This is a genomic window from Pseudoalteromonas atlantica, from assembly GCA_007988745.1.
Lineage (GTDB): Bacteria > Pseudomonadota > Gammaproteobacteria > Enterobacterales > Alteromonadaceae > Pseudoalteromonas > Pseudoalteromonas atlantica.
In genome coordinates, this window is sequence record BJUT01000022.1 from 1 (window position 1) to 57,671 (window position 57,671).

Here is a 57,671-nt window from a genome sequence, read left to right on the forward strand (position 1 = left end):
GTGAGCAGCTCTTGCCTCGCTATGCGTTGGCGTTCCCCGTCTCAGTGGGGTCGCATTATAGGGAGAACAGATTTTTACGCAAGCAATTTTTTAAAGAAAAACCAAAAAAAAGCACCGTTCGGTCAATATGTGAACTAAACCCTCTATAACTGGTAGTTTTATAATCAAAACAGGCCTTTTCTGGCCTATATTTAAGTGTTGCTGTTACACTCAAGCGACTATAACTGGTATTTAAAAGGTATATATATGGCTATCCGTTCTTATAAAGGTGTGACTCCTTCTTTTAATTCGTCTGTTTATGTTGATGAGTCGTCTGTTTTGGTAGGAGATATTACGATTGGTGACCACTGTAGCGTATGGCCTTTAGTGGCAGCGCGAGGAGATGTTAACTATATACGTATTGGTGAACGTACAAATATACAAGACGGTAGTGTTCTTCATTTATCACGCGCGACTAAAAGTAACCCAGATGGTTACCCACTTATTATTGGTGATGATGTGACAGTAGGACACAAGGTGATGCTGCATGGATGTACGCTTGGAAATCGTATACTTGTCGGTATGGGCGCTATTGTAATGGATAATGTAATAGTAGAGGACGACGTTATTATTGGTGGGGGTTCATTAGTACCGCCAAATAAACGATTGGAGTCTGGTTATTTATATGTTGGTAGTCCAGTAAAGCAAGCCCGCCCATTAACAGAGCAAGAGCTTGCCTTTTTAAAAGTATCGGCAGATAACTATGTGCAATTAAAAGACGAGTATTTAGCAGAGATCAACTAGATTCACTTCTATCTGCCCTGCCGAGTTATAACTTTCATCTTCTATAAGTTGCTCGGCACATTCTTCGTAATCAAATCGGTATTTATCAAAATGCTGCGTTGCATGGCTTTCATCTTGAAGCCCTAGCTTTCGTAAATCTATAATACACTCCACCAGCATCCCTGTTACTTGTGCAAAAAAGACTAGTTGGTGGGAAGGTTCTCTAAACTCGAGTCTATCTATAAACTGTATGGCTTGATTCATTTAAGCATGCCTTGTTTTAGTGCTTTAACAACAGGAAGTATGGCGGGCATTTTATTACGCCATACATAATATGCCTGTGCAGCTTGGCCTACTAACATACCACTGCCATCTAACAGCTTAGCGTGGTTATTATGCTCTGCAACCCAGTTCATAAATACGGTATTTTGCTGGGAGTAAAACATATCGTATGCCACCGCGCACTGGCTTAGGTGTTTTTCGTCAAGTGCTGGTAACTCGTTGTTCATACTGCTAGAGGTAGAATTTACGATAAGTGAGTAATTGCTTACAGGTAATGTATCAAACCCATAGCCTGTTACCTTGCCATATTCAGCGAATAGTTGCGCTAAGTCTTGCGCTTTTTTTGCCGTGCGATTAACAATCGTTATTTCAGCTGGATTATGCTCAAGTAGCGGTAGTATCACCCCTCTTGCTGCACCACCAGCACCAATAATTAAAATACGCTTATTGGTAATTGTCACTTCATTGGCAAGTAAATCATTAACAAAGCCCACGCCATCGGTGTTATCGCCTAACAAAGTGCCATCATCGCGTTTTTTAAGTGTATTAACTGCACCAACAATTTTAGCAAGTGGGGTGAGCTCATCAGCCATGGCATACGCTTGCTCTTTAAATGGCATAGTAACATTGGCACCTATTCCGCCTTGCTCAAAAAAGGTGGTTACTGTTTTTTCAAAGTGATCGATAGGTGCTAATATTGCGCGGTAGTCGATTTGCTCACCCAAAGATACAGCAAATTGTTTATGTATCGCGGGGGATTTTGAATGTTTGATTGGATTTCCAAAAACCGCATATTTGTCCATTTTAAAGCAACCTCTTTGCAGCTATACACTGCCTATTAACGATGATAAGTAATATGATTAAACGACTTTTTTCAAAATCTAAACCAGCTCCTGAGCAACCAGCGCCCACTCCTGAGAAAACACCGTATGAAATTATTGGTGGAGAAGCAGGTACCCGTGCTATTGCTAATAGATTCTACGACATAATGGCCAGCGATGAATACGCCAAACCATTATATGATATGCATCCTCTGCCATTAGATAGAATTCGCCAAGTATTTTTTGAGTTTTTATCGGGTTGGTTAGGCGGCCCTAACCTATTTACTGAAAAACATGGCCAACCTATGCTGCGCAAACGCCATATGCCTTTTACTATAAATAAAGACCTGCGCGATCAGTGGATGTATTGCATGAATAAAACCCTCGATATAGAAGTAGACAACCCCCTACTGCGCGAAGGGTTAAAGCAGTCTTTTGGACAACTTGCCACCCATATGATTAATGAGCACTAATTGTAACTACTTAGCAAAAAGGCGCTGTTAAGCGCCTTTTATTAGGGTTTATTGACCTTTGCGGATTAAACAGCCCCTACCTTAATTTAATATTTATAACTGCCACTCTCTGGCTATCAAATCAGTAGGTTTAGTGCTTAGCCACTCTTGTGGACGTAAATAGTATTGATACAAATTAGCCTCTGCGCTGTCAGGCGCGGGCTTATAATTGTATTCCCAACGCGCCAGTGGCGGCATCGACATTAATATAGACTCTGTGCGCCCACCGCTTTGTAAGCCAAATAAAGTGCCTCTATCCCACACAAGGTTAAATTCTACGTAACGACCGCGGCGATACAATTGAAAGTCGCGCTGCTGTTGCGTGTATTCATCATTTTTACGACGCTCAATAATAGGTAAGTACGCATCTAAAAAGCCATTACCAACCGATTGCATAAATGCAAAGCTCTGCTCAAACCCTAGCTCGTTTAAGTCATCAAAAAATAAGCCGCCTACACCGCGTGTTTCGTCGCGATGTTTTAGGTAAAAATATTCATCACACCACGTTTTGTATTTTGGATACACTTGTTCACCAAATGGTGCACAAATGTCGTGTGCGACTTGGTGCCAATGCTGTACATCTTCAAAAACGGGGTAAAAAGGCGTTAAGTCAAACCCTCCGCCAAACCACCAAATAGGCTCTTCGCCTTCTTTTTCAGCTATAAAAAAGCGTACATTGGCATGACTTGTAGGAACATGTGGGTTTTTTGGATGAATAACTAATGAAACACCACATGCATGAAAGCTTCGCCCTGCAAGCTCTGGTCTATGAGCGGTCGCAGAGCCCGGCATAGATGCACCAAACACATGCGAGTAGTTAACGCCGCCTTGCTCTATTACATTGCCGTTAGTGGTAACACGCGTACGCCCGCCACCGCCTTCGGCACGTTGCCAGCTATCTTCTACAAATCTTGCACTGCCATCGGCCTGCTCTAAACCTTGGCAAATGGTGTCTTGCAAAGCCATAAAATACGCTTTTACTTGTTCTAATAATTCGCTTTGCATATTAACCTCTAAATACTTTGCCGGTCATGGCATCTTTAATTGTGCTTGGCTGCATGTTGCCCCCTAAGGGCTCATCAATGTAACAGCCTACCTTATCTGCAAATTGCTGCTTGGCTTGTTCAATACTTGTTACCGTTGACTGTCCGGTTAAATTAGCACTAGTAGAGACAAGAGGCTTGCCTAATTGCTGGCATAAGCGCTTAACACTTGGATGATCAGTAACCCGTACGGCAATCGTATCAAACTGCCCTGTTAACCATTTAGGCGTATTTTCAGCTGCAGGCATTACCCAGGTAATAGCACCAGGCCAACTAGAGAAAATATCAGCGCGCTTGTCCATTGGCAGCTTTACATCGTCAACATACTTTAATAACTGGCCGTAGTTATCGGCGATTAAAATAAGGCCCTTTTCAACGGGACGCTGTTTTATTTCTAGCAACTTCTCAACAGCTTGCTGATTATCTGGATCACACCCTAAACCATAGACAGCTTCAGTAGGATATAAAATAACTTCACCTTGCTCTAAGCAAGATATAGCCGTAGGCAATGTAGAAAGGTCTGACAAAATATGCTCCAGAAATTTATATTAATCAGTAGTGGTAAGTTTATGCAGGCAACTTTTTTGTGGGCACTGTAGCACAGTACCATTGGCCATTTTTTTCTCAATAACAAGCGGCCAATCGCACTTAGGGCATGGCTTGGCTATGGGTTTGTTATTTAGAGTATATTTACAGCTTGGGTAACAATCGCATGAGTAAAACGTTTTACCAAATTTATTGCTGCGTGCAACTAGCTGCCCTTTTTTGCATTTAGGACACCCAGGTAATTCATCATCGTTATTATTAGGTTCTTCATCGTGAGCGATATAATGACACTCAGGGTACCCTGTACACCCAATAAACATGCCATAACGGCCATTTTTAACCACCAGCGGTTTTGTGCACTGTGGGCAGGCTGAATCTTCAAGCACCTTTATTTCGTTGCTGTCGTGATGCGCTAATGGACGAATAAAGTCGCATTTAGGGTAACTAGCACAACCCAAAAACGGACCTGTTTTAGAGTTACGGATCACTAATTCAGAACCACATTGTGGGCAGACTTCGTATTCTTTTTCTAAGGCGTGTTTATCCGCCGAGAAAAGCGAATGGTCGATTTTACTCATGAGGTTCCTAATGGGTTGCTGAATTTTCGCCTAATATACCCAAACCACTTAAAGATACAAGCTGTGCATATATGTTTAAGTGGTTTGGCATACAATTTTAATGTAGAAGTTCGGTGGGTTCGTCAAATATAAGGTCTTCCATCTGCTCGTAAGCCTCTTCTGAGCCAGGTACGTTAAATAACACCATAAGCACCACCCACTTTAAGTCGTCGAGCGAAATATAAGGTTTATCTAATGCGGCAAGGCGGTCCATAACCATTTCACGGGTTACACTGTTAACCACCCTTATTTGCTCTAAAAACATCAAAAAGCCGCGGCATTCAACGTTTAACATTTTGCATTCGCTATCGGTAAAAATGCGCATTGCTTGGTGAGGCTTTGTAATTAAGTAAGGCGACTCGTCGCTGCGTTGTAAATCGGCCAATTGTTCAAGCCAGTTTAACGCTTTAAAAATTTCGGTCTTATTAAAGCCCGCGCGAAGTAATTCATCGGTAAGCTCGTTTTCTTCAATATAAATATCGGCTTCACTGTGAATGTAGTTTTCAAAAAGATACATGAGAATATCAAACATATTACCTTCCTGTGCTTAGCTTTATATACCCGTCTAACACTCGCTCTATTTCGTCGTCTAACTCTAAATCGAGCAACCTTGCCAGCACTTTATCAATTGGCCACTTGGCGCGACGTACAATTTCATCAACACTGGTTACCTCATACCCTATACTATTTAACACCTCACACTGTGACTGTTTGTTTACAGGCTCCTCTTTATTATATAGACCGCTTTGATAAGAAAAGCTCACCTCATCTAAAATATCTGTTACATTTTCGACTAACTTAGCGCCCTGCTTTATTAAAAAGTGACTCGCTTGCGATAATGGGTTTTTAATAGAGCCTGGTACTGCAAACACTTCTTTATTTTGTTCAATAGCGTAACGTACCGTGATCAACGAACCGCTTTTAATTTCGGCCTCTACAATAACCACGCCTAAAGACAGCCCAGATATAATACGGTTTCTGCGGGGAAAGTTATGCGCATTAGCAGCGGTACCCGGTAAAAACTCGCTTATTAATAAGCCATGCTCTAATACTTGGTCTGTTAATAATTTATGGCGTTTGGGGTAGTAAATATCAACCCCAGTCCCTAATACACCAATTGTTTTGCCATTATTGGCCAATGCCCCTTTATGCGCGGCACCATCAATACCCCGCGCCATGCCCGAGGTAACAGTAATACCGGCTAAAGTAAGCTGATAAGCAAGCTCTGAGGCTATTTCGAGCCCCGTAGGGGTCGCGTTTCTACTACCAACAATGGCCACTTGCGGGCTAGATAACAGCGATATATCGCCTTTACAAAATAACAGTAAAGGGGCACTGGCTATGTGTTTTAGCTCGTTTGGGTATAGCGCATCAAAAATACACACCACTGTAATATTAAGCTGCTGTATTTGTTGCTCGTAATGGTTTACTTGCTGCCAATTGGTATTGAGTAAGTTGCAGGCTTGGTTTTGGGTAAGGCCAAGCTGTTGTAATTCACTTTGGTTTAAATCAAATAATGATTCGAGGGGGTGAGTATGTGATAAGGCTAACAGTGTTTTAATACCTAAGCCTTTACACATATAAAAGGCAAGCCAGTGGGCTAGCTTGCCAGATGACTGATCCATGCTCTCTCCTAGAGCACCGACTCGCTACAACTTAATGAATTACTACACTATCTCCAACGCGAATTGGGTGCTGATTTTTTGTTATTAATGCATAACTCACTTTGTCATACACTTTAAATACAATTAACTCACCCACTTTTTCGTGTGGCATTGTCCATGTTGTGGTGTCTTCATCTGGCTCGCTGCCAAATAATTCACCTGCATCAGATAAAAGCTTTTCAAATTTGCTCGAATCCTCTGGATAACGCGGTCCTCGAGGGCCATCAATAACGGTGGGTGATTGGCGTTCTAAATCGAGGATATGACCAACTTCAATTTGTTGCTCAGCACCTAAGTTTAGCACCACTACATCCATTGTGCTGAATTCTCTTACTTGGCGCGGCGAGTCAATAACACTGCCGGATACACTTTGCTTAGGACGATGCATATTAAAGTACGCTGGTAACATTTGCCCTTGCATAGCAGGGAGTAAAAAATCGCCTTGTTGTATTTCTTGTTTAACTGACTCAACCCGTAAAGACGATGGTACGCCATTGCTTTCATCGCCCGTTCTAAATGCACGAGCCATACCGACATAAGTAGCGCGAGTGGCTAGCTCTTCACCAGTTTGTGTGTCTATGTAAGGTTCGCCTTTGTGATAAATAGCATACGCTTTATGTACTTTTAAATCGCCCTTAACGTATAAAATATGCCCGAGAGTTTGCGTTTTAGTATTTTCGTTTGCCCCTAAAATATAAGGCTTATCATCTATGTCATCGCTGTTAATCGCTTGCTCATAGCTTAAATAAGGTTTAATTATTTCAAGTGGCAAAGTGGTGATGGCGTTATTACCTTTTGGTGTAATACGCCCTTGCGGCGATAATTTTCTGTACGCTTTATTAATCACCAAACGCGGGTTACCGTCGGCGTCGTACACTAACGCGAGTGCATCGCCTGGGTAAATTAGATGCGGGTTATCTATTTGCGGGTTCATTTGCCACAACTCTGGCCACAGCCATGGTTCTTCTAAATAAATGCCGGAAATATCCCAAAGGGTATCGCCTTTTTTTACAACATATTGTTTTGGAGCATCTTTTTTTATTTGTAAAACATCAGCGACTGCAGGAAAAGCAGTACTTAGTGCAAACATAATTGCAGCCAATTGAGATTTCATTGGGCTTCCTTGTATTGTTTTTTCATTATTATTGACCAAAACCTGTTAAAGGGGAACGCGAATGGCTAAAATAAGAGCATACAATACCCTAAATTAAGCACAAGTGTAAAAAGGTAACTATGGCTAGGTTAGAAGTTTTAAGATTTCCAGATGAGCGTTTACGTACGGTAGCAAAAGAAGTTGCACAGGTTGATGACAACGTTCGCCAAATTGTAAAAGACATGCTAGAGACAATGTACGATGAAAACGGCATTGGGCTAGCTGCTACACAAGTTGATATTCATCAACGTATTGTGGTGATCGACGTATCAGAAGAACGCGACGAGCCACTGGTTTTAATTAACCCACAAATTATTAAAAAAGATGGTGCAACAATTAGCGAAGAAGGCTGTTTATCAGTGCCTAACTCTTACGCAAAAGTAGACCGTGCTGAAACCGTAACCGTTGCTGCTCTTAACGAAAATGGTGAAGAATTTGTACTAGATGCAGATGAGCTATTAGCTATTTGTATTCAACACGAACTAGATCACTTACAAGGTAAACTATTTATTGATTACCTATCGCCATTAAAGCGTCAACGTATTCGCAAAAAGCTTGAAAAAGAAGCTAAATTTGCCGCGAAGTAATAAGCACCTTAGGAAAACTCAGTGACAAAACCACTACGCATTATATTTGCCGGTACGCCGGACTTTGCCGCTCGTCACCTACAAGCGTTAATTCAAAGCGAACACCAAATTGTTGGAGTTTACAGCCAACCAGATCGCCCTGCTGGGCGTGGTAAAAAATTAAAAGCCAGTGAAGTAAAAGCGCTTGCGCTTGAACATGAACTACCTGTTTTTCAGCCACAATCATTAAAAAATGAAGACGCACTCACTGAGCTTAAAAGCTTAAATGCCGATATCATGATTGTGGTGGCTTATGGCTTAATTTTACCAAAAGCCATTTTAGAGGCACCACGCTTAGGGTGCTTAAATGTGCATGGCTCTATTTTACCGCGCTGGCGCGGTGCTGCGCCTATACAGCGCGCAATTTGGGCTGGCGATGAAGATACCGGCGTAACCATAATGCAAATGGATGAAGGGCTTGATACCGGCGACATGCTGCACATTAGCCGCTGCCCTATTGCTGCGGATGAAACCAGTGCCAGTTTATACACTAAACTGGCTGAACTTGGTCCCGGAGCACTTGTTCAAACCATTAATAAGTTAGCCAATGGCGAGCTTATAGCAGAGCCGCAAAACAACGAGCTGGCAAATTACGCTAAAAAGCTTTCAAAAGAGGAAGCAAATATTGATTGGACGATGGATGCCGTACAAATTGAGCGTAATATACGTGCGTTTAATCCATGGCCAGTGTGTTTTACTCAAATGGGTGAGCACAGCGTAAAAATTTACCAAGCCTCAGTCGTTGAGCAAACAGGCCGTGCGGGCGTTGTTTTATCAAGCGATAAAAACGGCATTGTAGTGGCGTGTGGCAAGCAGGCATTAAGTATTACACAGCTGCAACCCCAAGGTAAAAAACCAATGGCAATTAGCGACTTTTTAAACGGTCGCAGTGACTGGGTAACTCCTGGTACCGTATTAGGCGAAAACAATGAGTAATGTTCAAAACGTACGTGCGCTTGCCGCTGAAACTTTATATAACGTGGTTGATAAAGGCGCTTCGCTAAATCAAGAGCTACCATTTGCCAGCCAAGGGCTGCCCCCTAAAGACAAAGCGCTATTACAGCAAATTTGTTACGGCGTGTTGCGCTACCTACCTAGCCTTGAAAACTACTGCCAACATTTAGTAGAACAGCCACTTAAAGGTAAGCGTCGTATTTTTCAGTTTTTGTTGTATGTCGGTATCTATCAGCTGCAGCATATGCGCGTGCCACCGCATGCCGCCATTTCTGAAACCGTTAATGCCCTTGGCCAAATGCGTGCATTAGGCTTAAAAGGCTTAATCAACGCTATTTTGCGTAGCTTTCAGCGCCAACAAAGCGAGCTTGAAGAAAAAGCCAAGCAAATACCAGTGTGTTTATATAACCATCCAAATTGGTTTATTAAACAAGTGCAAGCTGCCTACCCAGACAACTGGGAAGCGCTTCTTGAAGAAAACCAACAACAAGCCCCTATGTGGTTACGTGTCAATCAAGCCCAATACAGCACGCAACAATACAGCGAAATGTTAACGGCTAACGATATAGAGCACACGTTAAACCCTGAGTTTGTTGATGGTATTAAACTAGCTAAGCCGCGTGATGTATTTTCGTTGCCAGAATTTGATGTGGGCGCCTGCTCAGTTCAAGACGCCGCAGCGCAATTAGCCGCACGCTTTTTAGCACCTCAAGCTGATGAATACATTTTAGATGCCTGTGCAGCACCTGGCGGTAAAACATGTCATATATTAGAGCTTGCTGATGCAGAAGTATTAGCACTTGATAGTGACGCCACTCGCCTAGAACGTGTTAAACAAAATTTAACCCGTATCGGTTTAGGCGCAGACCTACAATGTGCAGACGCTTCGCAGCCACACACATGGTGGGATGAGCAACAGTTTGACCGCATTTTATTAGATGTCCCTTGTTCGGCAACCGGTGTTATACGCCGCCACCCAGATATAAAATGGCTTCGCCGCGCATCAGACATTGAAGACTTAGCCACACTACAAAGCGATATACTCAATAGCATTTGGCCGCTACTTAAACCAGGCGGCACAATGATATACGCAACCTGTTCGGTACTGCCGCAAGAGAACCAACAGCAAGTCGCTAAATTTTTAGCTAATAATAGTGACGTTGAGCATATACCACTGCACGACAACGACACAGTTACCAACCCTGGTTTACAATTACTACCAGGTGAAAGCGACGGATTTTATTACGCTAAGCTAGTTAAAAAAGCCTAATAGCCGTACACTCAATAGCCATTTATTAAACAGTAAATGGCTATTTTTTTAATTAAACAGTAATTCGGGTAAATAATGAAAATAATCATACTCGGTGCCGGACAAGTCGGTGGTACGCTTGCTGAAAACTTAGTTGGCGAACAAAACGAAATAACCGTTGTTGATATAGACGGCAACCGCTTACGAGAGCTACAAGATAAGTACGACTTACAAGGGGTCACGGGGCACAGTGCACACCCAGATGTGCTCAGACGTGCAGGTGCTGAAGACGCCGACATGATTATTGCGGTAACCAGCTCAGATGAAGTTAATATGGTGGCGTGCCAAGTCGCGTATAGTATTTTTAATACGCCAACTAAAATAGCCCGTATCCGATCAGAGCAATATTTAAAATACCGCGAAAAGCTATTTCATAACGATGACCTCCCGGTTGATCACTATATTGCCCCCGAAGCACTTGTTACCAAATATATTCGCCGTTTAATAGATTACCCAGGCGCGTTGCAAGTGCTGCAATTTGCCGATGGCATGCTCTCTCTTGTGGCTGTAAAAGCCTACTACGGTGGCTTATTAGTGGGTTATGCGCTTTCTGCTTTAAAAGAGCATATTCCGAATGTAGAAACCCGTGTAGCAGCAATTTATCGCCAAGGTAAAGCTATAAAGCCACTGGGCACCACGGTAATAGAAGCGGACGATGAAGTATTTTTCATTGCTGCCACTAAGCATATTCGCGCGGTTATGAACGAGCTACAAAAACTTGAGCGTTCTTACAAAAAAATTATGATAGCCGGTGGCGGTAACATTGGTGCAGGCCTTGCTCGCTCACTGGAAAAAAACCACAGCGTTAAGTTACTAGAGCGCAGTAAAGAGCGTGCTGAGCAACTCTCTGAAATGCTAGATAACACCGTCGTGTTTTGTGGAGACGCCTCAGACCAAGAACTACTATCTGAAGAGCACATAGAACAAGTTGATGTGTTTATTGCTGTAACCAACGACGATGAAGCAAATATAATGTCGGCCATGCTTGCAAAACGCATGGGCGCACAAAAAACCATGGTGCTTATTCAGCGTGGTGCGTATGTAGATTTAGTGCAAGGGGGTGAAATAGATATTGCTATATCACCACAACAAGCAACTATTTCGGCGCTACTTACACACGTACGCCGTGGCGATATTGTTAATGTGTACTCGTTACGTAAAGGCGCGGCAGAGGCCATTGAAGCCGTTGCCCACGGCGATGAAAACACATCAAAAGTAGTTGGCCGTGCGATTGCCGATATCAAGCTACCTGCAGGTACAACGATTGGCGCTATTGTACGTAATGACGACGTACTGATTGCCCACGACGACACGGTTATTATGTCTGGTGATCACGTTATTATGTTTTTAATCGATAAAAAGCATATCAACGTAGTAGAAAAGCTATTCCAAGTTAGCGCTATATTTTTATAGTTAAACACAAAAAAGCCGCTGACTAAGGCGGCTTTAGTGGAGTATGTTTTTTTAATGCTAGGCAACCCTGCTTAGCAGCTTACTAATTACTGTACTTTTGAAAACTCTTGCTCAGAAATTTCACCATTACCATCAGTATCTAGCTGGTCAAAAATTTTCACTAGCTGTGAATTTACCTGCGCTTCTTGCTTTGAAATTGCACCATCACCATCGGCATCAAACGAGGCAAAGTCGACTGCAGCATACGCCGCTGATGAAGAAGCTAATACGATAACGGCAAGTGCTGTATTTAATGTTTTCATAGTTGTGTCCTAATTAAGAGGAAATCCTTTTCTAAGATCCATGGGTTTAAAAATTAACTAAAAAGTGCTTTTGCCAATGTGCATTATTAAGTTTTAATGCACATTGGATTAGAGCAAATGACTCTTTGCTAAGTGAACATGCGCTGTCCTGCGCTCAATTGGCAAAGATCATCACACCCTAGTATTTAGAGAACTCTTGCTTTGAAAGCTCACCATTTCCATCGGTATCAAGCTCAACAAACTCAGCCATTAAATCCGCATCAACCGATGCTTCAGCTTGGCTAATGGCGCCATTGCCATCTACATCTAGCGTGTCAAAATCAGTCCCTGCAAAGGCAGCAGAAGAAGAGGCAATAGCCATAAATGCGAGTGCTTTATTTAAATGCTTCATAATTTAATCCTTCAATATAAACAAATTAGTTAAGTTCACTACGTGGTGTACGCAATCCTTGTAATCCTTTTTCGTAAGCTCCCTTGCCTACTTAGGTTGTCATTGGCAACTCAGGATTGTTACCACACTTTAAGCTTCTGAAAATTCTTCTTTTGATAGCTCACCATCTTGGTCAGTATCTAATTCTGAGAACATGCTCATCAGTTTTGCATCAATTGATGCCTCTGATTTGCTAATCGTGCCGCTGCCATCTACATCTAACGTATCAAAATCGGTTGCTGCAAATGCCGCTGATGATGAAGCAAGGGCGATAAGTGCTAAAGTTTTATTAATGCTTTTCATAATATAATTCCTTCAAGTATATGTGTGCGATTAAGTGTTTTACTTTAAATCACGTTATTGTTCAGTACAGCCAGACTATTACAACTTGAATGCCAAGTTTTAAAAGTTCATTAATTTCAATCAGTTAAATGAGTTCTTGGCTATTTTTGATAAATTTGCGGGGGTTTTATGTTGCAAACTAGCAACAAAGGGTAAAGCTAAGTTTTTAAATGCAATAAAAACAACTAGTTACATAAGAGGAAAAAGCTACAATTTTCGGCGTAAATTGTAAGGATGAAGATTTATCGAAAAAAGAGACTAAATTTTAACCGTGAGGGGAGCTAACACATTAAAATAATTCACTCGTAAAACTAATCTATACAGCTGATTTTTATAGAAAATAAAAATTATTTTTTGAATTTTTAAAAAATATGACTGCCACTCAAGTAAAAAATGGCCATTTGTTGCTATTAAGCGAAAGTGCTTATTCTAATGGCAGCTCAAGCATCGCGGGATCGATAAAGTGCTCTTTCATAAATGCCTTCATTTCATCTTCACTGGCTAGAAGTTTAATACCACAATTAACTCCTGCGGCGTGTTCTTTTACACTGCATACTTCGCCAGTAAATGCTTTATTGTTGGTATCAACCGTCACCGTGCATTGCATATCTTTAATATTTTCATCGTTTTGATCGCCGCGTACATCAAACATCACCCCGGTAAGCGAGATGTCTTTAATCACCCCTTCAAGTACTCTATCGTCACTTAGAGTTAATTTTGCAGGTAATAAGGTAGGTATGCGTGTTTGCGCGCGCAGTGCAAATAACTGCACTTGCGTAGGGTAATTAATAAAAATGAGCCTAGCAGGGTGTGAGGCAACCGACATAAGCTGCTGCCTAAATGCTATTACTTGTCCGCCACTGCCTTCTATAACCGCTCTTACCACCACCATTACACCATCACGTAGGTAATCACTTGCAGCAGGTAAACGCTTTGAACTTGGGTAATTTAAAATAATAAATTTATTTTCTAGCAAGCCAATAAACTCTGTTTTTACGCGTTTACTACTGGTAGGCGTAACAATTTCCAAGTCGACCAATCGTCCTGTTGTTAACTGGTGTAATTTATCTAAATTAGAATGTGGCATGCCTGTTCCTAAGCATCATTTGTATATTATTACCCACGCCAAAAGGTCGGCGTAAATAGCACGAGTAAGGTGAATATTTCTAAGCGACCAAATACCATGGCAATGGTTAATAGCCATTTGGCACCATCGCTCACCGCCCCATAATGCGAGGCAACATCACCTAAGCCTGGGCCTAAATTATTTAAACACGCCGCCGTAGCAGAGAACGCGGTAATGTTGTCCATGCCGGTTCCCATTAGTGCCAGCATTATAATAATAAACACCAATGCGTACGCTGAGAAAAACCCCCAAACCGCTTCAACTACTTTATCGGGCAAGGCTTTACGACCAAGCTTAATAGAGTATATAGCACGTGGGTGCACTAAGCGGTTAAGCTCACGTATGCCTTGTAGGTAAAGTAAAAACACGCGTACAACTTTCATACCGCCACCGGTTGAACCTGCACAGCCACCTATAAAGCTCGAAAAAATAAGCAATATAGGCAAAAACAGCGGCCAAGTAGAAAAATTATCGGTGGCAAAACCGGCTGTGGTACTCATAGACACCGCCTGAAATAAAGCCTGATCGAGGGTTTCATCGCCATCGGCAAATATTTCGTTAGATGAGAGCACCGTAAAACAAATAACCACCAGCGCTAACTGTATCAGTAAAAAAACTTTAAATTCAGGGTCGCGAATGTATACCTGAATATTACGACTCGCTACCGCCGCGTAATGCAGTGAAAAGTTAACCGCAGCAATAATTAAAAAGAAAACACATATAAAGTTAATGACAGGGCTATCAAAGTGCCCTATTGAGGCATCGTAAGTAGAAAAACCGCCAATCGCCACTGTAGAAAACGCATGGCATATAGCATCAAACCACTCCATACCTGCCGCCCAATACGCCAACATACAGGTTACCGTTAACGACACATAAATGTACCAAAGGTGCTTTGCGGTATCGGCAATACGGGGGGTCATTTTTGAATCTTTTACTGGGCCTGGGATCTCAGCTCGGTATAACTGCATGCCACCGACCCCAAGCATGGGCAGTATAGCAACAGCAAGTACAATGATACCCATACCGCCAAACCACTGTAATTGCTGGCGATAAAACAAAACAGACTTAGGCAGGTATTCAATTCCGGTAAGTACCGTGGCCCCAGTGGTTGTAAGGCCAGAAAAGGCCTCAAACACCGCATCGGCCATAGACAAATTAGGTTCTTGTAAAAAAATCAGCGGTAACGATGCAAACGCCCCTAGTACCAGCCAAAACAGTACAACAATTAAAAAGCCTTCGCGTGCTTTTAAGTCGCCGTTTTCATGCCTGTTTGGGTAATAAGCTGTTAAACCAATAACCACACTAAATATAAACGCTAATACAAAAGGAACACCACCACCATCTTTATAAAATAAAGACACCACCGCAGGCGGCACCATGGTAATACTAAACAGCGCAACAAGTTGGCCAAGGATTTTTATGATGGTACGAAATTGCATGTAGCTTATCGCTTTTATTATTAGTAAATATAAGTGTGTAAGTTATTGTCTTACTCTTTGATAGTTAACTCAACTGCGCCATGGCTTAAATCAAAAATATCTTTAATGGCCTGTTTTGCTTGGCGGCTATCAATAGTAATAACCCATTCAATATTAGCAGTAAATTGTTTTTCTATATTAAGTACTTGATAATTGGTTTTTAACAATTGCTCTATTGCGCCCTGCATGCTGTATTCACTTTGGCCTACAATCTCGATACTCGGTACTTTAGTCACCGTTTTTAGCTGCGAAAGTGCATTATTAAGCGACCCACCATAGGCACGTACTAACCCACCGGTGCCCAGCTTTATACCGCCAAAATAACGGGTGACAACCGCAGTAATTTCGCCAAGTCCAGAACCCACCAGCACATTAAGCATCGGCTTTCCTGCGGTACCATTTGGCTCTCCATCATCAGAAAAACCATAAACATGGCTTCCGCCTGGGTTACCCGCTACGTGCGCCCAACAATTATGGCGAGCATCTGGGTACTTTTCTTCAATGCTTTTAATAAATGCTTTAGCAGCCTCTAGGTCTGGCGTATGCGCGATATGAACTATAAAGGTGCTTTTTTTAATTTCTTCTTGATGAAACACATCATCGGCGGGGTATTTATATTCAGACATAATTAAAGCTCAATTAAAAATGGGGCCAAAAGGCCCCTTTGCATTCGCGTATTTTAGCGCGTATTGGCGAGCTCGTCTTTATTAGCTTAGTCGAGCGCTAAATCACGAGTCATATTTTCTAGGCTGTCTTCGTGAACAATAATATTGTCTTCAATACGAATACCGCCGTATGGTTTTAACGACTCAATTTTTTTCCAGTTAATAAACTGCTTACTGTCGGTTTGCGCTAAATCACCTAATAATGAGTCTATAAAGTAAAGCCCTGGCTCAATAGTAAATACTTGGTTTTTCTCTATTTTACGAGTACAACGTAAGAATGGGTGCCCTTCTGGCGATGGCTGGTGGGTGCCTTTATCATCACGCATAAAGCCGCCCATATCGTGCACTTGTAAGCCAAGGTGATGGCCCAAGCCATGAGGGAAAAATGTTGAGGTAATTTTACGTTCCACAATTTCTGTTGCAGGTAAGTTTACAATATTGAAGTCGCTAAGAATTTGCGCAATACGGTTATGGCAATCAACGTGTAAATCGCCATATAACATGCCAGGCTTTAATGCGTTGCCTAGCTCAATTTGTATTGCCGTCATAGTTTGTACTAGCTCAGCAAACTCGCCCTGCTTTTTAAAATCGTACGTACGGGTTATATCTGCGGCATACCCATTAAAGTTTGCGCCAGCATCGATTAAAAACGAATTATGAGTAAGCGGTGCTTTTGGCTCAAAATGCGTGTAATGCAAAATAGCGCAGTTTTCGTTAAGCGCTACTATGTTGCCATACGGCATTTCGTTTTCGCTTTGGCGTGTAGCCATAAGGTACGCTTGCTGAATATCAAATTCGCTACCACCATTATAAAACGTATCGCGTGCTGCTTTATGTCCATCTACCGCGATGCGGTTGGCTTGGCGTAAACATTCAAGCTCGTACTGCGTTTTATAAGCGCGGTTATAATGAAAATAGTTGAGTACTGGCTCAGGGTTCATAATACTAAAGCCAAGCGCTTGCGCTACCTCTAGGTATTCGCCCATGTAAGCGTATTTAGCTTTATCGTAAGGTAATAGTTTTTCAACTTGATCAGGCTGTAGCAATAATTCTATATCAAAGTACTCAGCCCAAAAATCACGCGGCTCATCTGGCACTTTGTGCCAAAAATCAACTGGGCGGTAAAAAATAAGCTTAGGTTTATCGCTACCATTTACCACAATCCAACAATGTGGATTATCAATAACAGGAAGCCATGCTTTAAAGTGTGGATTAACTTTAAATGGGTAATACATGTCGTCTAAAAACTGGCGCTTAGCTTGGCCTGAGTGAATAACTAAACCCTCGAGCCCTTCACGGTCACAAATTATACGCGTACGTTGTTGTAATGTGGCAATATGCTCTGCATATAAAACGGCTAATTTATCCATTGTTAATCCATCTGTTAAATTTAACTTGCTTTGAGTCTACCACTTAAACGTAAAGCGCTCAAAAAAGGGGGATATTTAACATGTAAATATCCCCCTAATACTTATACCCATCGTGTTACGTTATTAGCCCTTTATTTAGCACGCTAGAATGGCTAAATATTTTAGGTAATTGGTATTACATAATTTACCCGCCCATTTTCATGTTGAGTAACGGCGCGAGCACATTTCCTTCTCGGCCCATCCGGGTGTGATAAACCTGGCGATAAGCAAACACATTTTTTACGTAATCTCGCGTTTCTCTATACGGGATCAGCTCAACCCATAGCTCTGCTGGTATGGCTTCGTCAGGTAACCAACGTTTAATACGATGATACCCTGCGTTATAAGATGCCGTAGCAAGTATTTCATTCCCTTTGTTTTTCTTTTTTAAGTACTGCAAGTAACTAGTACCTAAGCGTATATTGGTTTTAGGTTGGTACAAACGCGTACTCGATACCCTTGCTTTATTAACGTATTCTGCCGTACTAGGAAGCAATTGCATTAAACCACGCGCATTTGCATGCGAACGCGCATCTGGTGCAAACGAGCTTTCGCGCCGTGCAATTGCAATACTCCACGCGGGGTCTATTTTGCTGCGTTTACTGTAGCGCTCAAATATATCTTGAAATGCAAACGGAAAACGCAGTTCAACATAATCCCATGCTTTAATTTTAGCTAACGTGAAAATAACGTTATCGTGCCAATTGTTTTGCGCTGCAACCTTTGAGGCAGCTAGTTTTTCTTCATCAGTAGAGGTGTTCGTTAAGTAATTCCATTCTCTGCGAGCAGAGGTAAACCGCTCGAGTTCGTAAAGTGCTTTTGCACGTTTAAAGCCCGGCGCATTCTTCACCTTCTCTACTAATTTTTGATCAACCTGCAAAGGCTGATTATTTAAATCAACTGGCAGCCCTAATCGTGCCGCCGCTAAAAAACCATAGTAATCGCGGTTAGCGGCCACTTTAGTCCAAATTTCGTCTGCTTTTTGTTGCTCGCCTCGCTTAGCATAGCTATAAGCAAGCCAATATTGCTGACCTAAACTTAAATCGTCTTTACCTGTAAAAAAAGCCGCTATGCCTTCCCAGTCTTGGGTTTTAAGCATATTACCAAGTTGCCACTGAATTAACTTTCTGTCTTGTCGCGCTTTAGGCACTTTATTAAGCCAAAAGCTGGCCTGCTTATGCCCACTTGAAGCAAGCGATAAAGCAAACGTGTAATATAGATCTGCTTTTTCTTCATCGCTGTAAGTAAACATTTTTTCTAGCTTTTGCCAGGCTCTTAAAGCCAGCGCTTTATCGCGCCAAATTAAACGCTTAACACCATAAATGGCTATTTGCGCTTCTTTTGCCGACTTAGTTTTATAACGATACAAGCCTGCTGCCGCACTAGGGTCGCGGCGTACTTTTAAGTATAAATCGGCTAAGTAACGCTCGTTTTTAGGTAACAACGTTTTTAAATAAGGGAGTAAACTTTGTGTACCGCCCTGCGCTGCAAGCGTTATGCGCTTCCATATAAGTTCATTATTTAAATAGCCTTTTTTGCGCCAAAGCGAAAATAGCGGGTCGCATTCATTCGGTTGCGACTTACCCACCGTCCATAAATCGGTAACCTGATTAAAAATGGCTTTTTCTGGCGCCCCTAAATCAAGCTGAAAATCTAAAAACGTGCATGTTAGCGCTGCGTTAGACGTTTCTCGGTAGTTTTTTATATAAGCTGCTTTTTTATTGTTTTTTTCAAGATACTCTAACCACGCTTTGCGTACCGGCCACTCAAGCGGGGTATGTTCATAAATGGTTAGGTAATCTTCTATTTCGCTTTGGTATTTAAAATTGGGATGGCGTTGCCAATATGTTTTTTCGACATACGGCTTTAGCGGGTGGTCTAACCCGTTTATTGCTTCTTTAAAGTCTTGGTAGCTTCCATAGCGCACTTTTTTTTCAGCATCTAAAAACGCGTCATTATCGATACTCGCTTGGGCAGAACTAAAAGGAAGAATAAAGGCAGCTGCCACAGCGCTTAATAAAATTTTTTTCATAATATCCTTTAGGTTTAACGACCTGTCAGGGTTAATAATTTCCAGTTTGAGACACTAAAACAATAATGAGAGTGCCTTTAATAAAGTATGAACAACATTTAATTTACGCACTCATAATAATTAATGAGTACCTTTAGCACATTCCAGTACACCTTAGCACCAAACCAGCTATATTTTAACCAACCGTTTGTAACCGAGTTAAATTTTTCGTTGCATTTTAATTTTAAAGCAAGCACACTGGTCGAAATGCAAACTCATCGTACCAGTCTTAGTTCGTCAACTAGGGAGAATAATAATGTTATATAAAAGCGATTCCTTTGAAGTTAGCTTCCTAAAGGAAAACATCGCCGAGTTTAAGTTTTGTGTTGCAGGTTCTGTAAACACACTATCTCAGCAAACTCTTTCAGATTGTGCAGCAGCATTAAAAGAATTAGCGTCTAATTCTGATATCAAAGGCATGATTTTCACCAGTGATAAAGATCACTTTATTATTGGTGCAGATATCTTCGAATTTTTACCAACATTTACTAAACCAGAAGAAGAATTAGTAACGTGGATCAAAAACGCAACCGACGTTTTTGACGCAATCGAAGACTTACCATTCCCAACTCTTAGCGCTATAAATGGCTTGGCACTTGGCGGCGGCTGTGAGTGGGCACTTGCTACCGATTATCGCGTTGCAAGCGAAACCGCTAAAATGGGCTTACCAGAAGTTAAACTAGGTATAATGCCTGGTTTTGGTGGCACAGTGCGCTTACCACGCATTATTGGCGCAGATAACGCCATGCTTTGGATCACTTCAGGCAAAGAAAACCGTGCCACTGATGCCCTAAAAGTAGGTGCGTTTGACGCGGTAGTTAGTGCTGACAAACTTTTAGAGTCAAGCCTAGCAACACTTGAATTAGCAATTGCCGGCAAACTAGATTGGCAAGCAAAACGCGATGTTAAACTTCAGCCACTTAAATTAAACCGTGTTGAGCAAGGCATGAGCTTTGCGATGGCAGAAGGTATGGTAATGGGTAAAACCAAAGGCCACTATCCTGCTCCGGTTATGGCAGTTCGCACTATTAAAGCAGCGGCCAACTGTACTCGCGATGAAGCAATGGCAATCGAAAATGCTAACTTTGCAAAACTTGCGCGCACTAACGAAGCAGCTGCACAAACCGGTATTTTCTTAAATGACCAGTTTATTAAAGGTAAAGCACGTAAACTTGCTAAGCACAGCGATGTTGAAATTAAACAAGCGGCTGTATTAGGCGCAGGTATTATGGGCGGCGGTATTGCATACCAGTCAGCTTATAAAGGCACACCAATCATAATGAAAGACATCCAACAGGATGCGCTTGATTTAGGTATGGGTGAAGCATCTAAACTACTGGGTGCAAAAGTTAAACGCGGCCACATGCCAATGGAAAAAATGCTGGCAACGCTTAGCAAAATTAAGCCGACGCTTAACGATGCAGACCTACAAAACGCCAACATTATTGTTGAAGCCGTAGTAGAAAATCCTAAAGTTAAGCAAGCGGTATTAGCTGACCTTGAAAAGAACATGCCAGAAGGCACGGTACTTACATCAAACACATCGACTATTTGTATCGACTTGCTTGCAGAAGCGTTAGATAAACCAGAAAACTTCTGTGGTATGCACTTTTTCAATCCAGTGCCAAAAATGCCATTAGTAGAAATTATCCGTGGTGCAAAAACCTCTGATAAAACAATTAATGCAGTCGTTGATTACGCGCTTAAACTTGGCAAGTCTCCAATTGTTGTAAACGATTGCCCAGGCTTTTTTGTGAACCGTGTTTTATTCCCTTACTTTGCAGGCTTTAGCAAATTAGTTGTTGAAGGCGCTAACTTTGCAAAAGTAGATAAAGTAATGGAAAACGTATTTGGCTGGCCAATGGGCCCGGCTTACCTGCTTGATGTTGTAGGCATTGATACGGCGTATCACTGTACTGGCGTAATGGCTGACGGATTCCCTGAGCGTATGGCACGTGCAGAAAAAGATCCGGTGACTGTTTTTGCTAACGAAAAACGTTTTGGTCAAAAGAACAAAGCAGGTTTTTACAAGTACGAAACAGACCGTCGTGGTCGTCTTAAAAAATCAACCGATGCAACAGCAGTTGAGCTACTAGCGCCAATTACTGATGCACCTAAAGAATTTGATAAACAAGAAATTATCGACCGTTGTATGATCCCAATGATCAACGAAGTGCTTCTTTGTTTACAAGAAGGCATTGTTGCTTCTCCTCAAGAAGCTGATATGGCCCTTGTATACGGCGTTGGTTTCCCTCCATTTAGAGGCGGCGCGTTCCGTTACTTAGATCAAACTGGTTTAGCTAACTTTGTTGCATCAGCAGACAAATATGCTCACCTAGGTGCGATTTACCAAGTATCAGAGCAAACTCGCAAGTGGGCCGAAGAAGGTCGTGTTTTCTATAAGGTGGAAGGTTAATATCATGAATAATCCAGTAATTGTAGATTGTATCCGCACACCAATGGGTCGCTCAAAAGGCGGCGTATTTAAAAACAAGCGTGCGGAAGACTTAAGCGCTCATTTAATGAAGGGCTTACTAGAACGCAACCCAGCGGTTGATCCAGCATCAATTGACGATATTTATTGGGGCTGTGTACAGCAAACATTAGAGCAAGGCTTTAACGTTGCACGTAACGCATCACTGCTTGCAGGTATTCCACACTCAGTACCTGCTACAACCGTTAACCGTTTATGTGGCTCGTCAATGCAAGCATTGCATGACGCAGCACGCGCAATTATGACAGGCGCTGGCGACACTTACCTAATTGGTGGTGTTGAGCACATGGGTCACGTTCCTATGACTCACGGTAACGACTTTCACCCAGGCTTAGCAACTTCAATTGCACAAGCATCTGGCTCTATGGGTTTAACTGCAGAATACCTTGCAACTATTCACGGAATTAGCCGCCAGCAGCAAGACGAATTTGCATACCGCTCACATCAACGTGCACATGCTGCAACAGTTGAAGGGCGTTTCCGCCGCGAAATTTTAGCAATGGAAGGTCACGCAGCTGATGGCTCTTTAATTTTAGTTGAAGATGATGAAGTAATTCGCCCTGAAACAACGGTTGAAGGTTTATCTCAGCTTCGCCCAGTATTTAACCCTACCTCTGGCTCGGTTACTGCGGGTACATCTTCTGCACTTTCTGATGGCGCATCAGCCATGTTAGTAATGAGCGAAGAAAAAGCAAAAGAGCTTGGCTTACCAATTCGTGCACGTGTTAAAGCAATGGCTGTTGCCGGTTGCGATCCATCAATCATGGGTTACGGCCCAGTACCAGCAAGTAAAAAAGCACTTGCACAAGCTGGTATTACTATTGATGACATTGACGTAGCAGAGCTTAACGAAGCATTTGCAGCACAATCACTGCCTGTACTTAAAGACTTAGGTTTAGCAGACGTAGTTGATGAAAAAGTGAATTTAAACGGCGGCGCAATCGCACTTGGTCACCCACTAGGTTGTTCAGGTTCGCGTATTAGCACCTCACTTATTCACTTAATGGAAGACAAAAATGCAAAATATGGTCTAGCAACTATGTGTATTGGTTTAGGCCAAGGCATCGCGACTGTATTTGAACGTGTTCAAGACTAATTATTAGCTTAAACATGTAAACCATCTTGGTGATTAAAAAGGCGAACTAGCGCAAGTTAGTTCGCCTTTTTTTATGCCACCAGCTTATTGCTGATATGAATAGGGTGTATTAAATTTAAACCAGATTTTTTTTACTGTATTACGCTTACCCGTTATATGCAAAACAGTTAACCAAACAGATTAATTGCGCTAAACTACCCGACCAAACCAAGCCGCGACTATTTTTACAGGTAACTTTTTATGAGCTTTGATAATCCCGATCACCAATTAGACGCCATGGGCCTACGCTGCCCAGAACCTGTAATGATGTTACGCGCTGCAATTCGTAAGATGAACGACGGTGAAACGTTATTAATTACCGCTGATGACCCATCAACCACTCGCGATATTCCAAGTTTTTGTACATTTATGGATCACACACTGGTGGCTACAGACGCCGATGAAGCACCTTATAGGTATGTGGTGAAGAAAGGGCTTTAAGGTTTGAAAGTTGGCTTAGTAAGTTAGGTTATTTTTGAATATTTAACGCATCGTTAAGAACTTAAACCAGATGTAGGTTGGGTAGAGTTTACGAAACCCAACTTGTTTTATAACACCGAAATTTTATTCATCATACAAAGTGGTTGAATCATTATTGCACTCCCAATCTTGGCTTAGTTTTGATTTTTTAACGTATTGATGAAAGCTTGAAAATGGCCAATCACTCACTTTAATAACATGGTTATGTTTCACCGGGTTGTAGTGAATATAATTAATATGATTATTTAAGTCTTCTTCATCTCTAATTTTATGTTCCCAATAGCGACGCTGCCAAATCCCGCGCTCTCCTTTCGCTATTCGACTTTTATTACAAAACTCTGTTGCTGGCAGCTCTCGAGAAAAGCCTGATTTTATAAGTCGCCAACGCATTGCGTAATTACTATCACCTTTAGGTAATTGCCAAATAGCATGAAGATGATCGGGCATGATAACAATTGCAATCGTCTTTATTGGATGCTTTTTTGCCACCTTTGAATATACACGGCGTAATAACTCTATATTTTCCACAAGCAAAGGCTGAGATCTATCTTCTAAATTTACCGTAAAAAATAACATGCGCCCGCCTCTAACATACGTTTATAACGCATATTTTTATCCATAAAATAAACAGATAAATAAGAGTATAGATTAGTTTTGTTAATTATAATCAAGACAAGTTTAAGCCAAGCTTATCCACGATATTGTTGCATACTCTAGCAACCACAAAAGCGTATTCCTGGCGTAGGTTGGGTTGAATTTTCGAAACCCAACGTATTTGATAACCACCAGCACAGTTCTATTCGCCGCATGTGTTGGGTTTCGTTTCACTCTACCCAACCTACTTAAAATCTACTTATCCATTATCGCGCTTTTGGTTTACGACTGTAATTAGACTAACTAAGCTCATTAATTTGATTGTATATTTATAGCAATCAATAAAAATTATTATTGATGTACGTTGGGTTGAGTTTTACGAAACCCAACGTATTTGATAACCAGCAGAACAGTTTTATTCGCCGCACATGTTGGGTTTCGTTTCACTCTACCCAACCTACTTAAAATCTACTTATCTTTTATCGCACTTTTGGTTTACGACTGTAATTAGACTAACTAAGCTCATTAATTTGATTGTATATTTATAGCAATCAATAAAAATTATTATTGATGTACGTTGGGTTGAGTTTTACGAAACCCAACGTATTTGATAACCAGCAGAACAGTTTTATTCGCCGCACATGTTGGGCTTCGTTTCACTCTACCCAAACTACAACGTCCATGTCATAAATCTATAAGCCCACTCGGGCAGCTAAAAGCTGACAGCTCCCAGCTAACAGCTATTTCTTAGTAATCGTCACTTTCGGCTTATCATAGTCACTGTAATCAATACTTACTATGTATGTGCCTTTTATTGCAGGTGAGTAACTAAAGTAATTATAAATAGTATTACAGTCTGCAAGCACGGGTTGGCCGAGCGTTAGTTTTTGTCCTGCTGGTTGGGCATCGCTGTAGCCACAGTTATAGCCTTCACTAAAATCGGCATCGGCTATTTTAAATTCGTACACTTTACCTGGGGTACTAAATTTAACTTCTGCTTGGTAAAGCGCGCCGCCTACTGGCATAAACTGGTACTGAGGCTCTGCATCCCAAAGCGTAAAATCGCCTCTTAGGTAAATTGTTTTATCCAGCTCTTGCTGTGGTAGTACGTCGTTAATAGACACTTGGCTAGTACACGCTGTGAGTAAGCCGGCAATGGCAAGCGTTAAAATTCGTTTCATTGGCATCATTAATGGGTTTCCTTCGTTCTGTTAAAACTAAAAAGCCAGCAATACGCTGGCTTTTTATTGGCTTAAGCGGTGTTATTTTTGTAGTACAGATATATCTGCAATATCTAAAAATAAGCGGCTTAACTGGCTTAATAGTGCGAGGCGATTTTGCTTTACAGCTTCATCGTCGGCCATAACCATGACGTTGTCAAAAAAGTTATCAACACTTTGGCGAATACCCGCCAATTGGCTTAATGCCTCTTGGTAGTTTCCATCGGCGTAAAGTGGTGCAAGCTCAGTTGCAAATTTTGCTACTTGTGATGCTAATACTTTTTCAGCGTCATCGCTTAATAGGCTCTCATCAACATCACCTTCGGTGGTAATGTTATTTTTAGCTAGTATGTTACCTACACGCTTATTCGCTGCTGCAAGCGCTTCTGCGGCGTCTAACGTACGGAAGTGGCTTACTGCTTTAACACGACGGTCAAAGTCAGTAGGTTTAGTAGGACGACGTGCCAGTACTGCTTGAATAACATCTACTTCAATGCCTTCGTCTTGATACCATGCGCGGAAGCGCCCTAGCATAAAGTCAAATACGTCGGTTGATACATTTAGGTTAGTAAGCTTTTCGCCAAACAGTGTTTGTGCTTTTGCTACTAGGTCTAAAATATCAAGCGGTAGCTCTTTTTCTACCATGATACGCAGTGCACCAATGGCAGCACGACGAAGTGCAAATGGGTCTTTGTCACCTTTTGGTGCTTGGCCTATACCAAAAATACCCACCAGCGTATCAAACTTATCTGCAATTGCTACTGCACAGCTGATTAGGTTTGTAGGTAAATTGTCACCCGCAAAACGCGGCATGTATTGCTCGTTTTGTGCAATAGCTACATCTTCTGCTTCGCCATCAAAGCGTGCATAGTGCATACCCATTACACCTTGCACGTCGGTAAATTCCATTACCATTTCGGTCATTAAGTCTGTTTTACTTAATAGGCCAGCACGTTTTGCAAGGTCTTTGTCGGCGCCTAGTTGCTCTGCAATGTAGCCGGCAAGTTCGCTAATACGTACAGATTTATCTTTAAGCGTACCTAATTGCTTTTGGAATAAAACAGTATCAAGTGACTCTAAGCGACTTTCTAGGGTTTTCTTTTTATCTGTTTCAAAGAAGAACTGCGCATCAGCTAAACGTGGGCGCACTACTTTTTCGTTACCAGATATAACCACACTTGGATCTTTACTTTCGATGTTAGATACAAACAAAAACTTATTTAAAAGTTTGCCGTTCTGATCTAATAGCGGGAAGTATTTTTGATCATCCTTCATGGTGTAAATTAGCGCTTCGGCAGGTACATCTAAAAATGCTTCTTCAAATGTTGCCGTTAACGTTACTGGCCACTCTACTAGTGAAGTAACTTCTTCTAATAAGTCTTCATCCATTGCAACAACCGCATTCACTGCGCTTGCCGCTTCTTCTATTTGTGCACGGATTTGCGCTTTACGTTGTTCGTAATCAGCAATAACGTAGGCTGATTTTAATACGTCGAACACGTCATCAGCATGGTTAATGGTGATTTTTTCTGGATGATGAAAACGGTGGCCTTGTAACTGATTAGTTACTTGCTTACCTAAAATTTCGCCTTCAATAAGTTCATCACCAAATAAAATAGTTACGGTATGAACTGGGCGAATAAATTGTGTTTTATTCGCGCCCCAACGCATTGGCTTAGGTATTGGCAGCTTTGCTAACGACTTTGCAATGGCATCGCTCATCAGCGTTTTGGTTTCTTGTCCTGCTACTTTAGCAATATGTAAAAGCCAAGCGCCTTTGTCGGTCTCAAGAGTTTGTGCTTCACTTACGTCAATACCACAACCACGTGCCCAACCCATTGCTGCTTTAGTTGGGTTACCTTCGCTATCGAACGCTGCTTTAGTTGCAGGGCCACGCTTTTCTACTTCTTTATCTTGCTGCTTTGCTTCAAGCGCTTTTACTTGTAAACCTAAACGACGAGGCGATGCATACCAGCTTACGCCTTCATGCCCAAGCTCTAGTGTTTCAAGCTCTGCAGTTAAGTTTGCGGCAAAGGCTTCTGCTAATTTGCGCAGTGCTTTTGGTGGCAGCTCTTCGGTGCCAATTTCTACTAATAAATTTTGTGCTGACATGCTTACTTATCCTTACACAGCGGGAAACCAAGCGCTTCACGTGCATCGTAATAACTTTGTGCACACGCTTTTGATAACGCTCGAACGCGTAAAATATAACGCTGACGTTCGGTTACTGAGATTGCATGGCGCGCATCGAGTAAGTTAAACGCGTGCGATGCTTTCATTACTTGCTCGTAAGCAGGCAGTGGTAAATTTGCTTCAATTAGCTTTTGGCTCTCAGCTTCACACTTATCAAATTGTGCAAATAAGTCATCTACGTTTGCGTGTTCAAAGTTGTAAGTAGATTGTTCTACTTCATTTTGATGGAATACATCGCCGTAAGTTACACGCCCTAATGGACCGTCTGCCCATACTAGGTCGTATATACTGTCTACACCTTGAATGTACATTGCTAAACGCTCTAGGCCGTAAGTAATTTCACCGGTTACAGGAGAGCATTCTAAGCCCCCTACTTGCTGAAAGTAAGTAAACTGCGTTACTTCCATACCGTTTAGCCAAATCTCCCAACCTAAGCCCCAAGCGCCTAGTGTTGGCGATTCCCAGTTATCTTCTACAAAGCGTACTTCGTGCGTTAGGGTATCAATTCCCATTGCTTCTAATGAGCCTAGGTAAAGCTCTTGAATGTTATCTGGTGATGGCTTTAAAACTACCTGAAATTGGTAGTAATGCTGTAAGCGGTTTGGGTTTTCGCCGTAGCGGCCATCGGTAGGACGGCGACACGGTTGTACGTATGCGCTCGACATTGGCTCAGGGCCAATAGATTTTAAGAATGTTTGCGGGTGAAATGTCCCTGCGCCCACTTCCATATCAAGTGGTTGAATAATGACACAGCCTTGCTGCGCCCAATAATCCTGTAAAGCCAGGATCAAACCTTGAAAGGTTTTAACGTCATATTTTTGCATATTTGGCTTTTTACTATCTGAAAGTAGCGTGAAAATTACCCTCAGTATACCTTGTGCACACGCAGGTTTTAAGCAGTTTGTGCGGTTGTTAAAATAAAAAAGGAGCCATTAGGCTCCTTTTAAGATGTAAGTATAATTTTTTACACGTCTAAGTTAACTACGCGAAGTGCGTTGGTTTCTATAAACTCACGACGAGGCTCAACTTGATCGCCCATTAATGTTGCAAACAATTGATCTGCCGCTACAGCATCTTCAATTGTTACTTGTAACATACGACGAGCTGAAGGATCCATTGTGGTTTCCCACAGTTGGCTAGGGTTCATTTCGCCTAATCCTTTATAGCGCTGAATGTAGATCCCGCGCTTAGATTCTGCGATCAACCATTCCAAAGCATCCACAAAGTTATCAACAGGTTTTGTTTTCTCACCACGTTGAACATATGCGCCTTCTTTTAAGATGTTTGCGATCTTCGTGCCTGTCACAGCAATGCGTTGGTAGTCACGTGAGGCAATAAAGTCGTAATGTAATACGTGTGCTTTATCCACACCATGCTGACGAATATTCACAACCGGGAAGTACAAGTTGCGCTCTGCATCATGCTCTGTTCCAGCGTGGAAAATTGTCGCATCTTCATCACGTTCAACTAAGTCGTCAACTAGTTCTTTAGTCCACTCAATTACCTTAGCTTCGTTAGATAAGTCTTCTACTTTTAACTCGCTTTGGTAAATCAAACGTTCCATTACAGTGTTAGGGTATTTACGTTTTAAGCGCTCAATGACTTTAACTGTGTTTTGGTAATCTTGTACTATTTGCTCAAGCGCTTCACCTTCAATTGCACTTGCATCTTCGCTTGTGTAAAGCGCTGCATTATTTAGTGCAAGTGATGTTAGGTACTCTACAAGTGCAGGATCGTCTTTAATATAACGCTCTTGCTTACCTTTTTTCACTTTATAAAGTGGTGGTTGTGCAATATAAATATAACCACGCTCAACAATTTCTGGCATTTGGCGATAGAAGAACGTTAGTAGCAATGTACGAATGTGAGAACCATCCACGTCCGCATCGGTCATGATAATGATGCTGTGGTAACGTAGTTTTTCTGGGTCATATTCATCACGGCCAATACCACAACCTAGGGCTGTTATTAGCGTTGCTACTTCTTGTGAAGAAAGCATCTTATCAAAGCGTGCTTTCTCAACGTTCAAGATTTTACCTTTAAGTGGCAAAATTGCTTGGTTTTTACGATTACGACCCTGCTTGGCTGAACCGCCAGCTGAGTCACCCTCCACTATGTATAGTTCAGATAATGATGGGTCTTTTTCTTGGCAGTCAGCTAATTTACCAGGTAAACCTGCTAAATCCATAGCGCCTTTACGACGAGTCATTTCACGGGCTTTACGCGCCGCTTCACGTGCTCGTGCTGCATCAATAATTTTACCAACAACAATTTTGGCATCCATTGGGTTTTCTAATAAGAAATCAGAAAACTTTTCAGCCATTGCTTGCTCAACCGCAGATTTAACTTCGCTTGATACTAGCTTGTCTTTAGTTTGTGATGAGAACTTAGGATCAGGTACTTTAACACTTACAACCGCTGTTAAGCCTTCACGCGCATCATCGCCCGTTGCATTACTGGTTGTTTTAGCTTTTTTGTTAAAGCCTTCTTTTTCCATGTAGTTATTAAGTGTACGTGTTAGCGCAGATCTAAAGCCGGCTAAGTGAGTACCACCATCACGTTGTGGAATGTTATTAGTAAAACAGTAAATGTTTTCTTGGAAGCCATCGTTCCACTGCATTGAAACTTCAACGCTAATACCATCTTCTTCACGCTCGTGAGTAAAATGGAATACACCTTTATGTACAGGTGTTTTATTGCGGTTTAAGTATTCAACAAACGCTTGAATACCGCCATCATATTTAAAGTGGTCGGTTTTATTTTCTTCGCGTTCATCAGATAAGATGATGCTTACACCAGAGTTCAAAAACGAGAGCTCGCGTAAACGCTTAGCTAAAATATCATAATGAAAATCAAGGTTTGTAAATGTTTCGCCACTTGGCCAAAAACGCAGTTCAGTACCCGTAGTGTCAGCATCGCCAATAACAGTTAATGGAGCGTTAGGTACGCCCATGCTGTAAGTTTGCTCGTGCAATTTGCCTTCACGACGAATAGTAAGGGTTAGTTTTTCTGATAATGCATTTACTACCGATACACCAACACCGTGTAAGCCACCTGATACTTTATACGAGTTATCATCAAACTTACCACCGGCATGAAGTACCGTCATGATAACCTCGGCAGCAGACACACCTTCTTCTTCATGGATAGAAGTTGGGATACCACGACCGTTATCTCTTACAGAGACTGAACCGTCTAAGTGAATCGTTACATAAATATCATCACAATGACCTGCTAAGGCTTCATCGATAGAGTTATCAACGACCTCAAACACCATGTGGTGTAAGCCTGTGCCATCATCGGTGTCCCCTATATACATTCCAGGACGCTTTCTTACAGCGTCTAATCCTTTAAGTACTTTAATACTCGACGAATCATAATTCTCAGACATGGTTAATCCCACTTATCTTGTTATTAGGTTGCCATGTTTCACGTGGAACATTTGTAGTTCTCGTTGCATGGGTTCCACCACAGCAGAAATACTTTCAGACAAAATTGAAGAAATAAAAATTTGAGAACTGCAGTGAGCCAATAATTGTCCCACTTTCTCTTTTGTATCCTCGCCTAACTCTGAAGGTAGATCATCTATTAGCAATATAGATTGCTTATCTGTCTCTGACTCAATTAAACTATTTTGCGTTACTTTTAACGCATAAAGCAATAACTTCAATTGACCGCGTGAAAACGTATTCTCTACGCTGTTGCCAGCGACACTAAAATTAAAATCGGCCTTATGAGGGCCTTTACTTGTAAAACCTTGGCGAGCGTCTCGCTCAAAGTTTTGCTCTAATGCATCACTTAAAGACTCACTGTCTTTCCAACCTGCATTAAAGTTGATTTCTAAATCGCGTATAAGCGTTAATTCTGCACACATTTTATCAAAAAACTGCTGCTTAAACCTACTTATATACGCCATTCTTAATTTATTTATTTGTTCTGCCAGTCTAACAAATTCTTTGTCCCAAAACCTAATTTGGTCAAAATAATTCTTTGGCTTACTTTTTAATAATGCATTGCGTTGTTTAAGCACTTTATTAAACGACTGCCATAAGTAAAAAAACTCATGTTCCACGTGGAACAAACCCAAATCTAAAAACTTCCGTCGCTCTTTTGGGCCACCAAAAAACAATGAATAGCTTTCGGGTGTAATAATTTGCACAGGCATTAACTGTGCAAGTTCAGAGATTTTTCTACTGGTTTTGCCTTGTATTTTTAAATTAGTTTCACCACTTTGGGTTTTACTAATCCCAATAGGAATAGACAAGTCGTGTAGCGCTTTGCGGCCATGTATTACAAACTGATCTTGCTGATGTTGAATAATACTTTTATGTTTAGGTGTTCGAAAAGATTTGCCGTGAGAAAGGTAATAAATAGCCTCTAAAAGGCTGGTTTTTCCGCTGCCGTTTTCACCATAAATTATATTAACGCCGTTGACTGGTTCTAGCGTCAGTGCCTCAATATTACGAAAATACTTGAGGCTCAAGTGACTTAAACTCATTTATAATGGGTATCTTATAATCGCATAGGCATAACCACGTACATTGCTTCTTCATCGCCTGCACCTTCAATAAGTGCACTGCTGTTTGAGTCTGCTAATGTAAATAGTACATCTTCTGTTTTTAATGTATTTAGTACATCTAATACATACGATACATTAAAACCAATTTCTAGCTCATCACCCTCATACATTACTTCTACTATTTCCTCAGCCTCTTCTTGCTCAGGGTTATTAGCCGTAATTTTAAGTAAGCCATTGGCAAGGTTTAAACGCACACCTCTAAATTTTTCGTTAGATAAAATAGACACACGTTGAAACGCATTACGTAACCATTCACGGTTAGCGGTAATTACTTTATCTCCACCACGCGGTAATACGCGGCGGTAATCAGGGAAGCGGCCATCCACTAACTTACTGGTAAAAGTAAATTCCACATCGATAATACGAATATGGTTAGCGCCAAATTGAATTGTAACTAATTCTTCATCGGCAACCATAAGGCGCATAATTTCTTGCACACCTTTGCGCGGTATTATTAATTGGCGCTGCGTATTTAACGATTGGCCTAATTCTTTTTGCGCTATTGCCAAACGGTGGCCATCGGTGGCCACTGTTTTTATGTCGGTATTATCTACTTCAAACGACATGCCATTTAAGTAATAACGAACGTCTTGGTTAGCCATAGAAAAATGCGTGCTTTCAAGTAACTTACGTAACTCTAAACGCGTTAGCTGAAACTCAACCTCGCCATCCCACTGCTCTAAATTAGGAAAGTCTTCCGCGGCAAGTGTAGTAAGTGAAAAGCGGCTTTTACCACTAGTTAAAAGCAGTTGGTGCTCTTGTAAGCTCAATGTAAGCTCAGAACCATCAGGCAGGCTTTTACAAATATCGAGTAATTTTTTAGCAGGTAGCGTTAACTTTGTATCGGCAATATCATCACCAACAAAAACACCTGCAACTAGTTCAATTTCAAGGTCTGTGCCTGTCATTGAAAGTTGCCCGTTTTCTACCACTAACAATACATTAGATAATATAGGTAACGTATGTTTACGTTCAATCGCACCCGATACTTGCACTAATGGCTTTAAAAATTGTTCTCTTGAAATGGTTATTTGCATAATAAAGTCAGCCCTAAGATGACAACGTTCTTATTAAATTTTGATAATCTTCTTTTATTTCGTGGCTTTCATCACGAAGTGATTTAACCTTTCTACACGCATGTAATACCGTGGTGTGGTCACGTCCACCAAATGCGTCACCAATCTCAGGTAAGCTGTGATTAGTTAATTCTTTAGATAATGCCATAGCTACCTGGCGCGGCCTCGCGATAGAGCGGCTGCGGCGCTTAGATAACAGATCTGACACACGTATTCTGTAATACTCAGCCACGGTGCGCTGTATGTTGTCTATAGTGACAAGCTTATCTTGTAGCGCCAATAAATCACGCAGCGCTTCTTTTACAAAGTCGATAGAAATAGGACGCCCGGTAAAATTAGCATTAGCTATTACACGGTTAAGCGCGCCTTCTAATTCACGTACGTTTGAGCGTAATTTTTTAGCGATAAAAAAGGCGACTTCATGCGGTAAATTAATTTTACTCTGCTGCGCTTTTTTCATCAAAATGGCAACGCGCGTTTCAAGCTCTGGCGGCTCTATAGCAATCGTTAAACCCCAACCAAATCGTGATTTAAGCCTGTCTTCTACGCCCTCAATTTCTTTTGGGTAGCGGTCAGAGGTTAAAATAATTTGCTGATTACCTTCTAATAATGCATTAAAGGTATGAAAAAATTCTTCTTGTGAGCGCTCTTTATTAGCAAAAAATTGAATATCATCAATCATTAGCGCATCTACACTACGGTAATAACGTTTAAATTCTTCAATGGCGTTATTTTGTAGTGCTTTTACCATGTCTTGCACAAAACGCTCAGAATGCATGTAAACAATTTTAGCATCGGGCTTGTTAGCCATAATGCCATTACCTACTGCATGTAATAAGTGAGTTTTACCTAAGCCAGTGCCACCGTAAATAAATACCGGGTTAAAGGCAGAGCCAGGGTTATCTGCAACTTGTGTTGCAGCCGCTTTTGCTAGCTGGTTAGATTTACCCTCAACAAAGCTGTCAAAGGTATAGTTATCTTTTATATTAGATTTATAGCCTGATTTAGGCGCTGGCTCTACTGCTGCTTTTTGTTCTACAGGTTGCTGTTTAGCAGGTGCCTGTGAACTAGGTGATGCAGGGGCTTCAACACTTGGCGCCGCCGCTTGAGTATTTAGTAGTGGTTTACTACCTACATCAAAACGCAATTCGGGCGCTTCATCGCCACAAATTTCTACCAGTAACTCATTAATACGGTTTAAATACTTTTCTCTTACCCAATCAAGAACAAAGCGATTAGGTGCGTAAATCGTTAAGGTATCTTCGGTACTTTCTGCTTGTAGTGGTCTTACCCACATACTGAATTGTTGCGAAGGCAACTCATCTTGCAATACATATAAACAACTTTGCCAAACCGACAGATACACAGTTAAACTCCCAGAGGTATAATTTTTATTCCCGCACATCAATAATGATTAAAAATCATGCATTTATTGCGTTCAATTGGCCAGCTACCCGACCCAAGACCGGGTATTATGAAGGCACTTTATCCACAAGTAAAAGATTGATTTTTATAAAATTGTTGATATCAGTGTATAAATATCTTAACAGACTGATTTATAGCGACTTTTATTTTAAAGCCTGATAACAGATCATAACAAAAACACACTGAGATCGCGAACCAATTTTACGATCTAAATGAGTTTTCCCATGCTTTTATTCACTTTTTAAACACCAGCTGTGGAAAACTTCTTAATTATGATGATCCTAGTTGATCACCCTACTTTATTACGATCCACATTCTTTAAGTCACTCTCGGCCATTAATTCGCCTTTTTGCGCAAAAGCAGACCATTTTGCTTTAAAATTAATCCATAAATATCAAGCTAGCGTACAAAAAATGTAATAAACACGGTGTTTACAGCGCAATTATGATTGACTTTAAAGTGCTTAATCTATAATATCTCGCGCTCGCAATGGCACCTGTGCCAGGATCGCGACCTGCATAGGATGTTTTAACTTTAACCGATCGGATGAGATTGTTATGAAAAGAACTTTTCAACCTAGCGTTTTAAAACGCAAACGTGCACACGGCTTCCGTGCTCGCATGGCAACTGTAAATGGCCGTAAAGTATTAGCACGTCGCCGCGCTAAAGGCCGCAAAGTTCTTTCTGCTTAATATATAAGTGGAAGACTTTAGCTTTGGCAGGGAGTTACGTCTGTTAACTCCCTCGCATTACTCTCGCATATTTAATGAACCCGCTCGGGCTGCAACTCCTTTATTTACTCTTTTAGCTAAACCTAATGACCAAGATAAACCTAGGTTAGGACTCACTGTTGCTAAAAAACGTGTAAAAAAGGCATGCCAACGTAACCGTATTAAACGACTCGCTCGCGAAAGTTTTCGTTTAAATCAACACACCATCGATAATATCGATATTGTGCTTATGGTAAAAAGTGGTATTGATGAGCAGTCTAACGAAGAAATAACCAAACAACTTACAAAGCTGTGGCGTAAAATAAATGAACGCTGCAAACCTGGTGCACCTAAACCACCACCTTTTAAAAAACGCCCAAACAAATCAGCTAAATCTAATAAACAAACCCGATAGCAATAGAATTGCAGGGTTAATTAGGGTATCTTTAGCTCACCTTTTAATCATGCGTTTAAAATCTCTAATTGAGCCTTTAAATACATGGTATCTATTCACTAAATATACGCAGGGGTATAAACACCATGAGGTTACTTAAACCACTTGTTGCTATTCCAAAGCGTTGTTTAGTGTTATTTATCCGCGGTTATCAAATGTGGATAAGCCCACTACTAGGCCCGCATTGTCGTTTTAATCCAAGCTGCTCTCATTACGCTATTCAAGCAATTAATTTGCATGGATTTGTAAAAGGGAGTTGGTTAGCACTTAAACGCATATTAAAATGCCATCCTTTACATTCAGGCGGAGAAGACCCCGTTCCTGAAAAATTAACCCGTATTAACCACCAACACGAGAAATAAGAGCTGTTATGGAATCGCAACGCACGTTTTTATTAATCGGTTTAATGTTAGTGTCGTTTTTATTATTTCAAGAATGGAATAATGACTACAACACACCTAAAGCCGATCCTAGTGCCACTACACAAACACTAAACACAACGTCACCAGAGTCAGATGATTATATACCGTCATCGTCAGATTCAGGTTTACCTGCTTCGGCTACCGCTGCTAAGCGTTCAGTTATTGACATTACGACTGACGTTTTCAAAGTAAAAATAGACACCAAAGGCGGTGACATTGTTGAAGCAGACTTACTCCAATACGAAGAAGTAAAAGGTGAAGAAACACCATTTATGCTTCTAGGCGAGTTTGATGGCAATCAATACTTCTCACAAAGTGGTTTAATTGGTTTAAATGGCCCAGACGCATCAGCGAATGGTCGCCCTACTTACCAAGCAACGCAAAAAGCCTACACGCTAAGCGGTGATGAGCTACGTGTACCACTTACCTATGTTGATAGTAATGGCGTTAGCTTCACTAAAACATACGTATTTAAAAAAGGTCAATACGATGTAGGCCTAGAGTACACAGTAAATAATGCTACAAGTGCGCCAGTGCAAGTACAGCTATACACGCAAATTAAGCGTACCGTACAAGAAAAAGGCAGCTTAGTAGATCAAAACTATCTAGGTGCAGCTTACGGTACTGATGAAGAGTCGTACGAAAAATACAGCTTTTCAGATATGGCTGACAAAAACCTAAATAAAAACACCCAAGGCGGTTACGTTGCATTTATTCAGCATTACTTTGTAAGTGCATGGGTACCTAAGCAAGACGAAACACACACGCTTTACAGCTTAATTACTAAAAGTAATGCCGCTATTATTGGTACAAAAGCAGCGCCTATAAATGTACAAGCCGGCAGCGAGCAAACTCTTAATGCGACTTACTACATGGGTCCTAAAGAGTCAGATATTCTTGAAGCGATTCACCCAGATTTAGACTTAACTGTAGATTACGGTTGGTTATGGTTTATTTCGCAGCCTTTATTTGTACTTCTTAAATGGTTACACAGTATTTTAGGTAACTGGGGTGTCGCTATTATTGCCATCACTATTATCGTTAAATCGTTAATGTACCCACTGACTAAAGCGCAATACACGTCAATGGCTAAAATGCGTGCCCTTCAGCCTAAAATGGCTGCCCTAAAAGAAAAATATGGTGATGACCGTCAAAAGTTCGGCCAAGCTACTATGGAAATGTACAAAAAAGAAAAAGTTAACCCTATGGGTGGCTGTTTCCCTATTTTGCTACAAATGCCAATTTTCTTAGCGCTATTTTACGTATTCTTAGAATCGACAGAGCTGCGCCATGCAGAGTTCATTCTTTGGCTAACAGACCTTTCTACAAAAGACCCGTACTACGTATTACCAATATTATTTGGTGCAAGTATGTTTGTGACGCAAAAACTACAACCAATGACGGTTACCGATCCAATGCAGCAAAAAATGATGACCTTTATGCCAGTTATCTTCTCTGTATTCTTCTTATGGTTCCCATCTGGTTTAGTACTTTACTGGTTAGTGTCTAACCTTATTTCTATTGTCCAGATGCTTATCATCTACCGTGGCATGGAAAAGCAAGGTATAAAAGTAAGAGGCTAGCTTAACGGCTACTCATATAAAGGCGACTTAGGTCGCCTTTTTTATTGCCTATTTTTTACCACAGCTATTCGCTACCAATAAATGCATAGGTTACAATAGCGCCATTAAAGTTACTCTCGTTGGCAAATAAATAGCATGATCAATCAAGACACAATTGCAGCACAAGCGACCGCCCCTGGGCGTGGTGGCGTAGGTATAATTCGGGTTTCTGGCAGCCTTGCTAAAAGCGTGGCCGAAAAAATAATAGGTAAAGTACCTAAGCTTCGCTATGCCGACTACGTTCCTTTTAAAAGTTTAAGCGGCGAGCAACTCGACCAAGGCATCGCTATTTATTTTGCAGGGCCAAATTCATTTACCGGCGAAGACGTACTTGAACTGCAAGGGCACGGCGGCCCTGTTGTACTCGACATGCTATTAAAAGAAATTAGCCAAATAGAAGGCGTTCGCTTAGCTAAGCCTGGTGAGTTTTCTGAGCGCGCTTTTATGAACGACAAGCTTGATTTAACCCAAGCAGAGGCTATCAGCGATTTAATTAATGCAACCTCAGAGCAAGCTGCTAAAAGCGCCCTACAGTCGCTACAAGGTGAGTTTTCTAAACACATTGAAACCCTAGTAGAAAAAGTTATTCATTTACGTATGTATGTAGAGGCAGCCATTGACTTCCCTGATGAGGAAATTGATTTTTTATCCGATGGCAAAGTATCGGGCGATTTAGATGCCATTATCAGTCAATTACACACAGTAACGAGCCAAGCTAAGCAAGGCAGTATTATGCGCGAAGGTATGCGCGTTGTTATCGCAGGGCGCCCTAATGCGGGTAAATCAAGCCTACTTAATGCCCTAGCAGGACGCGAAGCCGCTATAGTAACCGAAATAGCCGGTACTACTCGCGACGTACTACGTGAGCACATTCATATTGATGGCATGCCACTGCATATTATCGATACCGCAGGCCTACGTGAAAGCCCTGACCGCGTTGAACAAATAGGTATAGAGCGCGCGTGGGATGAAATAAACCAAGCTGATCGCGTGTTGTTTATGCTTGATGGCACCGACACCACCGATACCGACCCACACGCAATTTGGCCTGAGTTTATGGCAAAATTACCGCAAGGTATGGGTGTTACCGTTATCAGAAATAAAGCCGATTTATCAGGCGACGCAGTAGGTATGGATGAAAACCAACAATACCCAGTAATTAGTTTAAGCGCTAAAAATGCGCAAGGTATTGAGCTTGTGCGCGACCACTTAAAAGCCTGTATTGGCTTTCAGGGCGCAACAGAAGGTGGATTTATGGCGCGTCGCCGCCATTTAGATGCACTTGAACATGCCGCCTATCACTTAGATACTGGTAAAACGCAGTTAGAAATGCACGTCGCCGGCGAAATATTAGCCGAAGAGCTACGCCTAACGCAGCAGTACTTAAACGAAATAACCGGTGAATTTACCTCAGACGACCTACTAGGCAAAATATTTAGCTCGTTCTGTATTGGTAAATAACTCGCTAAAGCAGCATAAAATGACACTCACTTTAGGGCACATTAGTGCCCTTTTTTATGCCCGGTATAAAAATTTAAAAAGCTAAATGGGGTTAAAATTAAATAAAAACGCGCCTGATTTTATCGTATACAACTCCCCTGTTTAATCTCTCACAGTATAAGAACACACCACGTTAAGCGCGTAATTGGCGCTCTACATAGCTTAAAAAAGTACCAATATACCGCTAAAAAGTATCCTTAAGTAGATCGTTTTAACTACAGTTTGTGAATTTATAAGCAAAAGTAACCGGTACTATCAAAGCCAACGCCCTCGTTTTTAATCGATCCACCAGCAAAACTCCTCGCTGAACTTGAAAAATAATAAGACTAATTAAAAAAGGTTATTCACAATCGCCTACTTTATGGCTAATAAAACAAAAATAGCGGCACATTTATAAGCTTAAACCGTCACGATCTATAAAAAAGCGTGGTTTATTACACTTATTTTCACTTTTTTAGGGCAGATCAGCTTAATCGGATCGTTTTTAAAAATTATTTTTGATCGCCTTTTTAAGTTATCAACAAGATTACTATCCACATTATGATCAACAACAGCTTAGCTATATAAAAACGTGGGCTGGTGGCCTCACTTATAATAAAAAATCAATGACTTAGCTATATTTAGATCTACAAAACATACTAGTTAAGCAGAGCTTTCCCCAACCTTATCAACAACTTGATCAGAAGATTACATTTAAATAGTTTTTGTTAATTCATTTATATTCAATAACTTATATAAGTAATTACAACAAAGAGTAAAAACAACTCAAAAATAGTTATACAAAATTACAAAGGTTTCCTTTACTGCAAGCCTAACTCAGTTATCATAGCGGGCAAATAAGTAAAGTGTGATCAGTTTAAATATGAGTTCTGTAAATATAATCGTTGGTAGTCAAATGGGATCTGCAGAATATGTAGCAGAGCAACTATGTGATGAGTTAAATAACCAAGGTATAAGTGCTGAACTACATGATCAACCTAATTTATCTGATATTGATCAACACAATACAATCTGGCTTATATGCACATCGACCTATGGCGCGGGCGATTACCCCGACAACCTTTTACCATTTATTGAGCAGCTAAATCAGCAAAGTGACTTATCTGCAATTAAATATTCAGTCATTGGCTTAGGCGATACCAGCTACGACACCTATAACCTTGCTGGGCGTAATATAAATAGTTTAATGGCAAGCCTTGGCGCAACATGCATAGCGCCAAGGCTTGAATTAAATATTCTTGATGAGGCATTACCCGAAGATACCGCCCTAGAGTGGCTAGACTCGTGGATAGAGAAAACACAATTAAAGTAATGTGATCGATTAAAATGCATAAACAAAGTTACCCACAATTTACTAATAATTTAATAGCTTTTGTGGATAACCGCTGATCAAACTGCGTTTTTAAGCATGCTTATCCATGGGATAAGATCCAATCGATATTGGGCTGTGTATAAACCCCCTTTTTGATCAGAGCTTATTTGCCTGATGATCCGATCATATTAACACCTTTAGATCTGATCTAATTTTATGTTTTAAATGAATAAATAGAGCTTATCAACAGAAAACCCGATCACTAGTAGTAATAGTATTAAAAGATCTCTTTAAAAGATCCTTTATATTATAAGTGATCAGTGACTTAGATCTTGCCCACTGTTTAATCATTTATCTTCTGCTAATTTCTAGGTAGAATACGCTCCCTTTTGAAGTTTACTGGTTTGATTAAGTAGGATCCCATTAATGATTTTTCACGAAAAGTTTGACGTTATCGTAGTAGGTGGTGGACATGCAGGCACTGAAGCCTCATTGGCTGCTGCACGTATGGGGATGAATACCCTGCTGCTAACTCATAATATGGATACACTTGGTCAAATGTCTTGCAACCCTGCAATTGGTGGCATAGGCAAAGGCCATTTGGTTAAAGAAATTGATGCGCTAGGCGGTGCTATGGCACAAGCTATTGATCAAGGCGGTATTCAATTTCGTACCTTAAATTCTTCAAAAGGACCTGCTGTTCGTGCAACTCGAGCACAAGCTGATCGCGCTTTGTACAAAGCTGCAATTCAAAACACATTACAAAACCAAGAAAACCTAAAAATATTTCAACAATCGTGTGACGATCTTATCGTTGAAAACGACAAAGTTGTTGGCGTAGTAACCCAAATGGGATTACGTTTTAGCGCACCTAGTGTTGTATTAACCGTAGGTACTTTCTTAGGTGGCCAAATACATATTGGTTTAGAGAATTTTAAAGGTGGTCGTGCAGGCGATCCCCCTTCAATTGCACTTGCTGATCGTTTACGTGAGTTACCTTTTAGAGTAGACCGTTTAAAAACAGGTACTCCACCACGTATTGATGCCCGTACAGTTGATTTTAGCAAGATGCAAGAACAGCCAGGTGATGCGCCTACACCGGTATTTTCGTTTATTGGTAAACAAAGCGATCACCCACAGCAAATACCGTGCTATATCACCTACACAAACGAAAAAACCCATGAGGTTATTCGTAACAATTTACATCGCTCGCCTATGTACTCTGGCGTAATTGAAGGTATAGGACCACGTTACTGCCCTTCAATAGAAGATAAAATTGTGCGCTTTGCTGATAAAGACAAGCACCAAATATTTGTAGAGCCTGAAGGTTTAACATCGTACGAGCTTTACCCAAACGGTATTTCAACCAGCTTACCTTTTGATGTGCAGTTACAAATTGTGCAATCGATAGATGGTTTTGAAAACGCACATATTTGTCGCCCTGGTTATGCTATTGAATATGATTTCTTTGACCCACGTGATTTAAAACAGTCATTAGAAACCAAATTTATAGACGGATTATTTTTTGCAGGCCAAATAAATGGTACTACTGGTTACGAAGAAGCCGGTGCACAAGGTTTAATAGCCGGTATGAACGCCGCTTTACAAGTACAAGGCAAAGATGCATGGACTCCACGTCGTGATGAAGCATATGTGGGCGTACTGATAGACGACTTAGCAACGCTTGGTACAAAAGAACCGTACCGTATGTTTACTAGCCGTGCGGAATACCGTTTATTATTGCGTGAAGATAACGCTGATATTCGCTTAACAGAAAAAGGCCGTGAACTTGGTTTAGTTAACGATGAGCGCTGGCAGGCATTTAACGAAAAAATGGAAGTGATCGAAAAAGAGAAACAGCGTATTAAAGAAACCTGGATCCATAAAGATCATGCTGTGGTTGATCAAGTAAACGCCTTATTAAAAACACCGCTTACTCGTGAAGCAAGTTTAGAGGATCTACTTCGTCGTCCAGAAATTCGTTACGACGATTTAATGGCTATTGATGGGCTAGGATCTGAGTTTACAAACCAAGCTGCACTTGAACAAGTTGAGATCCATACTAAATACGCAGGCTACATTGCGCGCCAGCAAGATGAGATCAATAAACAGCTTCGTCATGAAGAAACCATTTTGCCTAAAGAGTTCGATTACTCAACGGTATCGGGTTTATCAAACGAGGTAGTTGCTAAGTTAACGGATGCGCGTCCAGACACTATTGGCCAAGCTTCTCGTATTTCTGGTATCACCCCAGCGGCGATTTCGCTATTATTAGTGTATCTGAAGAAGCAAGGCTTATTACGCAAAACTGCGTAATGGTAAAGGTAAACTGTGTTACAGCAACAATTAACAACATTGTTAGCGCAAACTGATATTGCGCTAACCGAAAAACAACAACAGCAATTAGTTAAATACGTTGAGTTACTAAACAAATGGAACAAAGCGTATAATTTAACGTCTGTACGCTTACCAGAAGAAATGATGATTAAGCACATTATGGATAGCTTAGTTGTTGCACCTCATTTACCCGGTCATCATTATATTGATGTAGGCACAGGTCCTGGCTTACCAGGTATTGTATTAGCTATTGCACTACCTGATACGCAATTTGTATTGCTTGATAGCTTAGGCAAACGCGTTCGCTTTTTAATGCAAGTTAAACACGAGCTCGGGCTAAATAATGTCACCCCTGTGCAGTCAAGAGTTGAAGAATATCAACCAAGTGTTAAATTAGATGGCGTACTAAGTCGTGCGTTTGCTTCATTGCAAGATATGGTTGATTGGTGTTCACACTTAATTGATCACTCAGGCAAATTTATAGCGCTTAAAGGTGTGTTTCCTAGTGAAGAGCTAGAGTCGCTTCCTGAGGGTGTAAAATTTGAAGATAAAATCTCGCTAGTAGTGCCTGAACTTGATGCACAACGACATTTAATTATTCTTTCTAAAGACTAGGGATCAGAGACATAGTGGCAAAAGTCATCGCATTAGCAAATCAAAAAGGCGGCGTTGGTAAAACAACAACGGCTGTTAATCTCGCTGCATCTATGGCTGCAACGAAGCGTAAAGTGCTGTTAATAGATCTCGACCCCCAAGGCAACGCTACGATGGGTAGCGGTGTAGACAAATATGGCGATGTCGCCACCATTTACGATTTACTCATTGAAGAAAAACCAATGGATGAGGTGATAATCACTGAAACCTCGGGTGAGTATCATATGATAGCGGCCAACGGCGATGTAACCGCAGCCGAAGTAAAATTAATGGAATTGTTTGCACGCGAAGTACGCCTTCGTAATGCGCTTGAAAAAATACAAGATAAATACGAATTTATTTTTATCGACTGCCCGCCTTCACTAAATATGTTAACAGTAAACGCCATGGCTGCTGCTGATTCTATTTTAGTACCTATGCAATGTGAATATTATGCGCTTGAAGGGTTAACCGCATTAATGGACACTATTACGCAACTTGCAAAGTTAGTTAACCCTAACTTACAAATTGAAGGCATTCTTCGTACTATGTACGATCCGCGCAATCGATTAGCAAATGATGTATCAGAACAATTAAAACAACATTTTGGCGATAAAGTATACCGCACCGTGATCCCACGTAATGTGCGTCTTGCCGAGGCACCTAGTTTTGGTGCACCAGCAATGTACTACGACCGCGCATCAAGTGGCGCTAAAGCCTACTTAGCACTTGCGGGCGAAATGCTACGCAGAAAAGAAAAAACAGCGCCGGTAGTCGCCTAACTTTAAGGTAAAAAAATAACATGTCTGCTAAAAAACGAGGTTTAGGCCGAGGACTCGATGCCCTTTTAAGTTCATCAAAACCAGCGCCGAGCTCAAGCAAGGAACAAGACACAGTAAATGTGACTGAAGCTGTACAAACTGCAGCACAGCCCGTTGCGAATGAATTGCAAAAGCTGCCTATTGAGTTTTTACACTCAGGAAAATACCAGCCTCGTAAAGATATGTCTGAAGAAGCGCTTGAGGAGTTAGCAAGCTCTATCCGCTCTCAAGGCATTATTCAGCCAATTGTGGTGCGCCCTGTTGCAGAAAATAGCTTTGAAATAATTGCCGGTGAGCGCCGTTGGCGTGCTGCACAAATAGCAAAGCTTGAAAGCGTACCTTGTATTGTAAAAGATGTGCCAGATGAAGCCGCCGTTGCTATTGCTCTGATTGAAAATATTCAGCGTGAAGACTTAAACGCTATGGAAGAAGCGATTGCTTTAAACAGATTATTGAATGAATTTGAATTAACGCACCAGCAAGTTGCCGATGCGGTGGGTAAATCGCGCACTACCGTGACCAATTTACTACGATTAAACAATTTAAATAGTGATGTTAAAATTCTGTTAGAGCATGGCGACATAGAAATGGGCCACGCACGCTGTTTATTAGCACTTGAAGGTGAAGCACAATCTGACGCTGCAAGATTAGCCGTAGCTAAAGCGCTAACTGTTCGCGAAACCGAAAAGTTAGTACGCTCAATTTTAGAGCCGGTTGCTGCTAAAGAAGCACCAGAAAAAGACCCAGATGTTAAGCGTTTAGAGCAAAAATTAGCCGACAACTTAGGGGCTAAAGTAGAAATAAATTATAACGCGAAAGGCAAAGGTAAGTTGGTTATTTCTTACACCAATTTAGATGAGCTTGATGGCATTTTAAATCGTATAAATCACAGCAATACCGACCATTAAAATTTTACATGTCCGATAAGAGACATTTGTAGCTATTTTGTGTTACAAAGCGTCTACTCAAGTTGCAAAACTGGTAGGATTAAGTATAATTTCGCCAGTTTTCACACCCTAACAATTAGAACGCCATAAAGGTTAACTAAACGTGACTAATAAGTTAGCAAGACCTTATAGGCTTGCCGCATTTAAATTAATTTGTCTTCAGGGTATCGTAGCACTTGTAGCTGCAGTAATTATTTTTGTTGGTTGGGGAGTAAACGCCAGCGTATCAGCACTTGCCGGTAGCAGCGTAGCAATACTTCCCCACCTAGTATTTGCGCTTTATGCATTCAGATATATGGGTGCAAGCAAAGCAAATCAAGCGTATACCTCGTTAAAACGCGGTAACGGATTAAAATTTATGCTAACAATCGTATTGTTTGCACTGATACTCAAGTCAACCACGGTCGTTTTAGTGCCGTTTTTTTGTGTTTACGTATTTGTGCTCTTTACTGGATTGTTTGCACCCGTTTTTTTTAAACATTAACTTTTGGGATATAACATGGCTGCAGAAGAAGTTACTATATCAAGCCATATCCAGCATCACTTAACAAACGCTAAGATGTGTATGACCGACTCAGGTCTTGCCTTCAACAAAGCGTGTGCAGACAGTGGTTTCTGGACATGGAATATAGATACCCTCGCATGGTCAATCGGACTTGGTCTATTATTTTTATGGACCTTCCGAAGCGCCGCAAAGAAAGCACACACCGGAGTACCGGGTAAATTTCAATGTTTTATTGAAATGATTGTTGAGTTCGTTGGTGACAACGTACGTGACACTTACCACGGTAAAAGCAAATTAATTGCTCCATTAGCCTTAACAATTTTTGTTTGGGTGTTCTTAATGAACTTAATGGATTTAATCCCAGTTGATTTCTTACCTGCACTTGCTGGTTTTGTTGGTGAACAAGCCTTTGGCATGGACTCACACGACGTTTACATGAAAATTGTACCTACCACAGACATAAACTTAACCGCTGCATTAGCATTGGGTGTGTTTATTCTGATGATTGGTTACTCTATTAAAATTAAAGGGGTTGGTGGCTTCATTAAAGAGCTTACACTTCACCCGTTTAGCTCTAATAGCAAAGTGGCTATGATTTTCTTAATTCCTTGTAATTTATTACTAGAAACAATCGCTCTAGTGTCTAAGCCTTTCTCGTTAGCACTGCGTTTATTCGGTAACTTATACGCTGGTGAATTGATATTCATACTTATCGGCGCAGTTGGTTTAATGCAACTTCCGTTGCACTTTGTTTGGGCTGTATTCCATATCTTAGTAATCGTGTTACAAGCATTCGTATTTATGATGCTAACCATTGTTTACCTAAGCATGGCAAGTTCAGACAATCACTAATTTATACACTTTTTATATATAACTTTAACAATTGAAACTTTGGAGAAAAAAATGGAACTAGTATTAGGTCTTAAGTACATCGCAGTTGCTTTACTTATCGGCTTCGGTGCAATCGGTACTGCTATCGGCTTCGGTAACATGGGTGGTAAATTCCTAGAAGCATGTGCGCGTCAGCCTGAACTTGCACCTTCATTACAAGTTAAGATGTTCATCCTAGCTGGTCTAATCGATGCGGTAGCAATGATCGGTGTTGGTATCGCAATGGTAATCCTGTTCGTACTTTAATTTTATTTTTTGAACAGCTTACTATTTTAAGGAGGAGCGGTCGTGAACATAACAGCCACTCTTATCGGTGAATTAATTGCGTTTACGGTGTTTGTACTATTTTGTATGAAATATGTATGGCCACCACTTAATGATGCAATTGAGTCTCGCCAGAAGAAAATTGAAGATGGTTTAGCTGCCTCTGATAGAGCCGAAAAAGACTTAGAACTTGCGCAACAAAAAGCTGCAGAACAGCTTAAAGATGCAAAAGCTCAAGCGGCTGATATCATTGAACAAGCTAAAAAGCGTGCCGTGCTTATTGTTGACGAAGAAACTGTTCGTGGACAAGAAGAGCGTGAAAAAATTATTGCTCAAGGGCACTCTGAAATTGAATCAGAGCGTAACCGTGTAACAGAAGAGCTACGTAAGCAAGTAGCAACTCTGGCAGTGGTTGGCGCTGAAAGAATTTTAGAGCGTGAAATCAATCAAGCCGCACATAGTGACATCGTTGAAAAACTTGTCGCTGAGCTGTAATTAGGAGGGTATGAGCATGTCTGAATTGACTACTATCGCTCGCCCATACGCTAAAGCGGCTTTTGAACTTGCCGTTGAAAAAGGCACGATTGAAAGCTGGAATGACATGTTGTTTTTTGCAGGCGAAGTTGCCAGCAATGAACAAGCATCAGCCATTCTAGCTGGATTGCCTACTGCTACTGCACAAGCTGAGTTATTTATTAACTTATGTGCTGAGCAGCTCAACGAACAAGGTCAGAACCTAGTTAAGGTGATGGCTGAAAATGGACGTTTGATTGCACTGCCTGAGGTTGCTCAGTTATTCGCTGCGTTTAAAGCAGAGTATGACAAAGAAATCGACGTAGATGTGATTTCGGCAACCCCTCTTGCTGCAGCGCAGCAAGAGTCATTGGTAGCGACACTTGAAAAACGTTTCGCACGCAAAGTTAAGCTGAATTGTAGTGAAGACGCTGCAGTTGTTGGCGGCCTTATTATTAAGGCGGGTGACACTGTAATCGACGGCTCAGTACGCGGTAAATTAAACCGCTTAGCCACAACACTACAATCGTAATTGGGAAAAAGAGCATGCAACTTAATTCCACTGAAATTTCAGATCTGATCAAACAACGTATTGAGCAGTTCGAAGTTGTAAGTGAAGCTCGTAACGAAGGTACTATCGTATCTGTTACTGACGGTATCATCCGCATCCACGGTCTAGCTGACTGTATGCAAGGTGAGATGATTGAGCTTCCAGGCAACCGTTATGCTATCGCACTAAACCTTGAGCGTGACTCAATTGGTGCAGTAGTTATGGGTCCTTACGCTGACCTTACTGAAGGCGTAAAAGTATACACAACTGGTCGTATCTTAGAAGTTCCTGTTGGTGCTGGCTTACTTGGTCGTGTTGTAAACACACTAGGTGCTCCTATCGACGGTAAAGGCGCTTTAGATAACGACGGTTTTGAACCTGTAGAAAAAATTGCTCCAGGTGTAATTGAGCGTCAATCTGTAGATGAGCCAGTTCAAACTGGTTACAAATCTATTGATGCGATGATTCCAGTTGGTCGTGGTCAGCGTGAGCTTGTAATCGGTGACCGCCAAACAGGTAAAACTGCACTAGCAATCGATGCAATCATCAACCAAAAAAACACAGGCGTTAAGTGTGTGTACGTAGCGGTTGGCCAAAAAGCATCTACTATTGCTAACGTAGTACGTAAATTAGAAGAGCACGGTGCACTTGCAAATACTATCGTAGTTGTAGCATCGGCTTCTGAGTCTGCGGCACTTCAGTACTTAGCACCGTTCTCGGGCTGTACTATGGGTGAATACTTCCGTGACCGTGGTGAAAACGCATTAATCGTATATGATGATTTATCTAAGCAAGCTGTTGCTTACCGTCAAATCTCATTACTACTTAAGCGTCCACCAGGTCGTGAAGCATACCCAGGTGACGTATTCTACCTTCACTCGCGTCTTTTAGAGCGTGCATCGCGTGTAAACGCTGATTACGTTGAAAAGTTCACTAACGGTGAAGTGAAAGGACAAACTGGTTCATTGACGGCATTGCCAATCATTGAAACTCAAGGCGGCGACGTTTCTGCGTTCGTACCGACAAACGTTATCTCTATCACCGATGGTCAGATCTTCTTAGAAACTGACTTATTCAACTCAGGTATCCGTCCGGCAGTAAATGCTGGTATCTCGGTATCGCGTGTTGGTGGTGCTGCACAAACTAAAATCGTTAAGAAACTAGGTGGCGGTATCCGTCTAGCCCTAGCTCAGTACCGTGAATTAGCTGCGTTCTCGCAGTTCGCGTCTGACCTTGATGATGCAACTCGTGCTCAACTTGAGCATGGTGAGCGTGTAACAGAGCTAATGAAGCAGAAACAGTACGCACCAATGTCTGTTGCTGAAATGTCTTTGTCGTTATTTGCAGCTGAGAAAGGTTATCTTAAAGATATCGAAATCTCTAAAATTATGGATTTCGAAGCAGCTTTACTTTCTTATGCAAGTAGCACATACGCAGAGCTTGTGGCTCAAATCAATGAAACTGGTAACTACAACGCCGAGATCGAAGCGCAGCTTAAAGAACTTCTTGAGAAGTTCAAGTCTACGCAAACTTGGTAATTTAGTTATTAATGGTGCGCTTTAGTTTACTAAAGCACACCTTGATTCGGAGAGAGAGTCATGGCCAGCGGAAAAGAGATTAAAAGCAAGATCGGGAGTATTAAAAATACTCAAAAGATCACTAGCGCAATGGAAATGGTTGCTGCGTCTAAAATGAAAAAGGCGCAAGAACGAGTGGCTTCAAGCCGTCCATACGCTGACAAATTACGCAAAGTAATTGGTCGTGTTGCTCAAGCAAATCTTGATTTTACTCACCCGTTCTTAGAAGAACGTGAAGTAAAACGAGTTGGTTATATTGTTATCTCTACAGACCGTGGTCTATGTGGCGGCTTAAACTCAAATGAGTTTAAAAAAGTTGCATTAGACATTAAAGCGTGGAAAGAAAAAGGTGTGGACGCTGAGTTTGCAACTTTAGGTAGCAAAGCTGCTAGCTTCTTTCAACGTTTTGGCGGTCAAGTGCTTGCTAAAAAAGCAGGCCTTGGAGATAAGCCTTCAGTACAAGACGTAATTGGTCCTGTAAAAATTATGCTAGATGCATTCTCAGAAGGTAAAATTGACCGTTTATTCCTGGTATATAACAACTTCGTTAATACCATGAAGCAAGAACCAACAATTGACCAGTTACTCCCTTTGCCAAAAGCTGAAGAAGAAGTATCTGCCCACACATGGGACTACTTATACGAGCCAGGCCCAGACGCTATATTAGAGTCTTTGCTTGTACGCTTTGTTGAGTCTCAGGTATACCAAGGTGTGGTTGAGAACGCTGCCTCTGAACAGGCTGCCCGTATGGTTGTAATGAAAGCTGCAACAGATAATGCCGGCGACCTTATGGATGAGTTACAGCTTGTTTATAACAAGGCCCGCCAAGCGGCAATCACACAAGAAATTAGTGAGATTGTTTCTGGTTCAGCCGCAGTTTAATGCTTCAGGCAAAGATTAACGAGAGGAATAGACATGAGTTTAGGTAAGGTCGTCCAAATTATCGGTGCCGTTGTGGATATTGAGTTTTCTCAAGACAACGTGCCAGCCGTATATGACGCGCTAAAAGTAACAGATGGCGATTTAGCTGGTTTGACTTTAGAAGTTCAACAACAGCTAGGTGGCGGTGTTGTTCGTACTATCGCACTAGGTACTACTGACGGTTTACGTCGTGGCGCAGCGGTAGAAAATACAGGTGAAGCGATTCAAGTTCCAGTTGGTAAAGCAACGCTTGGTCGTATCATGAACGTACTTGGTGAGCCAATCGATGAAGCTGGCCCAATCGGCGAAGAAGACCGTATGTCTATTCACCGTGCAGCGCCTTCATACGAAGAGCAATCAAGTTCAGTAGAACTTTTAGAAACTGGTATCAAGGTAATCGACCTTGTATGTCCATTTGCTAAAGGTGGTAAAGTTGGTTTATTCGGTGGTGCCGGTGTAGGTAAAACCGTAAACATGATGGAACTTATCCGTAACATCGCAATCGAGCACAGCGGCTACTCAGTATTCGCAGGTGTTGGTGAGCGTACTCGTGAGGGTAACGATTTCTACCATGAGATGAACGATTCAAACGTACTTGATAAAGTATCGCTTGTATACGGTCAGATGAACGAGCCTCCTGGTAACCGTTTACGCGTAGCGTTAACTGGTCTTACTATGGCTGAGAAGTTCCGTGACGAAGGTCGCGATGTACTTTTCTTCGTAGATAACATCTACCGTTACACGCTTGCTGGTACAGAAGTATCTGCACTTCTTGGTCGTATGCCATCAGCGGTAGGTTACCAGCCTACACTTGCTGAAGAAATGGGTGTACTTCAAGAGCGTATCGCTTCAACGAAGACAGGTTCAATTACATCAATCCAAGCGGTATACGTACCTGCGGATGATTTAACGGATCCATCTCCAGCAACTACCTTTGCTCACTTAGATGCAACAGTAGTACTTTCACGTGATATCGCATCACTTGGTATCTACCCAGCGGTAGACCCACTTGATTCATCTTCACGTCAACTTGACCCATTAGTAATTGGTCAAGAGCACTACGATACAGCACGTGGCGTTCAAACAGTTCTTCAGCGTTACAAAGAACTTAAAGACATCATTGCTATCCTAGGTATGGACGAGCTTTCTGACGAAGATAAGCAACTTGTATCTCGTGCACGTAAAATCCAGCGTTTCCTATCTCAGCCATTCTTCGTGGCAGAGGTATTTACAGGTGCGCCAGGTAAGTACGTTTCACTAAAAGACACAATTGCTGGCTTTAAAGGCATTCTAAGCGGTGAATTTGATGACCTTCCAGAGCAAGCGTTCTACATGGTTGGCTCTATCGAAGAAGCTCAAGAAAAAGCTAAAAGCATGTAATTAGGAGGGTAGTATGGCAGCTATGACTGTACATCTTGACGTAGTAAGCGCAGAGCAGAGCTTGTTCTCTGGTCTAGTTGAATCGATTCAAGTATCTGGTAGTGAAGGTGAGCTTGGTGTTAATGCCGGTCACGCCCCACTACTAACTGCCCTTAAACCTGGTATGGTACGTTTAGTTAAGCAACATGGTGAAGAAGAACTGATCTATATTGCTGGCGGTACACTAGAAGTTCAACCGAACATAGTAACCGTACTTGCTGATACAGCTGTTCGTGGTGAAGACCTAGACGAGCAAGCCGCAGAGCAAGCTAAGCGTGACGCAGAAAGCCAAATGGCTAATGCGTCAGCAGCTGAATTTGATTATCAAAAAGCAGCTATGCAACTAGCAGAAGCTATTGCACAACTTCGCGTAATTCAGCAATTACGTAAAAAGTAAGCCTATCCGGTTTTTAAAAGCCCACGTTATGTGGGCTTTTTTGTGCCTGTAATTTGGCTTTACACTTATATCGGTTAGCAAAGCTGGTTACAATAAGTGTAATTATTATGAATAGTTTGTTTATCATAGATTCAGCCATTATTTTTTATAATACGGCTGAGTATGTATACATGGAGTGACATGCGTAATCTAGTTAAGCTACTTTCATTAACTCCTCACTAAAACAACGGAAAAAGGAAATTGTTTTAATGGCTCTAACAACAGTAATTCTTGCTGCGGGTAAAGGTACTCGTATGCGCTCTGCTCTACCAAAAGTACTGCATAAAGTGGCAGGTAAACCAATGGTGCAGCATGTTATAGATAACGCAAAGGCACTTGGTGCAACCACCACTAACTTAGTTTACGGGCACGGCGGCGAACTATTACAACAACAACTTGCCGATAACGACGTAAACTGGGTACTGCAAGCAGAACAACTTGGTACTGGCCACGCAGTAGCACAAGCAAACCCTCATATTAATGATGACGACACTGTACTTGTTTTATATGGTGATGTACCTCTTACAAAGCAATCAACACTTGAGCGCTTACTAGCTGCAACACCTAAAAATGGTTTGGCGGTATTAACAGTTAATTTGGTTAACCCAAATGGCTATGGCCGTATGCTACGAGAAGAGGGCAAGCTTGTAGGTATTATTGAGCAAAAAGATGCAAGCGCTGAGCAGCTACTTATCAGCGAAGTAAACACCGGCATTATGGCGGTTAACGGCAAGCTTTTAAAAACATGGTTAGGCAATCTATCTAACAATAATGCGCAGGGTGAATACTACCTTACAGATATTGTTGCTATGGCGCACAGTGAAGGTGTAGAAATCACGTCAGCACAGCCCGATCATGCAATGGAAGTTGAAGGCGCAAACAACCGCGTACAACTTGCAGGCCTAGAGCGTGCTTATCAAGCATGGCAAGCAGAAGAGTTAATGTTAAATGGTGCCACCCTAGCCGACCCTGCTCGTATTGATGTACGTGGCAATGTTAAAACAGGCGAAGACGTATTAATTGATATAAATGTTATTTTTGAAGGTAATGTAGCCCTAGGCAATAACGTACAAATTGGCCCTAACTGCGTACTTAAAAACTGTACCATAGGCGATAACGTTGTAATAAAAGCGAATACCCTAATTGAAGATGCAAGCGTAGCGGCTAAATGTACGCTAGGCCCATATGCTCGCCTGCGCCCTGGTGCGGTAATGGAAGAAGACTCGCACATTGGTAATTTTGTAGAGATGAAAAAAACCCGACTAGGTAAAGGCTCTAAAGCAAACCACTTAAGTTACTTAGGCGATGCTGAAATTGGTGAAAAAGTGAATATAGGCGCTGGTACTATTACCTGTAACTACGATGGAGTTAATAAAGCAAAAACCATTATTGGTGATAACGCCTTTATTGGTTCAAATTCATCACTTGTTGCTCCTGTAAATATTGGTACAACAGCAACTGTAGGTGCAGGCTCTGTGATCACCAGTACCGTTGAAGATGAACAACTTGCAATAGCACGCTCTAAACAGCGTAATTTAACGGGCTGGAAACGCCCGGTTAAAAAATAGCAACGATCATTACTTATTAAATAATTACAGCGAGTTTAACACTCGCTTTTTTATTGCTTAAATTTTGACTATTATTTAAACTTATAGTTAACGGATTAAAAATTACACTCAAGGAAGTCTTATGTCTGCATATGCTCGTCGTGCTGTCGCCGAAAGGCAGCGCCAAAATCAAATCAAAAACATACTATCAGGTAATAATCACACGCTTATCCAAATGAACTCAGCAGAGTTTGTAGACTACATTATTTCTGTAAAGATGAAGCAAGGTAAATCTCGTTCAGAAGTGGTTGATTGGCTTGATGAGTTACTGGAAGAGCATAATTCACTATCAAGTAAATGGAAACGAATTAAAGATCAATTAAAGACTGGAGGTGGACTCTATCCTTTATTTAATGATGTGAAGGCATTAGCCATTATAGCGGTTGCAATGCACCGCCAAGGTAATGTTTTCGGTAAGTTTAAAATTAAAGTTTATAATGGTTCCCCCGCTATTATAATGTCCTCTTATCCCGGTATCAAAGCTCATTTAACGGGTACTCGTTATTTAGCAAGCAACCCCAAACTTTTTACTATCGGTGTCGGTAAATTAGAAGCTGCAAAAGCTATGAAGGGTGGGTTTGTGCTTACTCTAGTAATTTCAGTGACATTTCATGCTACAGACTATTTATTAAACGATCAAAAAACATGGCATGACTTAGTAGCAGGTGTAGCCGTAGACATGGCTGTAGTTGGAGCTGCTATTGTGACTACTAGTACAATATTAGGTGTTGCATCATCAGCATCAGCAGGTTTAGCAACAATAATTGCTGGTACAGTATTAGTGCCCTTGTTGGTTGTTGTAGTCGTTGGGGTGGCTTTTTCAATTGCATTTTCGGATACCAGTGGTTATGTAAAAGTACTTTCTGAAGAGTTAAGAAATATTGAAAATAAGATACAAAGTGATGTAGTTAAAATTAGGGCTGGAGCGCAGAAAATTAATAACGAATATAAAGAAAATCCAAATGAATTTTTACATGAGTTTTTTGGGGTTCCTATGTTTAAAAAAAATAGGTCTTATAACTTTTGAAGTTTTTAGAATGGAAAAAAGCAGATAAGAAGTTATCTTTTGCAAATATGAAGGAATTAGCATCTGTTTTTTTCTTGTTAATTATTAGTGGAGGACTGTGCTACAAAATAGCCTTAAACTTTTTTTCCGAAGTGGAAACTATATTTTTAGTTAGTCAGCCTCAATTTTTTATCAAAGAGCAGGCCACCATACTATTATCTTTTTTATTATTGCCTTGCTTATTTCTAACGTTTTTATCGACTTTACAGCGCTTTTTGGGGTTTGATATAAAGTTAACTTTAATTAATGCATTTAAAACTGCAGTTGTAGGTTTAATTGTTTTATTAATTCTATCAATCCCGACGAATCTCGTTATAGAGGCTAATTTAAAAAGCAGAGGTTACACTTATTGTAGTTGGTATACTGAACCCTCACTTCGATCGCCTGATGTTTGGCTAAAAAACGATGAGTTATGCTTACAAGATGGCTCTGTCATAATCAGTGATCTAGCCGATTGGTTCGAGCAAAAAAACCAACAAGGTATTGAGCCTTCGGTTGATGAGCTAAAAGAGTTTATAAAAGAAACTCGAAATTAATAGCTTTTAGCTACAAAGCTGCTTTCATGGGTAATAAGCTACTCCTTAGCTTCAAGCGAGTTTAACACTCGCTTTTTTATTGCCGAAATCTAATGAAAATAAAAGTGCCATAGCTTTGTCATACCTGTGTGTTGTTATTTTGTTCAATACCACACTAAGGAAAATAACAATGTTAAAAAGGTCACTTATAGCACTTTCACTCATATCAATATTAACGGGTTGCTCACTAGATGGAGATGACGGCCAAGACGGCACGCAAGGTATCCAAGGGGAGCAAGGCACAGCGGGTCAAAATGGTACTAACGGCACTAATGCAAACTCTGCGTTAAATATAAGTTTAGTAGGCCGCGCTGTACTTAATGCCCAAAGCCCCGAAGGTGCAGCCGAAATAGTCGCTTATCAAGCATCTAAAAAGTGGATATACGCCATTAATAGTTCTGGTGATGAAGCAGTAGTGAATATTATACCCGCCGACACCTTTGATACGGCGGCCCTTGTTCAAGATAACGAAGGGATAGTGAGTGCAACTAACCTAACATCAACCATTACCCTTACCTTAAACGACAACACCCCAGGCGATGCAAACAGCATAGCAATAGATGAAAACAACCAAATGCTAGCTGTGGCTATGACTGCTAAAAATGTGGGCGAAGCGGGTCAAATTGCATTTTACGACATAAGCGGCGATACACCCGCCTTCATAAAAAATGTACCAGCGGGCTTTTTACCAGACATGGTGACTTTTAACCACGACGGTACAAAAGTAGTTGTAGCCAATGAAGGTGAACCTAATGGCGATTACAGTATCGACCCAGAAGGCTCTGTAAGCATAATTAATATAGTAGAAGGTGTAGTAGCTGATACGGCAACTAATATTGACTTTACTACTTACAATAGTCAGCAAGCTGAACTTGAGTCTGATGGATTTGTGTTTGCTAACCCTACAGGGCGCACTATTAACGGAAATGTAATAAATACGACAGTAGCTATGGATTTAGAGCCTGAGTACGTCAGCATTTCTAAAGATAACAAATATGCCTACGTATCAATTCAAGAAAATAACGGTCTCGCTATTATTAACCTAGAAGATAATAGCGTAGAGCTAAAAGCGCTAGGCTTTAAAGACTGGTCAAATTTACAAATAGATGCATCAGATAAAGACGGCGGTGTTAATTTTAAATCGTACCCAGGGCTTTATGGTATGTATCAGCCAGATACAATTTCAAGCTTTAGCTGGAAAGGCGCAAACTTTATAGTATCGGCAAATGAAGGTGATGCACGCGAGTACTTCTTTGATGTAACAGATGAAGCAGACTGCACAGCAAAGGGCGGCCTAGATTACGATGAAAATGATGGCTGTCTTGCCTATATAGATGAAAGCCGTGTTGAAGATTTAACGCTTGCAGCTAATTTTGACTACTTAAATAACGACGATGACGATATAGGCCGCTTGAAGGTAAGCACTGTAAAAGGTGATACGAATGACGACGGTCAATACGAATCGCTTTATGCCTATGGTGCACGCTCATTTACTATTTGGGACAGTAATGGGCTGGTGGTATTTGACTCAGGCGATGACATAGGTCGTATTACCGCATCGGTTCATGGTGAAGCCTTTAATAACAATGAAGATGAAAACGAAGGTGACACACGCTCAGATGATAAAGGCGCAGAACCCGAAGCGCTAACAATAGGTACGATAGACGAACGCACTTTTGCCTTTATAGGTCTTGAGCGCATGGGCGGGATTATGGTTTACGATATTACCAACCCTTACGATGTGCAATTTGAAGATTACTTTTATAACCGTGGTGTAATAGAAGGGGCAGGTATAACCGGCGACCTTGCACCCGAAGGCATGGTGTTTGTAACTGCCGAACAAAGTGCGACAGGCGAGCCACTGC

Annotated in this window: 55 protein-coding genes and 1 pseudogene (1 of these 56 running past the window's edge); 32 read left to right on the plus strand and 24 right to left on the minus strand. The window is 41.3% G+C overall.

The window, feature by feature from the left end:
• Positions 1 to 246 precede the first annotated feature (246 nt).
• Positions 247 to 783 (plus strand): gamma carbonic anhydrase family protein, encoded by a 537-nt coding sequence (locus PAT01_RS10685; protein WP_029773008.1) that lies wholly within the window; start codon positions 247 to 249, stop codon positions 781 to 783.
• Here PAT01_RS10685 and PAT01_RS10690 read toward each other — a convergent pair.
• The gene (locus tag PAT01_RS10690; protein ID WP_024031321.1) at positions 766 to 1,026 is read right to left on the minus strand and encodes a DUF1488 family protein; all 261 of its coding nucleotides are present in this window, start codon (positions 1,024 to 1,026) and stop codon (positions 766 to 768) included. The genes PAT01_RS10685 and PAT01_RS10690 overlap by 18 nt on opposite strands.
• On the minus strand, positions 1,023 to 1,847 hold the full coding sequence (gene aroE / locus PAT01_RS10695; protein ID WP_126005383.1) for a shikimate dehydrogenase: 825 nt from the start codon (positions 1,845 to 1,847) through the stop codon (positions 1,023 to 1,025). Before aroE ends, PAT01_RS10690 begins: the two co-directional genes overlap by 4 nt.
• A gap of 53 nt (positions 1,848 to 1,900) precedes the next feature.
• On the opposite strand from aroE, the gene PAT01_RS10700 reads away from it, so the two are divergent.
• The gene (locus PAT01_RS10700) at positions 1,901 to 2,338 is read left to right on the plus strand and encodes a group II truncated hemoglobin (protein WP_029773006.1); all 438 of its coding nucleotides are present in this window, start codon (positions 1,901 to 1,903) and stop codon (positions 2,336 to 2,338) included.
• Between the two features lie 93 nt (positions 2,339 to 2,431).
• On the opposite strand, the gene hemF is transcribed toward PAT01_RS10700, so the two are convergent.
• The 6 genes from hemF to PAT01_RS10730 form a co-directional block, all read right to left on the minus strand.
• On the minus strand, positions 2,432 to 3,382 hold the full coding sequence (hemF, locus tag PAT01_RS10705; RefSeq protein WP_138579982.1) for an oxygen-dependent coproporphyrinogen oxidase: 951 nt from the start codon (positions 3,380 to 3,382) through the stop codon (positions 2,432 to 2,434).
• 1 nt (position 3,383) lies between these two features.
• Entirely contained in the window at positions 3,384 to 3,947 is a 564-nt protein-coding gene (locus PAT01_RS10710; RefSeq protein ID WP_138579981.1) for an L-threonylcarbamoyladenylate synthase type 1 TsaC, read from the minus strand.
• 21 nt (positions 3,948 to 3,968) lie between these two features.
• On the minus strand, positions 3,969 to 4,544 hold the full coding sequence (locus PAT01_RS10715; RefSeq protein ID WP_138579980.1) for a DNA topoisomerase family protein: 576 nt from the start codon (positions 4,542 to 4,544) through the stop codon (positions 3,969 to 3,971).
• A 97-nt stretch (positions 4,545 to 4,641) separates the two neighbouring features.
• On the minus strand, positions 4,642 to 5,115 hold the full coding sequence (locus PAT01_RS10720; protein ID WP_004588034.1) for a DUF494 family protein: 474 nt from the start codon (positions 5,113 to 5,115) through the stop codon (positions 4,642 to 4,644).
• Position 5,116: 1 nt separating this feature from the next.
• A complete protein-coding gene (gene dprA / locus PAT01_RS10725) occupies positions 5,117 to 6,208 on the minus strand; it encodes a DNA-processing protein DprA (protein WP_004588035.1) in 1,092 nt (363 codons plus the stop codon).
• A gap of 31 nt (positions 6,209 to 6,239) precedes the next feature.
• The gene (locus PAT01_RS10730) at positions 6,240 to 7,361 is read right to left on the minus strand and encodes a LysM peptidoglycan-binding domain-containing protein (RefSeq protein ID WP_004588036.1); all 1,122 of its coding nucleotides are present in this window, start codon (positions 7,359 to 7,361) and stop codon (positions 6,240 to 6,242) included.
• A gap of 119 nt (positions 7,362 to 7,480) precedes the next feature.
• Here PAT01_RS10730 and def point away from each other — a divergent pair, with 119 nt between their 5' ends.
• The 4 genes from def to trkA all read left to right on the plus strand — a co-directional run bounded on the left by def (position 7,481) and on the right by trkA (position 11,702).
• A complete protein-coding gene (gene def / locus PAT01_RS10735; RefSeq protein WP_004588037.1) occupies positions 7,481 to 7,987 on the plus strand; it encodes a peptide deformylase in 507 nt (168 codons plus the stop codon).
• Between the two features lie 21 nt (positions 7,988 to 8,008).
• A complete protein-coding gene (gene fmt / locus PAT01_RS10740; protein WP_138579979.1) occupies positions 8,009 to 8,962 on the plus strand; it encodes a methionyl-tRNA formyltransferase in 954 nt (317 codons plus the stop codon).
• Positions 8,955 to 10,250 (plus strand): 16S rRNA (cytosine(967)-C(5))-methyltransferase RsmB, encoded by a 1,296-nt coding sequence (gene rsmB, locus PAT01_RS10745; RefSeq protein ID WP_004588039.1) that lies wholly within the window; start codon positions 8,955 to 8,957, stop codon positions 10,248 to 10,250. The genes fmt and rsmB overlap by 8 nt, the downstream gene beginning before the upstream one ends.
• A 75-nt stretch (positions 10,251 to 10,325) precedes the next feature.
• On the plus strand, positions 10,326 to 11,702 hold the full coding sequence (gene trkA, locus PAT01_RS10750) for a Trk system potassium transporter TrkA (RefSeq protein WP_004588040.1): 1,377 nt from the start codon (positions 10,326 to 10,328) through the stop codon (positions 11,700 to 11,702).
• Positions 11,703 to 11,788: 86 nt separating this feature from the next.
• Here the strand turns inward: trkA and PAT01_RS10755 are convergent, their stop codons facing one another.
• The 8 genes from PAT01_RS10755 to PAT01_RS10790 form a co-directional block, all read right to left on the minus strand.
• On the minus strand, positions 11,789 to 12,004 hold the full coding sequence (locus PAT01_RS10755) for an EF-hand domain-containing protein (RefSeq protein ID WP_004588041.1): 216 nt from the start codon (positions 12,002 to 12,004) through the stop codon (positions 11,789 to 11,791).
• Between the two features lie 178 nt (positions 12,005 to 12,182).
• Positions 12,183 to 12,395 carry an EF-hand domain-containing protein gene (locus PAT01_RS10760; RefSeq protein WP_004588042.1) on the minus strand — a complete coding sequence of 71 codons (213 nt, stop codon included), beginning with the start codon at positions 12,393 to 12,395 and terminating at the stop codon, positions 12,183 to 12,185.
• A 129-nt stretch (positions 12,396 to 12,524) separates the two neighbouring features.
• On the minus strand, positions 12,525 to 12,737 hold the full coding sequence (locus PAT01_RS10765) for an EF-hand domain-containing protein (RefSeq protein ID WP_004588043.1): 213 nt from the start codon (positions 12,735 to 12,737) through the stop codon (positions 12,525 to 12,527).
• 463 nt (positions 12,738 to 13,200) lie between these two features.
• Positions 13,201 to 13,863 carry a flagellar brake domain-containing protein gene (locus tag PAT01_RS10770; protein WP_138579978.1) on the minus strand — a complete coding sequence of 221 codons (663 nt, stop codon included), beginning with the start codon at positions 13,861 to 13,863 and terminating at the stop codon, positions 13,201 to 13,203.
• Between the two features lie 29 nt (positions 13,864 to 13,892).
• Entirely contained in the window at positions 13,893 to 15,344 is a 1,452-nt protein-coding gene (locus PAT01_RS10775; RefSeq protein ID WP_004588045.1) for a TrkH family potassium uptake protein, read from the minus strand.
• 50 nt (positions 15,345 to 15,394) lie between these two features.
• Positions 15,395 to 16,009, minus strand: a complete 615-nt coding sequence (locus PAT01_RS10780; protein WP_096040916.1) for a YigZ family protein — start codon at positions 16,007 to 16,009, stop codon at positions 15,395 to 15,397.
• A gap of 86 nt (positions 16,010 to 16,095) precedes the next feature.
• Positions 16,096 to 17,418, minus strand: a complete 1,323-nt coding sequence (pepQ, locus tag PAT01_RS10785; RefSeq protein ID WP_138579977.1) for a Xaa-Pro dipeptidase — start codon at positions 17,416 to 17,418, stop codon at positions 16,096 to 16,098.
• 184 nt (positions 17,419 to 17,602) lie between these two features.
• The gene (locus tag PAT01_RS10790) at positions 17,603 to 19,489 is read right to left on the minus strand and encodes a transglycosylase SLT domain-containing protein (RefSeq protein WP_138579976.1); all 1,887 of its coding nucleotides are present in this window, start codon (positions 19,487 to 19,489) and stop codon (positions 17,603 to 17,605) included.
• 295 nt (positions 19,490 to 19,784) lie between these two features.
• Here PAT01_RS10790 and fadB point away from each other — a divergent pair, with 295 nt between their 5' ends.
• The 3 genes from fadB to tusA all read left to right on the plus strand — a co-directional run bounded on the left by fadB (position 19,785) and on the right by tusA (position 23,598).
• Positions 19,785 to 21,944, plus strand: coding sequence for a fatty acid oxidation complex subunit alpha FadB (gene fadB, locus PAT01_RS10795; protein WP_138579975.1), 2,160 nt, complete (start codon positions 19,785 to 19,787; stop codon positions 21,942 to 21,944).
• A 4-nt stretch (positions 21,945 to 21,948) separates the two neighbouring features.
• Complete coding sequence (fadA, locus tag PAT01_RS10800) at positions 21,949 to 23,118, plus strand: acetyl-CoA C-acyltransferase FadA (protein WP_138579974.1); 1,170 nt, start codon at positions 21,949 to 21,951, stop codon at positions 23,116 to 23,118.
• A 240-nt stretch (positions 23,119 to 23,358) separates the two neighbouring features.
• Positions 23,359 to 23,598 (plus strand): sulfurtransferase TusA, encoded by a 240-nt coding sequence (gene tusA / locus PAT01_RS10805; RefSeq protein ID WP_004588051.1) that lies wholly within the window; start codon positions 23,359 to 23,361, stop codon positions 23,596 to 23,598.
• A 123-nt stretch (positions 23,599 to 23,721) separates the two neighbouring features.
• Here the strand turns inward: tusA and PAT01_RS10810 are convergent.
• From PAT01_RS10810 to dnaA, 8 genes and pseudogenes are all read right to left on the minus strand, one after another.
• Positions 23,722 to 24,245: pseudogene (locus PAT01_RS10810) on the minus strand (REP-associated tyrosine transposase).
• Positions 24,246 to 24,971: 726 nt separating this feature from the next.
• Positions 24,972 to 25,421, minus strand: a complete 450-nt coding sequence (locus PAT01_RS10820) for an early set domain-containing protein (RefSeq protein ID WP_121636762.1) — start codon at positions 25,419 to 25,421, stop codon at positions 24,972 to 24,974.
• 72 nt (positions 25,422 to 25,493) lie between these two features.
• Positions 25,494 to 27,563: a glycine--tRNA ligase subunit beta gene (gene glyS / locus PAT01_RS10825; RefSeq protein WP_004588054.1), complete on the minus strand. Its 2,070-nt coding sequence runs from the start codon at positions 27,561 to 27,563 to the stop codon at positions 25,494 to 25,496.
• A 2-nt stretch (positions 27,564 to 27,565) separates the two neighbouring features.
• On the minus strand, positions 27,566 to 28,468 hold the full coding sequence (gene glyQ, locus PAT01_RS10830) for a glycine--tRNA ligase subunit alpha (RefSeq protein WP_004588055.1): 903 nt from the start codon (positions 28,466 to 28,468) through the stop codon (positions 27,566 to 27,568).
• Positions 28,469 to 28,608: 140 nt separating this feature from the next.
• The gene (gene gyrB / locus PAT01_RS10835; RefSeq protein ID WP_096040911.1) at positions 28,609 to 31,035 is read right to left on the minus strand and encodes a DNA topoisomerase (ATP-hydrolyzing) subunit B; all 2,427 of its coding nucleotides are present in this window, start codon (positions 31,033 to 31,035) and stop codon (positions 28,609 to 28,611) included.
• Positions 31,036 to 31,047: 12 nt separating this feature from the next.
• Positions 31,048 to 32,142 carry a DNA replication/repair protein RecF gene (gene recF, locus PAT01_RS10840; RefSeq protein ID WP_154945452.1) on the minus strand — a complete coding sequence of 365 codons (1,095 nt, stop codon included), beginning with the start codon at positions 32,140 to 32,142 and terminating at the stop codon, positions 31,048 to 31,050.
• A gap of 14 nt (positions 32,143 to 32,156) precedes the next feature.
• A complete protein-coding gene (gene dnaN / locus PAT01_RS10845) occupies positions 32,157 to 33,260 on the minus strand; it encodes a DNA polymerase III subunit beta (protein WP_004588058.1) in 1,104 nt (367 codons plus the stop codon).
• Positions 33,261 to 33,273: 13 nt separating this feature from the next.
• Positions 33,274 to 34,665, minus strand: a complete 1,392-nt coding sequence (dnaA, locus tag PAT01_RS10850) for a chromosomal replication initiator protein DnaA (RefSeq protein ID WP_004588059.1) — start codon at positions 34,663 to 34,665, stop codon at positions 33,274 to 33,276.
• A gap of 616 nt (positions 34,666 to 35,281) precedes the next feature.
• Between dnaA and rpmH the strand changes: the two genes are divergently transcribed.
• The 23 genes from rpmH to PAT01_RS10965 all read left to right on the plus strand — a co-directional run.
• The gene (gene rpmH / locus PAT01_RS10855; protein WP_004335215.1) at positions 35,282 to 35,416 is read left to right on the plus strand and encodes a 50S ribosomal protein L34; all 135 of its coding nucleotides are present in this window, start codon (positions 35,282 to 35,284) and stop codon (positions 35,414 to 35,416) included.
• Between the two features lie 7 nt (positions 35,417 to 35,423).
• Positions 35,424 to 35,849: a ribonuclease P protein component gene (rnpA, locus tag PAT01_RS10860; RefSeq protein WP_029772813.1), complete on the plus strand. Its 426-nt coding sequence runs from the start codon at positions 35,424 to 35,426 to the stop codon at positions 35,847 to 35,849.
• A gap of 125 nt (positions 35,850 to 35,974) precedes the next feature.
• Complete coding sequence (gene yidD, locus PAT01_RS10865) at positions 35,975 to 36,250, plus strand: membrane protein insertion efficiency factor YidD (protein ID WP_004588061.1); 276 nt, start codon at positions 35,975 to 35,977, stop codon at positions 36,248 to 36,250.
• A gap of 8 nt (positions 36,251 to 36,258) precedes the next feature.
• Complete coding sequence (yidC, locus tag PAT01_RS10870; protein WP_024032130.1) at positions 36,259 to 37,893, plus strand: membrane protein insertase YidC; 1,635 nt, start codon at positions 36,259 to 36,261, stop codon at positions 37,891 to 37,893.
• Between the two features lie 135 nt (positions 37,894 to 38,028).
• A complete protein-coding gene (gene mnmE, locus PAT01_RS10875) occupies positions 38,029 to 39,393 on the plus strand; it encodes a tRNA uridine-5-carboxymethylaminomethyl(34) synthesis GTPase MnmE (protein WP_004588063.1) in 1,365 nt (454 codons plus the stop codon).
• A gap of 901 nt (positions 39,394 to 40,294) precedes the next feature.
• Complete coding sequence (gene mioC / locus PAT01_RS10880; protein ID WP_024032128.1) at positions 40,295 to 40,744, plus strand: FMN-binding protein MioC; 450 nt, start codon at positions 40,295 to 40,297, stop codon at positions 40,742 to 40,744.
• A 426-nt stretch (positions 40,745 to 41,170) separates the two neighbouring features.
• Positions 41,171 to 43,060 carry a tRNA uridine-5-carboxymethylaminomethyl(34) synthesis enzyme MnmG gene (gene mnmG / locus PAT01_RS10885; protein ID WP_138576250.1) on the plus strand — a complete coding sequence of 630 codons (1,890 nt, stop codon included), beginning with the start codon at positions 41,171 to 41,173 and terminating at the stop codon, positions 43,058 to 43,060.
• 15 nt (positions 43,061 to 43,075) lie between these two features.
• Positions 43,076 to 43,696 carry a 16S rRNA (guanine(527)-N(7))-methyltransferase RsmG gene (rsmG, locus tag PAT01_RS10890; protein ID WP_004588066.1) on the plus strand — a complete coding sequence of 207 codons (621 nt, stop codon included), beginning with the start codon at positions 43,076 to 43,078 and terminating at the stop codon, positions 43,694 to 43,696.
• Positions 43,697 to 43,710: 14 nt separating this feature from the next.
• The gene (locus PAT01_RS10895; protein WP_004588067.1) at positions 43,711 to 44,496 is read left to right on the plus strand and encodes a ParA family protein; all 786 of its coding nucleotides are present in this window, start codon (positions 43,711 to 43,713) and stop codon (positions 44,494 to 44,496) included.
• Between the two features lie 20 nt (positions 44,497 to 44,516).
• Positions 44,517 to 45,443 carry a ParB/RepB/Spo0J family partition protein gene (locus PAT01_RS10900; protein ID WP_004588068.1) on the plus strand — a complete coding sequence of 309 codons (927 nt, stop codon included), beginning with the start codon at positions 44,517 to 44,519 and terminating at the stop codon, positions 45,441 to 45,443.
• Positions 45,444 to 45,585: 142 nt separating this feature from the next.
• Positions 45,586 to 45,966, plus strand: a complete 381-nt coding sequence (locus PAT01_RS10905) for an ATP synthase subunit I (RefSeq protein ID WP_024032126.1) — start codon at positions 45,586 to 45,588, stop codon at positions 45,964 to 45,966.
• Between the two features lie 15 nt (positions 45,967 to 45,981).
• The gene (gene atpB, locus PAT01_RS10910; RefSeq protein ID WP_004588070.1) at positions 45,982 to 46,839 is read left to right on the plus strand and encodes a F0F1 ATP synthase subunit A; all 858 of its coding nucleotides are present in this window, start codon (positions 45,982 to 45,984) and stop codon (positions 46,837 to 46,839) included.
• A gap of 51 nt (positions 46,840 to 46,890) precedes the next feature.
• The gene (gene atpE, locus PAT01_RS10915; RefSeq protein WP_004588071.1) at positions 46,891 to 47,124 is read left to right on the plus strand and encodes a F0F1 ATP synthase subunit C; all 234 of its coding nucleotides are present in this window, start codon (positions 46,891 to 46,893) and stop codon (positions 47,122 to 47,124) included.
• Between the two features lie 42 nt (positions 47,125 to 47,166).
• Positions 47,167 to 47,637, plus strand: a complete 471-nt coding sequence (gene atpF / locus PAT01_RS10920) for a F0F1 ATP synthase subunit B (RefSeq protein WP_004588072.1) — start codon at positions 47,167 to 47,169, stop codon at positions 47,635 to 47,637.
• 16 nt (positions 47,638 to 47,653) lie between these two features.
• Positions 47,654 to 48,187 (plus strand): F0F1 ATP synthase subunit delta, encoded by a 534-nt coding sequence (gene atpH, locus PAT01_RS10925; RefSeq protein WP_004588073.1) that lies wholly within the window; start codon positions 47,654 to 47,656, stop codon positions 48,185 to 48,187.
• A gap of 14 nt (positions 48,188 to 48,201) precedes the next feature.
• Positions 48,202 to 49,743, plus strand: a complete 1,542-nt coding sequence (gene atpA, locus PAT01_RS10930; protein ID WP_004588074.1) for a F0F1 ATP synthase subunit alpha — start codon at positions 48,202 to 48,204, stop codon at positions 49,741 to 49,743.
• A gap of 60 nt (positions 49,744 to 49,803) precedes the next feature.
• Positions 49,804 to 50,664: a F0F1 ATP synthase subunit gamma gene (atpG, locus tag PAT01_RS10935; protein ID WP_154945453.1), complete on the plus strand. Its 861-nt coding sequence runs from the start codon at positions 49,804 to 49,806 to the stop codon at positions 50,662 to 50,664.
• Positions 50,665 to 50,697: 33 nt separating this feature from the next.
• On the plus strand, positions 50,698 to 52,083 hold the full coding sequence (gene atpD / locus PAT01_RS10940; protein WP_004588076.1) for a F0F1 ATP synthase subunit beta: 1,386 nt from the start codon (positions 50,698 to 50,700) through the stop codon (positions 52,081 to 52,083).
• A 13-nt stretch (positions 52,084 to 52,096) separates the two neighbouring features.
• Complete coding sequence (locus tag PAT01_RS10945) at positions 52,097 to 52,519, plus strand: F0F1 ATP synthase subunit epsilon (protein ID WP_004588077.1); 423 nt, start codon at positions 52,097 to 52,099, stop codon at positions 52,517 to 52,519.
• A 248-nt stretch (positions 52,520 to 52,767) separates the two neighbouring features.
• Entirely contained in the window at positions 52,768 to 54,126 is a 1,359-nt protein-coding gene (gene glmU, locus PAT01_RS10950) for a bifunctional UDP-N-acetylglucosamine diphosphorylase/glucosamine-1-phosphate N-acetyltransferase GlmU (RefSeq protein WP_138576252.1), read from the plus strand.
• Positions 54,127 to 54,247: 121 nt separating this feature from the next.
• Positions 54,248 to 55,192: a hypothetical protein gene (locus PAT01_RS10955; RefSeq protein ID WP_138576254.1), complete on the plus strand. Its 945-nt coding sequence runs from the start codon at positions 54,248 to 54,250 to the stop codon at positions 55,190 to 55,192.
• Complete coding sequence (locus PAT01_RS10960; protein ID WP_138576256.1) at positions 55,189 to 55,767, plus strand: DUF1240 domain-containing protein; 579 nt, start codon at positions 55,189 to 55,191, stop codon at positions 55,765 to 55,767. The genes PAT01_RS10955 and PAT01_RS10960 overlap by 4 nt, the downstream gene beginning before the upstream one ends.
• A gap of 169 nt (positions 55,768 to 55,936) precedes the next feature.
• Positions 55,937 to 57,671: the 5' portion of a choice-of-anchor I family protein gene (locus tag PAT01_RS10965; protein ID WP_154945454.1), read on the plus strand. 59 nt of this gene lie beyond the right edge of the window; only the first 1,735 of its 1,794 coding nucleotides appear in the window; its start codon is at positions 55,937 to 55,939; the stop codon falls past the right edge of the window.

Coding starts and splice junctions, on each gene's coding strand:
- PAT01_RS10685 (WP_029773008.1), top strand. CDS start 247: ATGGCTATCCGTTCTTATAAAGGTGTGACTCCTTCTTTTAATTCGTCT.
- PAT01_RS10690 (WP_024031321.1), bottom strand. CDS start 1,026: ATGAATCAAGCCATACAGTTTATAGATAGACTCGAGTTTAGAGAACCT.
- aroE (WP_126005383.1), bottom strand. CDS start 1,847: ATGGACAAATATGCGGTTTTTGGAAATCCAATCAAACATTCAAAATCC.
- PAT01_RS10700 (WP_029773006.1), top strand. CDS start 1,901: ATGATTAAACGACTTTTTTCAAAATCTAAACCAGCTCCTGAGCAACCA.
- hemF (WP_138579982.1), bottom strand. CDS start 3,382: ATGCAAAGCGAATTATTAGAACAAGTAAAAGCGTATTTTATGGCTTTG.
- PAT01_RS10715 (WP_138579980.1), bottom strand. CDS start 4,544: ATGAGTAAAATCGACCATTCGCTTTTCTCGGCGGATAAACACGCCTTA.
- PAT01_RS10720 (WP_004588034.1), bottom strand. CDS start 5,115: ATGTTTGATATTCTCATGTATCTTTTTGAAAACTACATTCACAGTGAA.
- dprA (WP_004588035.1), bottom strand. CDS start 6,208: ATGGATCAGTCATCTGGCAAGCTAGCCCACTGGCTTGCCTTTTATATG.
- PAT01_RS10730 (WP_004588036.1), bottom strand. CDS start 7,361: ATGAAATCTCAATTGGCTGCAATTATGTTTGCACTAAGTACTGCTTTT.
- def (WP_004588037.1), top strand. CDS start 7,481: ATGGCTAGGTTAGAAGTTTTAAGATTTCCAGATGAGCGTTTACGTACG.
- rsmB (WP_004588039.1), top strand. CDS start 8,955: ATGAGTAATGTTCAAAACGTACGTGCGCTTGCCGCTGAAACTTTATAT.
- trkA (WP_004588040.1), top strand. CDS start 10,326: ATGAAAATAATCATACTCGGTGCCGGACAAGTCGGTGGTACGCTTGCT.
- PAT01_RS10755 (WP_004588041.1), bottom strand. CDS start 12,004: ATGAAAACATTAAATACAGCACTTGCCGTTATCGTATTAGCTTCTTCA.
- PAT01_RS10760 (WP_004588042.1), bottom strand. CDS start 12,395: ATGAAGCATTTAAATAAAGCACTCGCATTTATGGCTATTGCCTCTTCT.
- PAT01_RS10765 (WP_004588043.1), bottom strand. CDS start 12,737: ATGAAAAGCATTAATAAAACTTTAGCACTTATCGCCCTTGCTTCATCA.
- PAT01_RS10770 (WP_138579978.1), bottom strand. CDS start 13,863: ATGCCACATTCTAATTTAGATAAATTACACCAGTTAACAACAGGACGA.
- PAT01_RS10775 (WP_004588045.1), bottom strand. CDS start 15,344: ATGCAATTTCGTACCATCATAAAAATCCTTGGCCAACTTGTTGCGCTG.
- PAT01_RS10780 (WP_096040916.1), bottom strand. CDS start 16,009: ATGTCTGAATATAAATACCCCGCCGATGATGTGTTTCATCAAGAAGAA.
- pepQ (WP_138579977.1), bottom strand. CDS start 17,418: ATGGATAAATTAGCCGTTTTATATGCAGAGCATATTGCCACATTACAA.
- PAT01_RS10790 (WP_138579976.1), bottom strand. CDS start 19,489: ATGAAAAAAATTTTATTAAGCGCTGTGGCAGCTGCCTTTATTCTTCCT.
- fadB (WP_138579975.1), top strand. CDS start 19,785: ATGTTATATAAAAGCGATTCCTTTGAAGTTAGCTTCCTAAAGGAAAAC.
- fadA (WP_138579974.1), top strand. CDS start 21,949: ATGAATAATCCAGTAATTGTAGATTGTATCCGCACACCAATGGGTCGC.
- tusA (WP_004588051.1), top strand. CDS start 23,359: ATGAGCTTTGATAATCCCGATCACCAATTAGACGCCATGGGCCTACGC.
- PAT01_RS10820 (WP_121636762.1), bottom strand. CDS start 25,421: ATGATGCCAATGAAACGAATTTTAACGCTTGCCATTGCCGGCTTACTC.
- glyS (WP_004588054.1), bottom strand. CDS start 27,563: ATGTCAGCACAAAATTTATTAGTAGAAATTGGCACCGAAGAGCTGCCA.
- glyQ (WP_004588055.1), bottom strand. CDS start 28,468: ATGCAAAAATATGACGTTAAAACCTTTCAAGGTTTGATCCTGGCTTTA.
- gyrB (WP_096040911.1), bottom strand. CDS start 31,035: ATGTCTGAGAATTATGATTCGTCGAGTATTAAAGTACTTAAAGGATTA.
- recF (WP_154945452.1), bottom strand. CDS start 32,142: ATGAGTTTAAGTCACTTGAGCCTCAAGTATTTTCGTAATATTGAGGCA.
- dnaN (WP_004588058.1), bottom strand. CDS start 33,260: ATGCAAATAACCATTTCAAGAGAACAATTTTTAAAGCCATTAGTGCAA.
- rpmH (WP_004335215.1), top strand. CDS start 35,282: ATGAAAAGAACTTTTCAACCTAGCGTTTTAAAACGCAAACGTGCACAC.
- yidD (WP_004588061.1), top strand. CDS start 35,975: ATGAGGTTACTTAAACCACTTGTTGCTATTCCAAAGCGTTGTTTAGTG.
- yidC (WP_024032130.1), top strand. CDS start 36,259: ATGGAATCGCAACGCACGTTTTTATTAATCGGTTTAATGTTAGTGTCG.
- mnmE (WP_004588063.1), top strand. CDS start 38,029: ATGATCAATCAAGACACAATTGCAGCACAAGCGACCGCCCCTGGGCGT.
- mioC (WP_024032128.1), top strand. CDS start 40,295: ATGAGTTCTGTAAATATAATCGTTGGTAGTCAAATGGGATCTGCAGAA.
- mnmG (WP_138576250.1), top strand. CDS start 41,171: ATGATTTTTCACGAAAAGTTTGACGTTATCGTAGTAGGTGGTGGACAT.
- PAT01_RS10900 (WP_004588068.1), top strand. CDS start 44,517: ATGTCTGCTAAAAAACGAGGTTTAGGCCGAGGACTCGATGCCCTTTTA.
- atpB (WP_004588070.1), top strand. CDS start 45,982: ATGGCTGCAGAAGAAGTTACTATATCAAGCCATATCCAGCATCACTTA.
- atpE (WP_004588071.1), top strand. CDS start 46,891: ATGGAACTAGTATTAGGTCTTAAGTACATCGCAGTTGCTTTACTTATC.
- atpH (WP_004588073.1), top strand. CDS start 47,654: ATGTCTGAATTGACTACTATCGCTCGCCCATACGCTAAAGCGGCTTTT.
- atpA (WP_004588074.1), top strand. CDS start 48,202: ATGCAACTTAATTCCACTGAAATTTCAGATCTGATCAAACAACGTATT.
- atpG (WP_154945453.1), top strand. CDS start 49,804: ATGGCCAGCGGAAAAGAGATTAAAAGCAAGATCGGGAGTATTAAAAAT.
- atpD (WP_004588076.1), top strand. CDS start 50,698: ATGAGTTTAGGTAAGGTCGTCCAAATTATCGGTGCCGTTGTGGATATT.
- PAT01_RS10945 (WP_004588077.1), top strand. CDS start 52,097: ATGGCAGCTATGACTGTACATCTTGACGTAGTAAGCGCAGAGCAGAGC.
- glmU (WP_138576252.1), top strand. CDS start 52,768: ATGGCTCTAACAACAGTAATTCTTGCTGCGGGTAAAGGTACTCGTATG.
- PAT01_RS10955 (WP_138576254.1), top strand. CDS start 54,248: ATGTCTGCATATGCTCGTCGTGCTGTCGCCGAAAGGCAGCGCCAAAAT.